General features: G+C 37.6%; 57 protein-coding genes (2 of these 57 only partly in view). 27 read left to right on the forward strand and 30 right to left on the reverse strand.

Going from position 1 to position 57,671, the window contains the following annotated elements; translation table 11 throughout:
- Both DMP02_RS04280 and DMP02_RS04285 read right to left on the reverse strand, forming a co-directional pair.
- Window positions 1–2,448 carry the 5' portion of an amino acid adenylation domain-containing protein gene (locus DMP02_RS04280; RefSeq protein ID WP_126322833.1) on the reverse strand. It extends 573 nt beyond the left edge of the window, so only the first 2,448 of its 3,021 coding nucleotides appear in the window; it begins with the start codon at window positions 2,446–2,448; the stop codon falls past the left edge of the window.
- 207 nt (window positions 2,449–2,655) lie between these two features.
- Window positions 2,656–3,084, reverse strand: a complete 429-nt coding sequence (locus tag DMP02_RS04285; protein WP_126322834.1) for a sensor histidine kinase — start codon at window positions 3,082–3,084, stop codon at window positions 2,656–2,658.
- Between the two features lie 299 nt (window positions 3,085–3,383).
- On the opposite strand from DMP02_RS04285, the gene DMP02_RS04290 reads away from it, so the two are divergent.
- A complete protein-coding gene (locus DMP02_RS04290; RefSeq protein ID WP_126322835.1) occupies window positions 3,384–4,295 on the forward strand; it encodes an RpnC/YadD family protein in 912 nt (303 codons plus the stop codon).
- Between the two features lie 61 nt (window positions 4,296–4,356).
- Here DMP02_RS04290 and DMP02_RS04295 read toward each other — a convergent pair whose 3' ends face one another.
- The gene (locus DMP02_RS04295; RefSeq protein ID WP_126322836.1) at window positions 4,357–4,980 is read right to left on the reverse strand and encodes a PhzF family phenazine biosynthesis isomerase; all 624 of its coding nucleotides are present in this window, start codon (window positions 4,978–4,980) and stop codon (window positions 4,357–4,359) included.
- Between the two features lie 92 nt (window positions 4,981–5,072).
- Here DMP02_RS04295 and DMP02_RS04300 point away from each other — a divergent pair, with 92 nt between their 5' ends.
- Window positions 5,073–5,522, forward strand: coding sequence for a response regulator (locus DMP02_RS04300; RefSeq protein WP_126322837.1), 450 nt, complete (start codon window positions 5,073–5,075; stop codon window positions 5,520–5,522).
- A gap of 59 nt (window positions 5,523–5,581) precedes the next feature.
- On the opposite strand, the gene DMP02_RS04305 is transcribed toward DMP02_RS04300, so the two are convergent.
- The 3 genes from DMP02_RS04305 to DMP02_RS04320 all read right to left on the reverse strand — a co-directional run bounded on the left by DMP02_RS04305 (window position 5,582) and on the right by DMP02_RS04320 (window position 7,624).
- Entirely contained in the window at window positions 5,582–5,878 is a 297-nt protein-coding gene (locus DMP02_RS04305; RefSeq protein ID WP_126322838.1) for a YciI family protein, read from the reverse strand.
- A 125-nt stretch (window positions 5,879–6,003) separates the two neighbouring features.
- On the reverse strand, window positions 6,004–6,558 hold the full coding sequence (locus tag DMP02_RS04310) for an Hsp20/alpha crystallin family protein (protein ID WP_126322839.1): 555 nt from the start codon (window positions 6,556–6,558) through the stop codon (window positions 6,004–6,006).
- Between the two features lie 412 nt (window positions 6,559–6,970).
- On the reverse strand, window positions 6,971–7,624 hold the full coding sequence (locus DMP02_RS04320) for a beta/gamma crystallin domain-containing protein (protein WP_172593978.1): 654 nt from the start codon (window positions 7,622–7,624) through the stop codon (window positions 6,971–6,973).
- Between DMP02_RS04320 and DMP02_RS07225 the strand changes: the two genes are divergently transcribed.
- Window positions 7,623–7,799 (forward strand): iron-sulfur cluster assembly scaffold protein, encoded by a 177-nt coding sequence (locus DMP02_RS07225; protein WP_172593979.1) that lies wholly within the window; start codon window positions 7,623–7,625, stop codon window positions 7,797–7,799. The genes DMP02_RS04320 and DMP02_RS07225 overlap by 2 nt on opposite strands.
- An 86-nt stretch (window positions 7,800–7,885) precedes the next feature.
- Here DMP02_RS07225 and DMP02_RS04325 read toward each other — a convergent pair whose 3' ends face one another.
- From DMP02_RS04325 to DMP02_RS04340, 4 genes are all read right to left on the reverse strand, one after another.
- A complete protein-coding gene (locus DMP02_RS04325) occupies window positions 7,886–8,806 on the reverse strand; it encodes a V-type ATP synthase subunit I domain-containing protein (RefSeq protein WP_145985129.1) in 921 nt (306 codons plus the stop codon).
- A gap of 42 nt (window positions 8,807–8,848) precedes the next feature.
- Entirely contained in the window at window positions 8,849–9,298 is a 450-nt protein-coding gene (locus tag DMP02_RS04330) for a hypothetical protein (protein ID WP_126322842.1), read from the reverse strand.
- Window positions 9,299–9,381: 83 nt separating this feature from the next.
- Window positions 9,382–9,963, reverse strand: coding sequence for a hypothetical protein (locus tag DMP02_RS04335; protein WP_126322843.1), 582 nt, complete (start codon window positions 9,961–9,963; stop codon window positions 9,382–9,384).
- A gap of 357 nt (window positions 9,964–10,320) precedes the next feature.
- Complete coding sequence (locus tag DMP02_RS04340; RefSeq protein ID WP_126322844.1) at window positions 10,321–12,234, reverse strand: hypothetical protein; 1,914 nt, start codon at window positions 12,232–12,234, stop codon at window positions 10,321–10,323.
- A gap of 420 nt (window positions 12,235–12,654) precedes the next feature.
- On the opposite strand from DMP02_RS04340, the gene DMP02_RS04345 reads away from it, so the two are divergent.
- The gene (locus DMP02_RS04345; protein WP_126322845.1) at window positions 12,655–13,314 is read left to right on the forward strand and encodes a beta/gamma crystallin domain-containing protein; all 660 of its coding nucleotides are present in this window, start codon (window positions 12,655–12,657) and stop codon (window positions 13,312–13,314) included.
- Window positions 13,315–13,650: 336 nt separating this feature from the next.
- The gene (locus DMP02_RS04350) at window positions 13,651–14,622 is read left to right on the forward strand and encodes a hypothetical protein (RefSeq protein ID WP_126322846.1); all 972 of its coding nucleotides are present in this window, start codon (window positions 13,651–13,653) and stop codon (window positions 14,620–14,622) included.
- Window positions 14,623–14,837: 215 nt separating this feature from the next.
- Here the strand turns inward: DMP02_RS04350 and DMP02_RS04355 are convergent, their stop codons facing one another.
- The 5 genes from DMP02_RS04355 to DMP02_RS04375 all read right to left on the reverse strand — a co-directional run bounded on the left by DMP02_RS04355 (window position 14,838) and on the right by DMP02_RS04375 (window position 23,837).
- Complete coding sequence (locus DMP02_RS04355) at window positions 14,838–19,478, reverse strand: hypothetical protein (protein ID WP_126322847.1); 4,641 nt, start codon at window positions 19,476–19,478, stop codon at window positions 14,838–14,840.
- Window positions 19,457–21,976 (reverse strand): hypothetical protein, encoded by a 2,520-nt coding sequence (locus DMP02_RS04360; RefSeq protein WP_126322848.1) that lies wholly within the window; start codon window positions 21,974–21,976, stop codon window positions 19,457–19,459. Before DMP02_RS04360 ends, DMP02_RS04355 begins: the two co-directional genes overlap by 22 nt.
- Before the next feature lie 572 nt (window positions 21,977–22,548).
- Window positions 22,549–23,097 (reverse strand): gamma carbonic anhydrase family protein, encoded by a 549-nt coding sequence (locus DMP02_RS04365; RefSeq protein WP_126322849.1) that lies wholly within the window; start codon window positions 23,095–23,097, stop codon window positions 22,549–22,551.
- A gap of 20 nt (window positions 23,098–23,117) precedes the next feature.
- Window positions 23,118–23,405: a hypothetical protein gene (locus DMP02_RS04370; protein WP_126322850.1), complete on the reverse strand. Its 288-nt coding sequence runs from the start codon at window positions 23,403–23,405 to the stop codon at window positions 23,118–23,120.
- 93 nt (window positions 23,406–23,498) lie between these two features.
- Window positions 23,499–23,837 (reverse strand): hypothetical protein, encoded by a 339-nt coding sequence (locus DMP02_RS04375; RefSeq protein WP_126322851.1) that lies wholly within the window; start codon window positions 23,835–23,837, stop codon window positions 23,499–23,501.
- A gap of 299 nt (window positions 23,838–24,136) precedes the next feature.
- On the opposite strand from DMP02_RS04375, the gene DMP02_RS04380 reads away from it, so the two are divergent.
- The 4 genes from DMP02_RS04380 (at window position 24,137) to pdxT (ending at window position 28,205) form a co-directional block, all read left to right on the forward strand.
- A complete protein-coding gene (locus DMP02_RS04380; RefSeq protein ID WP_126322852.1) occupies window positions 24,137–25,492 on the forward strand; it encodes a DEAD/DEAH box helicase in 1,356 nt (451 codons plus the stop codon).
- A gap of 386 nt (window positions 25,493–25,878) precedes the next feature.
- Window positions 25,879–26,697: a YihY family inner membrane protein gene (locus DMP02_RS04385; RefSeq protein WP_126322853.1), complete on the forward strand. Its 819-nt coding sequence runs from the start codon at window positions 25,879–25,881 to the stop codon at window positions 26,695–26,697.
- Between the two features lie 63 nt (window positions 26,698–26,760).
- A complete protein-coding gene (gene pdxS, locus DMP02_RS04390) occupies window positions 26,761–27,627 on the forward strand; it encodes a pyridoxal 5'-phosphate synthase lyase subunit PdxS (protein WP_126322854.1) in 867 nt (288 codons plus the stop codon).
- 2 nt (window positions 27,628–27,629) lie between these two features.
- On the forward strand, window positions 27,630–28,205 hold the full coding sequence (gene pdxT / locus DMP02_RS04395; RefSeq protein WP_126322855.1) for a pyridoxal 5'-phosphate synthase glutaminase subunit PdxT: 576 nt from the start codon (window positions 27,630–27,632) through the stop codon (window positions 28,203–28,205).
- On the opposite strand, the gene DMP02_RS04400 is transcribed toward pdxT, so the two are convergent.
- Entirely contained in the window at window positions 28,179–29,771 is a 1,593-nt protein-coding gene (locus tag DMP02_RS04400) for a hypothetical protein (protein ID WP_126322856.1), read from the reverse strand. The genes pdxT and DMP02_RS04400 overlap by 27 nt on opposite strands.
- A gap of 141 nt (window positions 29,772–29,912) precedes the next feature.
- Between DMP02_RS04400 and DMP02_RS04405 the strand changes: the two genes are divergently transcribed.
- Window positions 29,913–31,151 (forward strand): tyrosine-type recombinase/integrase, encoded by a 1,239-nt coding sequence (locus DMP02_RS04405; protein WP_126322857.1) that lies wholly within the window; start codon window positions 29,913–29,915, stop codon window positions 31,149–31,151.
- Window positions 31,152–31,587: 436 nt separating this feature from the next.
- Here the strand turns inward: DMP02_RS04405 and hemF are convergent, their stop codons facing one another.
- Window positions 31,588–32,502, reverse strand: coding sequence for an oxygen-dependent coproporphyrinogen oxidase (gene hemF / locus DMP02_RS04410; RefSeq protein ID WP_126322858.1), 915 nt, complete (start codon window positions 32,500–32,502; stop codon window positions 31,588–31,590).
- Window positions 32,503–32,554: 52 nt separating this feature from the next.
- Here hemF and hemJ point away from each other — a divergent pair, with 52 nt between their 5' ends.
- Window positions 32,555–32,977, forward strand: a complete 423-nt coding sequence (hemJ, locus tag DMP02_RS04415; protein WP_126322859.1) for a protoporphyrinogen oxidase HemJ — start codon at window positions 32,555–32,557, stop codon at window positions 32,975–32,977.
- A gap of 39 nt (window positions 32,978–33,016) precedes the next feature.
- On the opposite strand, the gene DMP02_RS04420 is transcribed toward hemJ, so the two are convergent.
- The gene (locus DMP02_RS04420) at window positions 33,017–33,202 is read right to left on the reverse strand and encodes a rubredoxin (protein WP_126322860.1); all 186 of its coding nucleotides are present in this window, start codon (window positions 33,200–33,202) and stop codon (window positions 33,017–33,019) included.
- 129 nt (window positions 33,203–33,331) lie between these two features.
- Entirely contained in the window at window positions 33,332–34,321 is a 990-nt protein-coding gene (ftsY, locus tag DMP02_RS04425) for a signal recognition particle-docking protein FtsY (protein WP_126322861.1), read from the reverse strand.
- A 225-nt stretch (window positions 34,322–34,546) separates the two neighbouring features.
- On the opposite strand from ftsY, the gene rsmD reads away from it, so the two are divergent.
- From rsmD to epmA, 5 genes are all read left to right on the forward strand, one after another.
- Window positions 34,547–35,119 (forward strand): 16S rRNA (guanine(966)-N(2))-methyltransferase RsmD, encoded by a 573-nt coding sequence (rsmD, locus tag DMP02_RS04430; RefSeq protein WP_126322862.1) that lies wholly within the window; start codon window positions 34,547–34,549, stop codon window positions 35,117–35,119.
- Window positions 35,120–35,189: 70 nt separating this feature from the next.
- Window positions 35,190–35,678 carry a type IVB secretion system lipoprotein DotD gene (gene dotD, locus DMP02_RS04435; RefSeq protein WP_126322863.1) on the forward strand — a complete coding sequence of 163 codons (489 nt, stop codon included), beginning with the start codon at window positions 35,190–35,192 and terminating at the stop codon, window positions 35,676–35,678.
- Window positions 35,665–36,513: a type IV secretory system conjugative DNA transfer family protein gene (locus DMP02_RS04440; RefSeq protein ID WP_126322864.1), complete on the forward strand. Its 849-nt coding sequence runs from the start codon at window positions 35,665–35,667 to the stop codon at window positions 36,511–36,513. Before dotD ends, DMP02_RS04440 begins: the two co-directional genes overlap by 14 nt.
- Window positions 36,488–37,618 carry a Dot/Icm type IV secretion system ATPase DotB gene (gene dotB / locus DMP02_RS04445; RefSeq protein ID WP_126322865.1) on the forward strand — a complete coding sequence of 377 codons (1,131 nt, stop codon included), beginning with the start codon at window positions 36,488–36,490 and terminating at the stop codon, window positions 37,616–37,618. Before DMP02_RS04440 ends, dotB begins: the two co-directional genes overlap by 26 nt.
- Before the next feature lie 16 nt (window positions 37,619–37,634).
- On the forward strand, window positions 37,635–38,615 hold the full coding sequence (epmA, locus tag DMP02_RS04450) for an elongation factor P--(R)-beta-lysine ligase (RefSeq protein WP_408608712.1): 981 nt from the start codon (window positions 37,635–37,637) through the stop codon (window positions 38,613–38,615).
- A 170-nt stretch (window positions 38,616–38,785) separates the two neighbouring features.
- Here epmA and DMP02_RS07450 read toward each other — a convergent pair whose 3' ends face one another.
- Both DMP02_RS07450 and DMP02_RS07455 read right to left on the reverse strand, forming a co-directional pair.
- On the reverse strand, window positions 38,786–39,127 hold the full coding sequence (locus DMP02_RS07450; RefSeq protein ID WP_269471431.1) for an isochorismatase family protein: 342 nt from the start codon (window positions 39,125–39,127) through the stop codon (window positions 38,786–38,788).
- Window positions 39,128–39,131: 4 nt separating this feature from the next.
- Window positions 39,132–39,401: a cysteine hydrolase family protein gene (locus tag DMP02_RS07455; RefSeq protein ID WP_269471422.1), complete on the reverse strand. Its 270-nt coding sequence runs from the start codon at window positions 39,399–39,401 to the stop codon at window positions 39,132–39,134.
- Between the two features lie 94 nt (window positions 39,402–39,495).
- Between DMP02_RS07455 and DMP02_RS04460 the strand changes: the two genes are divergently transcribed.
- A complete protein-coding gene (locus tag DMP02_RS04460; protein ID WP_126322867.1) occupies window positions 39,496–40,761 on the forward strand; it encodes a hypothetical protein in 1,266 nt (421 codons plus the stop codon).
- 18 nt (window positions 40,762–40,779) lie between these two features.
- On the opposite strand, the gene DMP02_RS04465 is transcribed toward DMP02_RS04460, so the two are convergent.
- The 5 genes from DMP02_RS04465 to prfA all read right to left on the reverse strand — a co-directional run bounded on the left by DMP02_RS04465 (window position 40,780) and on the right by prfA (window position 45,911).
- The gene (locus DMP02_RS04465; protein WP_126322868.1) at window positions 40,780–42,267 is read right to left on the reverse strand and encodes a nicotinate phosphoribosyltransferase; all 1,488 of its coding nucleotides are present in this window, start codon (window positions 42,265–42,267) and stop codon (window positions 40,780–40,782) included.
- Between the two features lie 183 nt (window positions 42,268–42,450).
- Complete coding sequence (dksA, locus tag DMP02_RS07260) at window positions 42,451–42,942, reverse strand: RNA polymerase-binding protein DksA (protein WP_126323503.1); 492 nt, start codon at window positions 42,940–42,942, stop codon at window positions 42,451–42,453.
- A gap of 539 nt (window positions 42,943–43,481) precedes the next feature.
- Window positions 43,482–44,324 carry a peptide chain release factor N(5)-glutamine methyltransferase gene (gene prmC, locus DMP02_RS04475; protein ID WP_126322869.1) on the reverse strand — a complete coding sequence of 281 codons (843 nt, stop codon included), beginning with the start codon at window positions 44,322–44,324 and terminating at the stop codon, window positions 43,482–43,484.
- A 7-nt stretch (window positions 44,325–44,331) separates the two neighbouring features.
- Window positions 44,332–44,661: a hypothetical protein gene (locus DMP02_RS04480; protein ID WP_126322870.1), complete on the reverse strand. Its 330-nt coding sequence runs from the start codon at window positions 44,659–44,661 to the stop codon at window positions 44,332–44,334.
- A gap of 167 nt (window positions 44,662–44,828) precedes the next feature.
- Window positions 44,829–45,911, reverse strand: coding sequence for a peptide chain release factor 1 (gene prfA / locus DMP02_RS04485; RefSeq protein ID WP_126322871.1), 1,083 nt, complete (start codon window positions 45,909–45,911; stop codon window positions 44,829–44,831).
- A 224-nt stretch (window positions 45,912–46,135) separates the two neighbouring features.
- Here prfA and DMP02_RS04490 point away from each other — a divergent pair, with 224 nt between their 5' ends.
- Both DMP02_RS04490 and DMP02_RS04495 read left to right on the forward strand, forming a co-directional pair.
- The gene (locus DMP02_RS04490; protein WP_126322872.1) at window positions 46,136–47,050 is read left to right on the forward strand and encodes a hypothetical protein; all 915 of its coding nucleotides are present in this window, start codon (window positions 46,136–46,138) and stop codon (window positions 47,048–47,050) included.
- 200 nt (window positions 47,051–47,250) lie between these two features.
- Window positions 47,251–47,577: a hypothetical protein gene (locus tag DMP02_RS04495; protein WP_126322873.1), complete on the forward strand. Its 327-nt coding sequence runs from the start codon at window positions 47,251–47,253 to the stop codon at window positions 47,575–47,577.
- 186 nt (window positions 47,578–47,763) lie between these two features.
- Here DMP02_RS04495 and DMP02_RS04500 read toward each other — a convergent pair whose 3' ends face one another.
- Window positions 47,764–48,351 (reverse strand): hypothetical protein, encoded by a 588-nt coding sequence (locus DMP02_RS04500; protein WP_126322874.1) that lies wholly within the window; start codon window positions 48,349–48,351, stop codon window positions 47,764–47,766.
- Window positions 48,352–48,544: 193 nt separating this feature from the next.
- On the opposite strand from DMP02_RS04500, the gene DMP02_RS07380 reads away from it, so the two are divergent.
- The 8 genes from DMP02_RS07380 to DMP02_RS04535 all read left to right on the forward strand — a co-directional run bounded on the left by DMP02_RS07380 (window position 48,545) and on the right by DMP02_RS04535 (window position 54,555).
- Window positions 48,545–48,781 carry an STAS domain-containing protein gene (locus DMP02_RS07380; protein ID WP_232019619.1) on the forward strand — a complete coding sequence of 79 codons (237 nt, stop codon included), beginning with the start codon at window positions 48,545–48,547 and terminating at the stop codon, window positions 48,779–48,781.
- An 87-nt stretch (window positions 48,782–48,868) separates the two neighbouring features.
- On the forward strand, window positions 48,869–49,681 hold the full coding sequence (locus DMP02_RS04505; protein WP_232019620.1) for an MlaE family ABC transporter permease: 813 nt from the start codon (window positions 48,869–48,871) through the stop codon (window positions 49,679–49,681).
- Window positions 49,682–49,778: 97 nt separating this feature from the next.
- Window positions 49,779–50,570 carry an ABC transporter ATP-binding protein gene (locus DMP02_RS04510; protein WP_126322875.1) on the forward strand — a complete coding sequence of 264 codons (792 nt, stop codon included), beginning with the start codon at window positions 49,779–49,781 and terminating at the stop codon, window positions 50,568–50,570.
- Window positions 50,560–51,360, forward strand: a complete 801-nt coding sequence (locus tag DMP02_RS04515; protein WP_126322876.1) for an MlaD family protein — start codon at window positions 50,560–50,562, stop codon at window positions 51,358–51,360. Before DMP02_RS04510 ends, DMP02_RS04515 begins: the two co-directional genes overlap by 11 nt.
- Complete coding sequence (locus DMP02_RS04520; protein ID WP_126322877.1) at window positions 51,361–52,035, forward strand: ABC-type transport auxiliary lipoprotein family protein; 675 nt, start codon at window positions 51,361–51,363, stop codon at window positions 52,033–52,035.
- 50 nt (window positions 52,036–52,085) lie between these two features.
- Window positions 52,086–53,177 (forward strand): hypothetical protein, encoded by a 1,092-nt coding sequence (locus DMP02_RS04525; protein WP_126322878.1) that lies wholly within the window; start codon window positions 52,086–52,088, stop codon window positions 53,175–53,177.
- Window positions 53,146–53,769 carry a hypothetical protein gene (locus DMP02_RS04530; RefSeq protein ID WP_126322879.1) on the forward strand — a complete coding sequence of 208 codons (624 nt, stop codon included), beginning with the start codon at window positions 53,146–53,148 and terminating at the stop codon, window positions 53,767–53,769. The genes DMP02_RS04525 and DMP02_RS04530 overlap by 32 nt, the downstream gene beginning before the upstream one ends.
- Window positions 53,770–54,117: 348 nt before the next feature.
- Complete coding sequence (locus DMP02_RS04535; protein WP_126322880.1) at window positions 54,118–54,555, forward strand: hypothetical protein; 438 nt, start codon at window positions 54,118–54,120, stop codon at window positions 54,553–54,555.
- A gap of 78 nt (window positions 54,556–54,633) precedes the next feature.
- Here DMP02_RS04535 and hemA read toward each other — a convergent pair whose 3' ends face one another.
- The 3 genes from hemA to accC all read right to left on the reverse strand — a co-directional run.
- Window positions 54,634–55,884 carry a glutamyl-tRNA reductase gene (gene hemA, locus DMP02_RS04540; RefSeq protein WP_126322881.1) on the reverse strand — a complete coding sequence of 417 codons (1,251 nt, stop codon included), beginning with the start codon at window positions 55,882–55,884 and terminating at the stop codon, window positions 54,634–54,636.
- 123 nt (window positions 55,885–56,007) lie between these two features.
- Window positions 56,008–56,910 (reverse strand): 50S ribosomal protein L11 methyltransferase, encoded by a 903-nt coding sequence (gene prmA, locus DMP02_RS04545; protein WP_126322882.1) that lies wholly within the window; start codon window positions 56,908–56,910, stop codon window positions 56,008–56,010.
- 4 nt (window positions 56,911–56,914) lie between these two features.
- Window positions 56,915–57,671, reverse strand: the 3' portion of a protein-coding gene (gene accC, locus DMP02_RS04550) for an acetyl-CoA carboxylase biotin carboxylase subunit (protein WP_126322883.1). Its footprint extends 584 nt past the window's final position; 757 of the gene's 1,341 nt are visible here — the last part of the coding sequence; its start codon lies off the right edge, out of view; it ends in the stop codon at window positions 56,915–56,917.

The raw sequence follows: 57,671 nt of genomic DNA on the forward strand, positions 1-57,671 counted from the left end.
AAAATTATAATCCTTCGCCAAATCAAAAAATATCTTGGGATCAAGCGCATAATCTCGAGCAATCACCTGTTGTTCTTTCAAACTAGAAAGCGATTCGCTAATATTACTTGAATCAACTCCATAATTTGCAATTCTTTTCAATCCAACTGTTCTTTTATTTGGAATATTTTTTATTGCTAAATAGTGAGTTTCTTTATGCCGTAAATCGGTATGCAATTGCCCAAAATCGATCGCTTCTATTTCCCAATCTCGCCAAACAACTAATTCATCAACATTATTAATTGGATGTTCAACATATAAAATAACATCGTACCGAAAACCATTCATTTCATTCTGAAACTGTCCTTCTTTGATCAGGATTTCTACATGACTAACACGAGGATTTATCTTTTGGAAAGCGTAAAAGAAGTCCGCATCAATCACTAGTTCATCTTCTTTTTCTATTAAATCATCTAGCAACAGCTTCCACTCTTTTTCATCAGATAAATGCGGCTGCTGTTCAAGCAATACAGTGCTATAAAAAGCACGTAGATGAGTTAAGCTCCTAATATCACCAATAAAAATATGGCCTTTTGCCTTAACCTTACCAATACTTTGATTCAACACTTCAATTAAATAATTGATGCTCGGAAAATACTGAATCACTGAGTTTAAAATAACCAAATCACAATTTTCATTAAATTTTTGAATATCTTTTGCTTCTCCAACCCGTAAATTTACATTTTTTATAGCTAAATCTTTTAGCTGTTCCTGTACACATTCAATTGTATTTTTAGAAAAATCAATTGCTTCATAAGTCTTCACGTACGGCGAAAGCCTAAATAATAATAGCCCCGTTCCGCAACCAATTTCAAAAATGGATTCTGCTTGTAAATTTAAGATACGTTTAGCGGTATTTTCTACCCATTCATGCATATGGGAAGCTGGTATTACTTTATTCTGTGTACTACATACCCAGCCAGCTGTATGAAAAGTAGGGTTCCCGCTATCGCTTACTTCTTTTTTATATAAATCATCATATATTTTTTGCCAGTAATTTATTTGTTCATGTTCTAAGTTAGCATCACTTTCTATTAAATATTTATGGCGATTTAAAGTGAGATAGGCGGCTAATTTTCGATGACGTCCTTCTGAATAAGGCAACACAATAGCTTGTTCAACATCAGGAAAGTCTAATAGATATTTTTCAATCGCACTGATTTCAACTCTATAGCCGGCAATCTTAACTTGAGAGTCAATACGCCCTAGAAACTCGATATTTCCATCAACTAAGTAACGCCCTAGATCACCTGTTTTATAAAGTCGACCTAATGTAGGGTGTTGAATAAATTGGGCAGATGTCCGTTCCATATCTTGCCAATAACCTTTAGCTACCCCCAAACCACCAATGAATAATTCCCCTACTTCACTATTAATAATAGGATTAAGCTGTTTATTTAAAATGTGAAACGATTGGTTTTTCATGGCCTTGCCATAAGGAATACTTTTCCATTCGGGGTTAACCTCTTTGATAGGATAAAGTATTGACCAAATAGAAGCTTCAGTTGCCCCGCCCAGGCTAATAATAGTAACTTCTTCCCCAAATACACGGCGTATTTTTTCGGGTAATTTTAAAGGAATCCAATCACCACTTAATAATACCAACCTTAAAGCATGCTCTGGCATACATGGATAGCGCTGTTCCAAATAGTCTACAAAAATGTCCATTAAAGCAGGTACTGAATTCCACACAGAGACTTTATCTTGAAATAATAAATTTTCCCAGTGTTGCAAGTTCTGGACATAGGCTGTGTCAGGTATTATTAAAGCCCCTCCTACAGCCAAGCAACCAAAAATATCATACACAGAAAGATCAAAAGTAAGCTGAGAGAGCGCAATGAATTTGTCTAGCCTATTAATCGAAAAACGTGCATTAATGTCTAAAATAGTATTTACCGCGCTTTGATGACTAATCATTACGCCCTTTGGTATTCCTGTGGAACCCGACGTAAACAAAACGTAAGCAAGATCGGTATCTTTTTGCCTAGATTCAATAGGAGTATCCCTATCTTTTATGGGAATCGTGGTGATAGGAATGATCTTTTTATCATTAGGCCACTTAGGACACCGTTCATACTTCTTTTGCGTTAAAATAATTTCCGCTTGCGATATTTTTAATAGGTATGCCAGACGTTCGTCTGACTCTAAAGGATCAATAGGCAAATAAGCAGCCCCCGATTTTAACACGCTTAATACAGCAACCACTTGTTCCCAGCCTTTTTCCATCACAATAGCTATCAATTGATTAGGCTTAGCTTGTCGCTTGATCAATTCTTTAGCAAAGTAAGTAGAATAAATATCCAGTTCAAGATAAGTCAGTGTTTTTTGACTAGTTTGTACAGCGATATTGTTTGGGTATTGAATTAAACCCTGATCAAATAATTTATGTAACAGTAAATCGGATGGCATTTTTTTATTATTTTAGTTATTATCTATCCCTGATAGTTATTATTTTAAGGAAAATTTAAAAAGGAGCAAACTGGAGGGGATAATAAAGCCATTTTCTATCTAAGTTAAAGCATTTTATTATTTGCTTCTTTAAGCAAAAATATACTTAATATGAAAGAAACTTTGTAGCGCATAATACCACCTAAAAAGCCACAGATTTACTCTATATTAAAAAATTATTATTTTCCATAACACTTTGCTATTTACAAAAATTTCACCCTTCAGGTCATCTACAAATTGTTTTACGATGCTTAAACCGAGACCGGCTCCCTTATAAATACCCTTAGAAGAAGGAACTAAACGATTAAAACGATGAAATATCTTTTCTTGCTGATCCTTTGGTATGCCAATACCCGTATCACTCACCGCAATTTCTATAATGCTTTCTTTGGAACTTCTTCGTATCAGCTGGACACTTAATGCCACTTTTCCTTTCTTAGTGAATTTCAGGGCATTGGTTATTAACTCTAATACAATACGCTGTACTCTATCGGGATCACCTATAAGATAGGGGTAAATAGTTTTAGCATAATTTAAAGTTAACGTAAGATTTTTTTTGATGGCTGCTGATTGATTCATATCAACAACCAATTCCATTCCCTTTTTTATATCGAATTTCTTTTAATACATTTGTAACATAGTCAACCTTTATCATATAAGTTATAATTATCATATTAAATTTCTGGATGATCGCATATGAATAAGAGAATTTCTCCTATTGAAGAAGATAGGAAAGTTAATGTTAATTTGAGTATTAAATTATCTTTAAGAAAAGCTCTTAAAATTTAAACTTAAATAAAATAGAGCAATCTTTTATCTGAAATTTAAGTCAAACATTACCTTTTTTGACATTTCGTCATAAGCTTAGCTTACTAAAATAAGAAAAAGGAATAATCATGTCTCCTAAAAAGCAAAATAAAAAGCTGCTAAGATCAGAACAGGATTCAGCATGGAAAGACATTTTAGATGCCTATTTCAAAGAGTTTATAGAGTTTTTCTATCCTGTTATTGCTAAAAAAATTGATTGGTTAGCAGGCTATGAAGCTTTAGATAGTGAACTACAGTCTATTACGACTGATGCAATGATAGGAAAAACATTTGTTGATAAATTAGTCAAAGTTAAATCTTTAGATGGGAAAGAGGAAGTTGTACTAATCCATATTGAAGTACAAAGCCAAAAAGAAGAGGAGTTTCCTAAACGTTTATTTCAATATTACTGTAAATTGTTTTCAAAGTATGACCAATCCATTTTAACCTTGGCTATTCTGACCGATAGTAATAAAACTTGGCACCCTAAAAATTATGAAAGGATAGTTTTTGATTTTCCTGTCATAAGCTTTAATTTTTGGGCACATAAGCTTCTCGATTATGATCATAAAAAACAAGAGTTAGAAGTTTCTACTAACCCCTTTGCAATGGTGGTTTTGGTTCAGTTGGTCTTCTTAAATACTAAAAAAGACCCGAACGCCCGATCCCTCATGAAATTCAAACTGACCCGCCGGTTATATGATAAAGGTTATAAGCGGGATTATGTAATAAATTTGCTCAAAGTGATAGACTGGGCATTAGTCATATCTGAGAATCTTGAGTTAGAATATAAACAGAAACTCCATAAATTAGAGGAGGAAAGAAACATGGCTTATATAACAAGTTTTGAGCGTGACGGTCTTGAGAAAGGTCTACAACAGGGGGAAAGACGCAAAGCTTTAGCTATTGCTAGAAACTTATTAAATCAGAATGTCCCATTGTCTGTAATCAAATCAGCAACTGGATTATCTGAGCAAGAGATAGAATTAGAAGATGCTTAAAGAGACTCCAAAATAACAAGGACGTTACCAGGTATACTATTGACCTTTTAAAAAAACATCTTCAACTCGAAAAATAAGCTTGCCCTTTTATCTCTATATTGTCCTTTGAGATAGAAATATAGATTTTGCTTGGGCTTCCTAAATTAGCACCCTGCTCTATGGTAAAAGTACCTCCTGATTGACCGCGGCTTTTGCATAACATTTGGCCTAATGCGGCGGCTGCCGTACCGGTAGCAATATCTTCCTGATGACTGAACAGAGAATTAAAATTACGTCCTCCATAATCAGCATTGACATTCTCTGTATCATCAGAATAGGCATAAAGGCCATTAACAGCGTTATCTTTGCACCATTGAGACACTAAGTCTAAGTCAGGCTTCATATCGAATAAAGCTGCTCTATTAATAAGCGGGACGAATAACTTAGGACTTCCTATAGAGGCGACGGTACAAGGTAAATCTTTCGCTAGAAACTCTTTTTCAATATTTAACATCGTGCTAATGATAGAAAGATCTATAGGGGTATTTAATACCTTCCCCTTATTGGCAATAGACATAGAGACCAAATCGTTCTCATATTTAACATCGATTTTAATATTATCTTTATAGGTCTTTATATTGGGGCGTTGGTTAACATTGGATTTAAACAGATAAAAGACCGCACCAAGCGTGCCGTGGCAACGCACTTTCTATTTGAGCTACATTCAGGCAATTTAGCTATATAATAGATAGACTGTATCTGCTATAACCTAAAATTTTTATATAAAATAACAATGCCATGAGAAAAATCGCTCGATTATTTTGCCCTCCATTTTCTTTCAAACAAGAAAAACACATACAAAGAAAGGAAGTTTTTCCAAAATACTCAATCCTGTTAGCTGAAGATAATCTACTCGTTGCACACGCTATAAAAAATTTACTTGAACCACAAGGTTATCGTGTTGCAGCCGTTGAAGACGGAGTTAAAGCACTCACTTATTTGAAAAGCTATATGTATGATTGGGCGTTATTAGATATTGTTTTGCCTGAAGTAGATGGCATCGATCTCGTACACAATTATCGTGACTGGGAAAAAGAAACCAACAAATCCTACCTTCCTATCTTTGGTTTAACGGGCTACCCCTTTAAGTCGATGGAACGCATTTGTAAAGAAGCCGGAATGGACTTTCTTTTTGAAAAACCTTTTAAAATTGATGACCTTAAAATCATTGAAGACTTCCTAAAATAAAAATCAATCAAGACTCATATGCGGCTTTTTCGAATTAGAAAACCAATTAATATTTGGGTTTATTCATGCTTATCTATAAAACTAGAAAAGTCCAGGTGACATTTAACTGGAACAAACTCAATCACTTCATAGCTAGCGATACCATGAATGAAAAATGGGTCATCTTTTAAAAAATTTTCCAGCTGGTTACGATTATTAAGTTGAGACAGGATAACTCCTCCTGTCCTTGGATTTCTTGGGCCTGATACTACAAAATAGTTATTCTTGTAACCAATATCAAGAAACTTACGATGCTCCAAAAGATATCGGTCTATTTCTTCAATTGGTTTTTTATAGGTAATTAATACAAGAAACATTTTTATACAGCCCTATTTTTAAAAGTATATCTAATGTCTTAGAATTATAACAGGTTGAGATTAGAATACCCTAAAAACCCTTGCGTGCCTTTTGCGTGAAACTAAAAAAACAAGCAAGATATAGGTTATTCTTCTTGTATAACAACGCTTTTAGATGGCACTTTTTCCGTTTTTGGAATAATAATTTCTAGGACACCGTATTTTGCTTTGGCTATTATTTTTTCGCTATCTGCCGTATCAGGTAGTAGGAAGCGATAATAGAAGTAAGATTGAGATTTTTTGGTTGCTGTAATGCAAAGTGTTCGATTTTGTATCGATATATTGATATCTTGCGGATTTATTCCAGGTATATTGATAGAAAATAGAAATTGCTTAGGCTCTTCCTTTTCTTTTAGCGTCGAAAATAACGTAGCATGATTAATTTGGGAGAATAAGTTGTCAAAGACCAACGCATTATGCTGAAAAATACTGTCGAATTCTTTATTGAATTGTATAAATTCATTGAGTGAATAGATAGGAGAAAAATTGGATAGCGGTTGATTATTGTCTATTTTTTGAATAGAAGCAGGTTTTACAGCAACTGTTTGAGGTCTTTTGTAAAACAAAGCAACGCCACATAGAACGGCCAGACTAATGATGGTTATTACCACCAGCGTTATTTTTTTATTGGCTTTTGACATAAGACATACCTATTCAAGATTTGCCCGGTTAGTACTCATTTTAACTACCCTGAAATTTTAAAAGAAAATAGAGAAAATAAGCAACCCTATAGTGTTAAAACCCGTGCTAAACTTTTGCGGGAATTAGCCAACGATATCACGACATCCTGTGTTAACAGCAAATAACGCCATTCTTTTTAAATGATCAAGAAGCTCATAGAACAACCTCATTTGCTCTCCCTGTGATAAAGGATAAGGTTTTCTTGCGTTTTTCTGCCTTTTTTAAACACGTTTACATTTTCTGCGCTGCCCTTTTTTATCTTTTTCTTTTTTTCGGTTCTATCCTTTCACGATCTTCTATCTATTTTTTTAAAACTATCCCTATGAATAGCTTCCAGATTATCGCTGTAGAGGGGGGGCTATCATTGGATTATTAATGCCTATGAATAACAACAAAAGAAGATAACCCATCACCCAGTGCCATATCAGGTGTATCCTCTGTAAAAATTTTAAACAACCCTTTTCTTTCAATAGTAGGAGAACCACAAGTGTATTCACCGAACTCCCACGCATGAAGAGAACAATTCCTGCCTACCTTCACTGATTTGAACTTGTCATTCAAAGGATTGCCGCTATAAGGGCCAGGATAAAAATCATAAGAATCACCAATCTTATACCGATAGGCGTCGCCCGTATAATTTACGCCTGTATAGAAAATTACTTTATTTGAATCATCTTCGTCATAAGTTGCTAAAATAAAGGCATCTCTGTAATCACTGGGTGAAACTATTTTAAACTTTTCTGACTGCTTCGTGGTAAAACGAATAATAAGAAATATCGTTTTCGTTTGTAACGTTTCAAAGTTGATTCCTACACCTACCTTAACTGGAATAGTGATATTCTGATGACAGGGAGACAAAAGTTCAATGTTATCTATATAAATTTCGCTTTTTTGTCCCTCCTGCACAAGCTGCGGACGAGTAACAATGCTGTCGCACGATACCATTTGATGGCTTACTCTAACCCTAACAATAGGCGTGAGTACCTCTGCTTGTGAATCCTTAATAAATAGTTTTAAACTGGACATGCTGTTAACTAATGAAAAAGAAAACAGTACCATGCCTATTAAAAATTTTGATAAGTTAACTGTTTTTTCGGGTGTCAAAGCCTATCCAGCCGGTGTAAAGTGTGCCATGTTGGCATGGCACATTTTGCAGGCGACATTGCTCCAAAACAAAAAAACGGCTTCCACGGAAAACTAAAAGTTCTGTACTAGATCAAATTTAATCTGACAGACAATATCTAGTTGCTGTTGATATTATCAGGTAAATAATGTCTTTCTAGCATTTTACTTCTTTAAAAGCTTAATTGCTGCTTTTATTTGCCCTAGTAGTTTACTCAAACCCTCAGGCGGTTGCTTCCCTTCTTCATCTAAAGATGCTTTCATCTCCTCAATTGGATCTAAAACCGCAACAACGCTGTCAGTAAAGGTGTGGACAGTATCCCGATAACCTTTATATTCAGCTTCTAAATTATCAAAAGCATCTTGGAGCTTACTTTGCTCCTTTTTACAAGCTTCTTTAAGCGCATTTTCTAAACTTTCTTTTTCCTGTTTACACTTGTTATCAAGTTCTTTTTGTAGCTCATCCTTTTCTTTTTTACAAGCTTCTTTAAGCGCATTTTCTAAACTTTCTTTTTCCTGTTTACACTTGTTATCAAGCTCTTTTTGTAGCTCATCCTTTTCTTTTTTACAAGCTTCTTTAAGTGCATTTTCTAAACTTTCTTTTTCCTGTTTACACTTGTTATCAAGTTCTTTTTGTAGCTCATCCTTTTCTTTTTTACAAGCTTCTTTAAGTGCATTTTCTAAACTTTCTTTTTCCTGTTTACACTTGTTATCAAGTTCTTTTTGTAGCTCATCCTTTTCTTTTTTACAATATTTTTTAAGTTCATTTTCTAACTCCTCTTTTTCTTTTTTACATTTATCCCTCAGTGCATTTTCTAAACTTTCCTTATCCTTTCTACATTGTTTTTTTAGCGCTTCCTCTAAATCTTCTTTTTCTCTTTTACATTTTTTTTCTAAATCATCCTCTAGTTCCAATTTTTCTTCTTTGCATTGCTTTCTTAATTCGTCTCTGAGTAATTCTTTTTCTTTTTTACATTTATCCCATTTTTCTTTATAATCTTCAATATATTTTTCAAGCCTTGAACGCGCATCGTTACAATCTTCTATTGCATTTTCAATTTTTTCAACGTTATCCATAGTTACCATATTTAATATTCCTTATTTTTAATTGATTTTTTTTAAAAAAACTTAAGGAATAACCTCAGTTTTTGCACCATTTAATGCTTCAATCGTAAGCACTAAGGACTCTCTTTCTTCAGTTAATAAACTGATACGATCATAATTAATCAGCATATTTAAATATTGAACACCTATTACTAAGGCTTTAAACTTTGCAACTATTCGGAATAAATATTTTTTATCCAAAATACGCGGCATTAAGTTGAATTCCTCTAATGTAAAGGATCGAGTTTCTATTATAGATTTGCTACTTTCACGTTCTTCAATAATATTACTGATTAAAAGATTGCTTGGATCAATAGTGATTCTTCTCATACCAAAAGAACAAGTATTGTTTTTAATGCAAATAATAACATCCACTTCTGAATGTAAGTGCATTTTTTCTGGCAGTCCACTTATTATTTCAGCAGTTAAAAAATCTTCTCTATGCTTAGCTAGAGTGGTATTTCTATTATTCATAATTATACTAAAATTAGCCTCTATAAAATTTTTTATAAAAAGTAGTTAATAAAATTAATATTTTAATTGTAAAAAAATTTATCTTATTTACTTAAAAGCTTAATCGTTGCTTTTATATTACCTAACAGCTTGTTTAAATCTTTAGGTGCTTTCTCTCCTAAGGCTGTTTTCATCTCTTCCACAGGCCCTAAAAGAGTAGAAACGCCTTTAGTGAAATCATTAACGGTTTTTTGATACCCCTCATATTCAGAATCTAAACTGTCATATTTTTCCTGGCATTCTCTCTTATCTTTCTCACATTTTTTTAATTTAATTTCACAATCATCTAATTTAGCATTACAGTCTTTTTTATCTTTCTCACACTGATCTAGTTTTTCTTTACATTCTTTATTTTTTTTCTCACATTCCTCTAATTTTTCTTTACAATCTTTTTTATCCTTCTCGCATTGATCTAACTTTTCTTTACAGTCTTTTTTATCTTTCTCACACTGATCTAACTTTTCTTTACAGTCTTTTTTATCTTTTTCACACTGATCTAGTTTTTCCTTGCATTCTTTCTTATCTTTCTCACATTGCTTCTTTTCTTCCTCACATTCTTTTAAAATATCTTCACACTCTTTTTCTTCGCCCCAAATATGGGACCAATCGTCTCTACCGCGTGCCATATTATTATTCCTTAATTAAAAATTAATAATTTTTTATATCTATACCTTCGTATTAGGCTAAAATTTAATGATTGAGCAAATAATTTTCTGTCTCAGCATAGTAAATAAATTGAGCTTTGGTCATTATAAGCAATCGCCACATCATCAATAGCTTCTGTAATAAAAGAACTTTCGCCTTCTTTTACTAGATGTTCTTTAACGGTTTCGATCTTCGATTGAATATTATCCTCTCTATTCCGTGCAAACCCTTCATTATGGGGGCAGCATCAAAAAATTGACTGCTCGGTTCTAAATTAATTATTTTATTTTCTAAGTCCATTATTTCATTCCTTTTTTTATTAATTGTATTTAAAAATTTTATATATATTTCCTTAAATCCGCATAAATAAAGGTGCTCTTCAAGTAGTCTTCATCTGAGTCTGTTAAAACAAAGTAAATGAGTCCGTCAAAATAAATGACTTGAAGACTGTTATAATCTGCCATATTTCCAGCTTCGACGCTTTTAATTATCTCAGTAGGAACAAATGATTTTTTCACGACTTGCTTAGACGTGTCATAAATATAATAACGACCTTTTTTGTTACTTTTTTCTCCTGCAAATATATTCATAGGAAAAATAAAAATATTTTGCCCTACTTGGCAACTGCGATAGTCTTTAGAATTAACCGATGTAAGTAGTTCATGGTTTTCAGGTAAGAGCGGTTTTGAAGTATTAGCCATATTAGTAGTAAAATAGTAAGTGTTATCACTGCTTCTTTTCACTTCACTCAGTTCAATTGCCGCAAGCTCTGAATCTTCGCTAAGTCCTCCTATCACATAGGTTTTATTATCTGGTAACACTTCTATAATAGGATTATTTCTCTGACCTATTACTTTTTTTACCTGGGTCGTTACCGTTACAGTTTTAGGTACCTTTATAGTTTTAGTTATAGGGGTAGTGATAGTCGTAGGCGGAGGTGTATCCTCTCTTTGATTTATCCAACCATGGCCACATGTAGTATGGCTCCACGCATGCCTGCCTGCTCTCAAAACCTGTCCTGCAGGAACATGAAAAGTTTTATATGCCGCAGGTCTCGTACCCCAGGCCGGAAAATGCGCTTTTATTGTTGTTCCTCCATTTTGATCAGTACTATCTATCGAAAAATTATAGTACCAACTTCCATTTTGATAAGAACCTGTTTGCTTATCAGAAGATAGTAAACAATTTCCCGATTCATCCCTAATAAGACAACGCACGGCGGGTTTAGTCTCTATTTTATTCTCTACTATAGTCTTTACTTCATTCTCTACTTTAGTTTCTGTTTTATTCTCCATTTTATAAATGGAGCCACCCCCTATTAAAACATCAGCATTCCCCATAAGAGCAAGCGTTGTCGCTTCAGACACTTGTGTTTCATTCGCATAGAGCTTTTTTAAAGTATTTGGAAAAGAAGATACGCTATGATCAAATAATACAGAAAGCACATGCTTGGAATTTGCAATATAGAAAGTCACTTTATTTTCGCCTAACATCGAAAAAATAGTATTAGAAGAAGTTTTATACTTATCGTTGTTGTTTAATATTGGTATATTTTTTGGCTTGTTAAATTTTAGTTCACCAAACTGAAAATTATAGACACCAAAATAAAATTTTTTGCCGGATTCATTTTTATATAACAAAAGTAAACTGTTACTATTCTCACCACCATCAATTAACGCAATATTTTCAACCATATCTGAAATGTAAGAAGAAGTACTGCTTTCAACGGGATATTCCTTAGTTAATTCACTTTCCCATTTGATAACAGTTTCTTTATCTACGGCAAAATCGGCAGGAGCCGCCTGTGGGGCTGTCAGTGCGGCGAGATCTAAATCTGCTCTTTCGTCATCGTTGCTGGGCGGCAAAATTAACTGTAATTCTAATTGCTCTCCTTCATCTTCAGAACAGGCTTGTACGTGATCCCAATAGCCAATTAACACTCTATTATCTTCTGGCCGAGCACGATAATATAAACCAATTTCTTTTATCTTTCCGGCATATGAATCTGGCACTGTTATTTTAAATTGATAAACCTTATCCCCTTTTCCCGGTATAAATTGCATCTCATCTAAACCCACAAAAAATAATTCAGCCGCAAGTTCAGCGGGATTTGAGGTATCTTTAGCTACGCCATCACCTAAACCTATCTGCAAATTCTTTAGCTTTACGCCACCTTTTATTAGGCACTGTCGCTGTGCTGAAGAAATTTGACTGCTTGGTTCTAAATTAATTATTTTATTTTCTGTTTCCATATTTTAATTCCCTATTTTTAATGTTGAAAATTAAATAAATTTTTATTGCTTATTTTAAACTCACGTTTCGTCGGTTTTGAAATCATATTGACAATTTTCTCTATTTAATGACCTAATCGTTTATAAATCCACTATAACGAAAAATTTTATACATTCCATAAAAATCTATATCTGGACAAAAGATTAATTTATTATTCAACGTTTTATATAAACAATAAAGCTAATTAGGTGGCCACCTAAAAACTTACTATACTTTATGGGTTTTTATTGCTTAAGTTTGTCATGCAGGTAAAAACATAAAAAAATGGATTAAATCTAAATTTAGTTTTTAACAACAAAACTTTGATTTTGCTTCTAGCACATAATATTTTTGTTAAACTCGTTATGTACGGTTGTTATTAAACATAAACGGAGTAAAGAATGAATCATAAAAAAAGTCATTGTTCACAAGGAATTTCTTTCACAGAAATACATTTGCTAATGGAAAATATGCTAAACAAATTAGAAAAAAATGCATTAAATGAAAAAAATACTATTCTAAGCGAAAAAGTAAAAACGCTTAAATTAAAGAAATTAGAAGAAAGGATACTGCTCAATAATAAAAAAAATGCAGAATTATTAGAAAATAATATTACGAAAAAATTAGATTTATTTATAAATAATCACAGATTAGAGCACATTCTTAATAAACCTAATTACACTAATTTGTATCTCTTAATGAAAGAGCCAGAACCAAAAAAACAAATAGAGCCTGCACTTTCTTTACCTAAGAATGACTTAGCAAGCAACGAAATTATATTTTATTCTGAAAAAGAATTTTCCGGTTTAAGCTTTAAATATCGAATAGGCGACAAAGTTAATTTTACAAATGGCCCTCACCCTCTTAATGATCTATTTAAATCAGCAAAATTAGGTTCGTATTGTAAAGTTACCTTATACGAAGATGGTGATTATGTGGGAAAAAACTATGATATTATTACGGATACCGCAAATATACAGTTAGATCATGGAGGAATTTCATCTTTTATTGTTGATTATAAAGAAGATAAACCTACACAGGATAAAGCTCAGGTAGATTAAATACAAAACTCAGCATCCAGAAACATGTGAGTGAAATATGAAAGCAATGCTCTTGGAAAGATAAAAAAATCTTTCCAAGAGACTGCAGATCATCAGATATCTGGTCTCCAAAACTTAAAAATTAAATTTCGCACTGTGGATAAAGCGCTTGTAAGCTGCTATAAATTTTTTAAAAACCCAGCCGTATTAACTTTTTAATCTAAGTAGCAATTTAAAAATCGCACCTTAGTGTAGTATTGCTAATTTAATCTTTATATAGTAAACAGCTATAATATTATTTGCTAACTGTTTATTATATTTAATTCATATTTAAAATAAAAAAGGAAATTTTACTTTATGAATCATATCACTAATAACAGTACGGTTAAATTTTTAAGTCGCATTGCGACTAGCGATTTTTACTTTGAAAACGAAACGGATGTAACACAGATAGGTTTATATTATGATGGGAATACCAACCTTTATTTTTTATTTATATCCCCTAGCTCTTTAAATTTATTTATGATTCGCTTTAACATCAATGAAGCTAAATGGTATCTGAATAAACTTGAAAAGTTTACACAAAAATCTGATCGTTACCAGGCGGTGGCGGCATTCTCAAATCAAGATAAAATAATCTGGTATATTTTAACCGATGAATTAAAAATTAAGTTAGAGATTTTTCACAAGGATTTTAAAGTAGAAATTAATCGATATACAGGTAATCATCTTTATCGCCGTTCAACTTTGTTCTTGATTGATGGGCTTCCTTGTTCTATCGGTGGAGGAGATGATAAACAGAAAAGTTTTACGTACCAAGATTCTTATTATGCTGATAATTTTATTCAATATGCGCGTGAAAATCCTTTCGTATGTAAATTGCTTGATCATCTTTACCTGTTGGGAGGAAATCTAGATAATGCTAATTTAGTTGAGCATATTAAACTTCCCAATTACCATTCAGTTGATAAAAACACTTCTTCATCCTATAACAGAGACTGGGAAAAGGTACAGTATTATTCAGAAAGAAGTACTTTTGATAGTTCATTCGACTTAAAACTAAACGTATTAACAGACACCGCTTGTGTGGTAAAAACTAAAATTAACCTATTTAGGCCCGATAGTTTTGTGAACAACTACTTTTATAGTTATGATGTTTTAACAAATACTTGGGCAAATAGAAGGATAGTTAGTAATATAGCTAATTTGCCACTGAAAGAAGAGAAAGTAAGTTTTAAAGCGATTAATATAGGCGATCACATTTATATTGCTAGTTTTGACAAACTAAATGATGAAGGGCTAAAAATTTCATTGTTTAACCTTCTCTAATTTAATCATTCGTATGAATTGCCAAAGATATAGCCATTACACTTTAAAATGCAGTTTAGCATTTTAAAGTGTTTCATTCTTTACCTGGGCCAGTCCTGTGATCGGTTACACCGCCGATGCTGCCTCACGTTTAATATGTTCTAGTCTAATAAATGATGATCTTGCAACGTTTTATCTAATCGTTACCCAGCTGACCTTGTGCTTGGTAATTTATCCTATTTTGCGCTAATCTCTGCCCTGCTTGGAGAGTTCATACAGCTTGAATTAGCGCTACTAGCTTCTCGCGTGGGTAACAAAAAAAATAGGCTATTTGTTTTTGGAATAGGGGCTTGCTTAAAGGGAAAAGTAGTATCATTTTCGACATTGCTTGAAAACTTAGCTTTTAATTGCTTAATAGTTTGCCTATGTGGTTCTTGCAATTTCTTTGCAAAAACTGGCTTAATAGAAAAAACTAATGCATTGAGTTGCGCCAATGCTTGATTTACTTTAGAAAATAAATCATCTTTTAAATACAGGTTGAAATGTGATTCAAACACTAGCAAAAATTTAATAACGCGTTGCCAATCAGTAAATTGTGATGATTTCTTTATATAAACTTTAGAATCAGATAGCTTAAGCAAAAAACTTACTTTGTGTAGAGACATTAATAAATGATCTATTATTTTTTTATCTTGTTTATTCCATGAGTGTTGTTTTATTAAATCAGTTAACGCATTTGCTAAATTAAATATTACTTTATTAGTTTTTAATGCTGCTTTTTTATCTGTATTTGCACACCTTATCTTTTTATACATGCCTATACACCATTGTAAAAGCAACAGTTGTGAGGGAAGTTGTTCAAAACAATCTCGTACTAGAATATCCGTGTTAAGCGGTTTTTTAGCATGATTAGGTTTATTTTCTTCTTTATCTTTATGGGTTTGATAATAACCTTTTTCATTTTTTATCCTATCCCACCCATCATACTTTAAAATGCAATTATGCATTTTAAACGGCGTCATCTCGCGATGGAGTTTTTCAAGAGGCGTACCGCGATTTGCAGCTTCAGGTATGAGCGGTATAGCTTCAGCTTTTTGTGCCAGTAGGTGGGTTAGTACTGCTAATTCAATCGCAGCTGTTTGTCTAGCTTGGCGCAGGCGGAAAAAATATCTTAACGATAGACCTATCATTAAAGGTATGCCCGTTACGAGAATACCGGGAATTATCCACGTTTGCCAGCTTGATTGGGCTGGCAAGTCGGGGTCGCTTAAGGTATGCGAATGTGCTTGGAGTGAAGACAAACGCTCGTTAGAAAACGGCAGTAACCCTTTATATTGAACACCGAATTTTGTTAATAATTTTACTTCTTGTGATACATTGGCTAATTTCCGGTGATTTACCCGTATAAAACCCGACTCCATTTGGGTTATGGTTGTGTCATTTTTTAAATTAATAGGAATGCCAGGTAATAAGTTACTGAAATTCTCAACAGACCCATCATTTGTAGCCTGGGTTTTAATGGCACCTAAGGTTGCCACCAATCCATATTCTTTATTAAACAGATAATGTATGTCGCGGTATAAAAACTGTTGGGATGTTTGATTAAATTTGATATCTTCGACGGTAGCAGCTGTTGTTTTATGAAATAAAAAATAATTAAATCCTTTATCTACGATAATTTTAAAAGTATTGAGATGATTTAGAAGTAAGTGTTTCGCATCGAGTTCAAAAAAAACACAAATTTGTAGATTCTTTTTAAAGATTAATTGACTTAGATAGTTTTTATTATCAATTTCATAGGGTCCCTGAAAAACTAAATTTAGATTAGTGCTGGGTAAATGAAAAGAAAATTTAATGTATTTACCTACTCCCCCAGGCCAGCCTTGTTGGCTAAAAAAAATGTTTCTAAGATTTTTCATGCCTGCTGGTAAAGGCGCACCTATGCCATTGCTGAGATGGTTAACCAGTAAAAATTTATCTTCAGCTAAACGTGGATAGTGCGTATCTATTGTAAAAGTATTTAGTTTATAGCTAGTTTCTATGATAAATGAATAGACAGCGTTTCGATTGACGCTTAGATTGGCATCCAGGCTATCATTATCCAAACGAAGTTCAATGCCATTTTGACCTATAAAATCCACTGTACCTTGAATATTATTCAATTCTATCATCTGATGAGGGTGCAGATAAAATTGAGTGGGTTTCTTATAGTCAGCAATAACGTAGTTTAGATAAACTACGTGGGCAGTAAAATTAAATAGGCCAACTAAAAAATAAGCTGGATTAAAATCAATTTTTATTTCTTGTTTAAAATCAAAGCCATGAATTTCCATGTTGAGTTTTTGCAAGCACAACGCATGATTGTCAATCAGAGTGACGTTTATTTGATAAGGTTTAGAACTAGCTAAAGGTAAACATACTATGGTTAAGGTAGAAAAGGGATCGTAGATAACACTAGGGTAACTATTATGACCTATCCAATAATAAAGTGTATGAAGATAACCAAAATTTTCTAATTGTAAAACGGCTACTGTTTTTTCTTCTTCGCTTATGAATATTTCCTCTAGGAATGAATCCTGGATTAAAACAACGACTTGTTTGTTCTCTAAAAAAGGTCCATCATCTATCGATACATGGCCATAACGCGGATTGAATAAAAAAAGTATATCAAATATTTTTTTAGTTGAATCAGGCGCTTTAACATTAGAAAAACATGCCCCTAAAGCGCCTTTAATGCTTAGGGGGCTTATAGCTTGTAAACGTCCGTGCGAATCATGGCTACTCAGTGATGTGGAAGTCAGTACCCGCCAATCTTCAACTAAAATGGGCTTAACACTACAAGCTTTTTGAGTGGCACAAAAGTTTTCAGACATAAGAAGCCGGATCGAAAAGTCTTCAGGCATAAGAAGTCCGATCGATAGTAAGTTCTTACACATTGTATGAGGTATATCAAATAAATATTTACATTTTTTCTCTGATTGGGAAAATATATTATCTTCCTGGATAGTTTGATTTTGCGATGAAAAACTAAGTTTAAAAAGATTTTTTTTATCTTGAATTTTATATTGTCTTTTCCAATAAGCCACCGTTTGTGATTTTATTTTTCTTGCAAAAAACCGTGTTCTGAGGGTAACAACTGCATTTGCAGTAGGTGTCAATTTACTAACCGTATACTTATATTTTATATTAGAAATAGCTTGTTGCGGATTTAAACGAATTTGTTCCAAAAGAAAACTAGGAAATTCGCTGGCTGGAATACTAATAGGCTCGGCTTCAATAAATTTTGGTAGTTTTAGGATAGCGTGATTAAAATGTACATTTAGCATTTCACTGAATTGATTGATATAGGTTAAGAAGAAACGCAGTAATTCTCTTTCCATTAATATTTCTTGGACAAAACTATTGAAACCCAGGCTGAATTTAACCCCATCCCACACTGAAGTACGCAGGTGGTAGTGCTCCCTTAAATAATTGGCTGAAATTATTAATTGATGGATCGTAATCCCTAAGTCTAATAAGAGGCCACCAGGGCCTAATTCTAATCCTAGACATTCAGCGAACATGCTAGCAAAGATTATACTGTTATCTAATAATAGTGCTTTTGCCTCTTGATGTTCGGGCGAATTAAGGGGCGAATTAGCTAATTGTTCTGAAAGTTCAAAAAAACTTGAGATGACTAAAATTTTTGCAACTGGCGATGCCGCCGCATGTATGAATTTAGTTAATATAGCCGCGCTTTTAGGGAAACGTTTAACAAATACAGGATGTTGAATAAAGTGTGTGTAAGCTTGGTTGACACCCATATCAGCCGTTATTAAAGTGGTCATATAACTTAAACTATCGGCATGACCATTAAGCGCTTGAATGAGGGCGGGTGCTAATATAACACCCTGTCGGGTCATAGCAATTGATTTTTCTAACCCTATTTTAGCTTGCGTGTGCGATTGAATCACTTTGTCTAATAGCGCGTTACTCTCTGCTAGGTTTAGACCGGTAGCTACCAGATCAGTAGAAAGTTTACTGCGTGCCATCTCGGTTAATTCTGCTTCAGGAATAACTTGCTCACGTTTAGCATAATAGATTAATTTTTCCAATAAATTTTTTCTGAAATCAGCTAGGGAATTTTTAATTTCACTGTTTTGGTGATTAAGATAATCATTATTAATTTTTATATCATATTTATCTATTAGTTTGCCTAAAGCGATTTGTTGATTATCGGATAAAGAGATAGCATCGACTATTTTTTCTGCATCAATAGATAGTTTTTTAATCGGATCACTTAGTATCGTCTTGCTTAAACGTTCTGGCGCTAGTGTTTTCTGATCATTTATAAGGAAAAATTCAAGAAACGTTTCGATAGCTAAGCCTTCAATATAAAAATTTTCATTTTCATAAATAGAATCAGCGCCAGAAAAATAGTTGCCTAAAAAATCATCTATAAAATATAGAATCTCTACGGTCTTTTCTGGCTTATAGATATAAGCGCGCGTCGTTACTTCATAGGATAAATCCTCGGGAAATAAAAGCGCACAGAAAATGTCAACCATTTCATCTAGCTCGGTATCTCTATCTAATGTAAAAAAACTATCTTGGTTTATTTCGGAACAATATAAATTTAAAACATTTCCTGTTGCCACTTTTTCTCGCTGAACAGTCAGATAAACTTTTTTTCCGCTATCGTTGGACAGCTCAATTAAGTGCGCATTATCAATTTCAGCAATAGGTGATATAAAATTTTTTGCCTTCTCCCAGAGTATTTCTGGTGTCATAGATTGAAAAAAATCTGACTGCGAATCTATTTCACCGTCTCTTGTTTGTCGGGTTGCTTTGTCCTGCATAAACTCTTGTAAAGCAGTTATTTTTTCAAGTAATTGCACGTGTTTATTTTTTTTATTTTACCTATTAAAAAAGACAATAGGTATTGCATTCTGCGATCATAACTTTTAAAGGGACTATAGCTATTTTTTCCATTAGCTTCCTCACTACAAGTTGCAGAACGTGATTTTCGACCAGAAAAACCGCTGGTTTCTCCACAAACACGGGCAGTAGCTAGCTGTTCCAATTTTCTTAAGGCATAGGACGATTTAAGATTAGCCAATAGTGCATCATCAATCTCTAAATAAGCATGACTTTCTAGTAAGGCTGCAAACTGTGAATTTGTTTCTCCCGTTCTAGAGTCGGTATAAATACTAGAAAATTCATCGAGCAGTTTTTCTTTTACCTTGGCTTCTATATTTTGCCAAATAACCGCAACACCTTCTTCTTTTAAGGTATCATAATTTGATAAAAAATTATCAAATCCGTCGTTTAATAAATAATATTCAATTTCCTCATTAACAATAATCGGAAATTTAATAAGCGCTAATTCGTAATTAATAATGACTAAATTTACAAATGAATGCACACCTAACAATTTTTCAAGTAATTTATTAAAAGCGCCTAAACAGCAAATAGGCTCGTCGGCTAAACCATTATCATGACCATAGGCATCAATATTTCCTCCACGCTGAATTTCATATAAACCTTCTATTAATTGGTTTTTTGCGTCGACTAAATTTCCTATGCGTTCTGACTCATCATGAATGCCTTGCCACAAGGAAAAAAATAATGTTTTTAAGCTAAGCCCTGATTGTGGCTCAACAAAATCTGCTTGGCTTATAATACCTTTTAAAGCATTAATAGCAGATTGAATGTACTGTCTATTGGTAAGACAGGTAGAAAGTTCCCTTTCCAATTCAAGAACAATCGTATTAAATTGACGATCTAACTCATCGTTACTAATAGTTTCTGCATATTTAATAAAAAATTTTTTTGCTGATTCGGAAAGGCTGCGATGAATAGAGGTTAAATGTGTACTTTGCGCGCGATTAATGGGTAGGCTGGGGATTTTTAAATAGCTTTTGCTGGCCATTAACTCATCAATTTTAATTAATTTATTTTCTGTACTTAAATCGCCTCTATCTAGTAATAAAAATAAATCTTTAAAAAAATTCATATGAATATTTTTTAATCGACTGATGGTTTTATACCTTGAAATATCAACTAAAAATTCATCTAAACGAATTAACTGAAGAAAATTTTCTTCAGTTAAAAAGTTATTTTGTCGTAACTTACGTAGCAATCTAAGCAAAAGATGAATCGATTTAGAATTTTTTATTTTATCTACATTACTGTAAGATAAAATTGCTGCGCCTGCTAATTCTCGGATACTAAAAGCAAGCAATAAGGGTTGCTCATAGCTATGTATGGCTAACTTTAAATATAAATCATTTAACTCATGGTTTTTAAGCACAATTAAGGCGTTAGCAAACTCATAAACAACATCCGGTGTGAATGAATTAGAAAAAAGCAAATCAAAATTATCTCGAGTAAAAAAATTTTCAGTTTTTAGCAGTGAAATAGCATTGGCTATTTTTTTTAGCCGCGTGCCTTTAAAGTAGCTTAAAGCAATGATATTTGTTTGCGATATAAAGTTTTCGCTATTAAGCATAATGTATGAAAACATATTTAAGTTTTCTTCAGTAAAATATTTTATTATCTCTATATAATTTTCTCGCAATAAACGGCGTTCTATTAAGAAATTAACATAAAGAACGAGTCTATTCGCGTTCTTAGTGACTAAAAACGTGAAGTTATTTTTTAAAATTTCTGGTTTGGTTTCAAGCATTTCTGTAAGAAAGTTGAAGGCAAACAATCTTTTATTTTTTTTACACAGCTTAAAATTTATTTCACTGAGTAAGTTATACTTTTTTAACCTTGCTAATATTTCTGCTTTATCTAAAGGAGAATCAGCTCTAGTAGGAACTTCTTGAATGATAAAATTAAGGTATTCATTGGCTAATAGATCGTTTTCTTTTAAAATTTTAAAAGCATCCGCTAATAAGGAAGGAGCACTCGCTTGTTTAATAGCACTTATATAGTTTTCCTGATCCATGCCAATGGTAATTAATGTAAGTACAGCATCAAAAAAATCGAAGCTTATTTCGTTATTAAGTATTCCAGTGTCCTGAAATTCAGAGAGACGATCGATCGTTGTTGCCGGATCAAAAACTTCGGAAATTTCTATGATAGTATCAGTTATCTCTCGGTCATAGGTAGTTATTTTCCCTAAAAATTTGAATAATTTGAAGCAAGATTCTATTTTAGGCGTTTCTAGCAAAAAATCGAATATCGTCTGTCTGAGGCTATTTTTACTTATAAGAAAATCAATAGATTTTTTGAGATAAAAAAATTCTTGAGGCGTTTTTGCGGACAGAGCGGCTGTAATATCCTGTAGGGTGTTGCTGCTGATAGAGGGATCGTTTTGAAAAAGATCAATAATAGCGTGGAGATTGTTTGCCTTATACGCATTGAAATTAATTTCTTCTGGGTTCATGAAAGCCATCCTAGCTGATTTATTAGAGTAAGTTATTCGCGCAGCAATATAGATAAAAATATCTAATTAATAATGGTTACCTTTTATCGGAATGAGACAATCGCCACAACTAAGGTTTCATTTTTTAGTTTTATGTTACGGTTATCATGCTGATATATCTTATAATTTAATCTCTTTACCTAAAATAAAATTATTTGTAATTTGATTAAGCGCTTCATAACTACAAGCAAATTCTGGACTGTCTCACATCCTATTTAATTTTAGCAAAATATCTCCAAATGTGCTATCAATTTCATGTCAGTGATGCATATATTAGGTAATTCATTTTTGGTTAATGAATAATGTTGACCACCTAAGGTTTTATCAAACATTTTAGGATACACTCTATTCACATTTCCTTTTTAATAGCATACCTTATTTGAAGCACAAATTAAGTTGCTATACTCTCCCTAGCTTTAAACGTTTTGCCTGGGAAATAACATGTATTAAGCTAGCAGATGACCCAATGACTGTTAATCATTGGGTCGCCGTAGCCGGCGAATCATTTGAAGTTGAAACTTGTGTAGAACCCCTTAGTTATTGTGGTCAGATTCTTTTGTTGGATCAAAAACTTTAAGCCCTTGTTTAAACCTATGAATTTTTTCAAGATAATGTTGTGAGTATTGCTGCATCGCTTTTATCTGCTGTTCAGATAAAGTTGCTTTTATTTTGCCTGTGCCAATCACCAGCGATGCATCGGGAATGATCTGATTCTCAAGCACCAGTGCATTGGCGCCGATCATGCAATTTTTTCCAATCACCGCATTGCTTAACACCACCGCACCAATCGCAATAACCGAATTTTCACCAATGCTACGGCCATGAAACATCGCGTTATGTCCCATCGTGACATTTTTTCCTATTGTCACAGGATGTCCTGGATCCGTATGAATAACAGCACCGTCTTGAATATTGGTATTTTCACCAATCTCAATCGTATCGTTATCGGCACGAATAACTGCGTTAGAAAGAATAATGACATTATTATGAATAATCACCGAACCGATAATATCGGCACTTTCCGCAATAAAATAATGATTGCCGACTAAGCTTGGTGTTCTCTCTTCAAAAGAATAAAGCATATTAAAAATTTACGGTTAGTTTAGAAAAAATGAGCACGCGTGCAGCACTCACCCAAGGCTACTGCTGAATTGTTTTCTTTTACAGAAAAGAAACCTGATTTAGAACAACCCGCCACTTGCTGGGTTTCTTTAGACTTTATTTCTAATAGTAGATTTATCTCATCCATTAAATTATTTAAGCGTTTTTCAGTTTTTACAGTATGTCTATGGGTATGTATATTATTGATAACGGTCGCTATGCTCCATCCGATGGCTGAACCTAAAAGCGTCAATACAGCGACAGGGATACAAAAACTCAGCACCGCCATTACCGCTATTCCAATGGTCAAGGGTAATGTAAAAATCGAATAGACGGCCTTCTCCTTGCAAAAATTAAACACGTGAGTAACAAAAGAACTATATCAACATACTAAAAACGCGCCATACAGCCAAATAGCCATACCCATATAAAGTCCAATCTTAGCCCCCAGATCCTTCGCTGCCTGAACATCGAGTGGCTTTTCAGTGCTTGTTAGATAGGCTCTCAATGTTTCTATTAAATCCTTTTGTTTTTCATCCTCAGACGGCATACTTTCTAATGTTTCAAGCACCGTTTTAATTAACTCAAATTGGCAATAGACTGGCAACACACGCCTATCAACGATAATTTCTTGCCTGCCTTCTCTCAGTTCCTTTTTAATGCCTGGCAATCCATACAGCAACGACGCTTGTTCTGGCGAAAAATCAGTACTGTTCTTCATAAATACTCTCCATCCGTAAAATGCATTCTGACATCGGTATTGAAGATACGAAAGACGCCAATCGGTTGGTAATATGACCATTTTCGTCATGGCCTAAGGCTTTTATTGCCCAAAACAGTCTATGCTGTATAAAAAGACAACCAGGTCATCTAAAAACCCCAAAAAAATCCTTAAGAAGGGCTAGATCTCACCCTCCAGTTAAGCTCTATTTGTGTATCATTTGCTCAATAAGCCTGATAGAATGACCCCCTTTTAGAGCTAAAGACTTACTTGGCTCATTTATCAGCCAGGATACTTTAGTGAATTTTAGCAAATTTAAGTTAGACCCGCGTATTTTATTAGGTGTAGAAACCTTAGGTTATAAGGACCCAACGCCTATTCAAGCGAAAGCCATACCCCTTGTTCTACAGGGCCATGATGTCATCGGCTTGGCACAAACTGGAACCGGAAAAACCGCTGCTTTTACCCTTCCGCTATTACATAAGCTAATGGATGGACCTAGAGGACGGCTACGCGCACTGATCATCGTTCCTACCCGTGAGCTTGCCGAGCAAATTCATGATGCCATTAGACTGCTAGGCAAAGAAACCGGCTTACGCAGCGTCACCTTATATGGTGGTGTCAATATCATGAAGCAATTCCAAAGCCTCCGTCGGGGTGTTGATATTGCCATTGCTTGCCCTGGACGCCTGCTGGATCATATCAATCGAAGAAACATTGATTTAAGCCAGATACAAACACTGGTACTCGATGAAGCCGATCAAATGTTTGATTTTGGGTTTTTCCCCACGATTCGTAAAATTCTTACGTATTTGCCTAAGCAGCGCCAAAGCTTACTTTTCTCAGCCACCATGCCAAAAGCAATACGCAGTCTGGCCGAAGAAATCTTAAGCAACCCTGTTCCTGTACAAATTGGCGAGCTAGCGCCAGCTACCACCGTGACACAAAAGCTTTATCCGATGAATGAAGCGCTTAAGACAGAACTATTGGTAAAAATTATACAAACCAATGACACCGAATCCGTGTTAATTTTTACACGCACCAAACATCGTGCCAAACGCCTAGCTGAACATCTTGAATCATTGGGCTATAGCGCAACCTCTTTTCAAGGCAATCTATCGCAAAGCAGACGCCAACTGGCGCTAGATAAATTCCGTACCGGGAAATTAAAGTTTTTAGTCGCGACCGATATTGCGGCACGCGGTATTGATGTTCAAAATGTGTCTCACGTTATCAATTTTGATATGCCTGCTACCACCGAAGCGTATACACATCGTATTGGCCGTACCGGTCGTGCGAGTAAATTAGGTGCTGCTTTTACGCTGATTACTAACAGTGACCGACATCAAATACGTGCGATTGAACGCAAGCTCAATCAATCATTAGAAAGATGCATCCTGCCTGACTTTGATTATAAGGCCAGTGCCAATAGCAACACCACACCCATCACCATGGATGACGATGAGCGATCAAGACGAAATAGGCATGCACCACGCGGCGTACATCATGATGCTAGAAAAAAATTCAGTGGTGCATCTAAATCGAATAGAGGCTCCGAAAGCGGTTCACACAACACTGGTTTCAAAAAAAGCAAAAAGCCTTTCTATTCTAAATTTAAGAGCAGTGCTGGACGAAAAAGAAGTGGTGATAGATAGCACTCATACCTAAAATTTGATTATCAAGTTTTATTTCGTCATTGCGATTGCCACGCTTCGCTCGCAATGACAGCTACGCGCGCGGCAATCCATTGTAAATGGCTAGTTTTTCCTGGATAGCCACGGCCGGAACAAAGTTCCAGCCTCGCTATGACGGATTATCTACAACTTTCTGTCCCTTATAGAACTTTAGCAATCTTGATATACTCACAGCAATAGGATTTTTGGCAAGGCGCCGTGAAAACGAAGCCACCGCAGTGTATACAACATACATGAGGATGGCGAGTTGAGCGGGAACGCAGCCAAAAATTCAAGTGCGAAGAGTAAAGCATTCCTATAATATAGAAGACACAGACTCTCTATTATTGCTCATCAAGAACTCCTCTATGAAACAAAAATTCGTAGTCGCTTCAAAATTCATTCATCATAGCCTACAGCAGTTTAATGATACCGGTTGCAGTTACCGTGCCGCTGCGTTGAGTTTCACCACATTGCTGTCATTAATTCCCTTAATGACACTGGGTTTCAGTATTTTAGCCAAATTTCACCGCTTCAAAAACATCAGCCACCAAGTCCAAGATTTTATTTTTACTAACTTTTTAGCCAGCTCCGGCACAGGAAAAAGTATTCAAGTTTATCTACTTAACTTTGTTGCGCAAGCCAGTCAATTATCCGTGATCAGTTTAATCTTTTTGATTATTATCGCGACAATGATGATGTTTACACTCGAACAAACCTTAAATAACATCTGGAAAACCGACCAGCGGCGACACTGGACGTTAACCGCGCTACTTTATTGGACCGCGTTACTCTTCATTCCTATTCTGATTGGACTTGCACTCTTCTTATCTTCGCATCTTGCACCGCTGCCATTCTTGCAGTCAAGTTTAATTAGTAAATCCTTTTTATTATGGTTACCCTTTTTTCTCAGCATTTTTGCATTTACTTTTTTATATACTCTAGTACCACATTGTAAAGTCCCTTTTCGTTATGGATTGATCGGCGCGCTGATTGCTACCTGTTTGTTTGAGAGCGCTAAATACACCTTTAGTCTTTATCTGCATTACTTCCCTACTTATAAAATCATTTATGGCACGCTATCAGCCTTTCCACTTTTTTTAGTATGGATTTATATCTGCTGGGTTATTACTTTACTCGGTGCGGTCATCAGTTACTCTTTAACGGTACAAACGCTTCGCACTTAAATGGATAGAAATTGTTGTACAATATACCACTAATGAAAATTTTCCCTAAGGGAGAAACAACGCATGAATTTTTTTGATAATCCTCAATACCGCTTAAAAATAGGTCTTGCTGAAATGCTTAAAGGTGGTGTGATCATGGATGTTACCACGGCAGAACAAGCACGCATTGCCGAACAAGCCGGCGCTTGTGCCGTCATGGCTTTAGAACGTGTTCCTGCCGATATTCGTAAAATGGGTGGCATTGCACGCATGGCCTCACCACAAATTATCAGCGACATTATGGCGGCTGTTTCTATCCCGGTGATGGCTAAAGTACGTATTGGTCATTTTGTTGAAGCACAGATACTCCAGGCACTTGAGGTTGATTTTATTGATGAAAGTGAAGTATTAACCATAGCCGATGATGAATGTCATATAGACAAACAGAATTTTAAGGTTCCTTTTGTTTGTGGCTGCCGCAACCTCGGTGAAGCATTACGACGTATTGCTGAAGGTGCTGCCATGATACGCACCAAAGGCGAAGCCGGTTCAGGTAATATCCTTGAGGCCGTCCGACATATGCGTGCTATTAGCGGTGAAATTAAACAACTTTCGGTTTTAAAAAAAGAAGAACTGTTTTCTAAAGCAAAAAATTTAGGTGCACCGTTAGAATTAGTACAATGGGTGGCAGAAAACGCTAAATTACCCGTGCCACATTTTTCGGCTGGTGGTGTTGCTACACCGGCTGATGCCGCATTATTGCGTCAATTAGGCGCAGAAAGTGTGTTTGTAGGCTCAGGCATTTTTAAATCGGCCGATCCTGAAAAACGTGCCAAAGCGATTGTGATGGCAACCACCCATTTTGATAACCCCGATATTTTACGCAATGTTTCGATGGATTTATTAGAAGCCATGTCGGGTTTTCAAGTGTTAGAAACCTGCCCCGCTTAAGTATGAATATCGGTATTTTAGCCTTACAAGGTGGTTACCAAGCACACGCCGAGTGTTTAAAAAAACTTAACGTTGGCTATTCTTACGTACGCCACCCGAATGAGCTTAACGATAGCGGTGCGCTCATTATACCGGGTGGCGAAAGCGCCGTTTTTATCAAACTATTATCAGAAAATAACTTATGGGACACATTACTAAGCTATAAAAAACCTATCTTAGGTACCTGCGCGGGCGCTATTTTACTGGCCAAAAAGGTAGGCTCGCCTTCTCAAGCCACACTTAATCGTATTTCTATGACCATAGAAAGAAATGCGTATGGACGACAATTAGCGAGTCACATTGCAACAGGCACTTACTTAGCAACACAAAGCGAGATCGAAATGCTGTTTATACGCGCGCCAAAAATTACGGCTATCGATAACACCGTTAGCATATTAGTTTCTCATAACCACCAGCCCATGGCTGTTCAAGAAAATAACTGTATTGCCGCTACATTTCATCCTGAATTAAGCCGCGATAACACCTTACATCGCTATTTTATACAGCAAGTCTTAGCGCATGAGGCAGTTATTTTCTAATCTTAGTTCTTTCTTCTCTACCTGCTGTGTATTTTGACAGTACTCAAACGTTCGCCAAAATAGCGTCGCTCTACCCGTACTACGGAAAAAAGACTGATGAAAAAACGGTGGCGGCTGCTGCTTATTCAAACTTTCTGAATCCGTATAAGCAAAAAACAACGCTAATAATACATTATTAGCGTTGAAAATTGATACATCGCAATCCTGTTTATATTTGATCAACTCATCTAATTCTTTTTTAAAGTTATTAATATTATTAATATTTTGCAAGGTATTTAAATTTAATGGCTTGTCAGCTAATTTATCGGTATCCTGATCAAATTCTTTTTTCACTTTTATTAATAATTCCATTAAATAATCGCTATCATTTTCTCCATTTTTTAAGGTTTTAGCTAATCCATAGACTATATACTTTATTTTTATTTCTATTTTTGATTTTTCTAGCAAAAATCCCAATCCCTTTTCCTTTTCTAACTGATACAGTTTATTTTTTAATTCATGCACGTAAACTAATGCTTCTTTTGTCAGCACAATATGATTAGCTTCTACCGCTGTATTTTTCTTTAAAGAAAATAAAGGGTTTTTACTGGCATAATAACATCGTAAAGGATGACTCTCTAAAGAATTGCTTGTTATGACATCAGCAGGCAATTTAGGATGATCGGATTTTGTTTTAAAATAATAATAAGAAGAATTAACGGCGTCATATAAATAAAATAAAACCAGAAAAGCGGAGATAAGTCCTAATGCTGGCACGGTTGGAAGCGCACAACTAACCCCAACAAGCAGGCAACAGGCTAACCAAGGCACAAAAACTTTCGCAAATTTTTTAATACCCTCATGATAAGCCGCTTTTGCATCATCCGTTTTACTCGTCTGGCGGCTATAAATAAGGCCCGAAACATAAGCTAGCGATACGGCAGTGACAACACTAGCAATGGCTAACGCGAGTAAAATAACCGGACTTGTCCAAACGATGCCCGCTACGCTGCCGGCTAAAAGAATGCTTGTCATTAGCGTCATTGCAATACCTGGCGCTAATATACTCATGTGTTTCTTGATATTATCCCAGTACTGAGCACGCCGCCATCGGTTTTCTGGCAAATTTTCATCGATCTTAAAGTGCGCGACGACACTAAAAACAAAGACGCCTGCGCTATCAAGCAATTTTAAAGCACTATAGAGAAGAAATGATGTCAGAAGAACAGCTGGCACCGGCATAAAAAAACATAACACAAAAACAGTAATTGCCATGGTCATTTTAAACGCAGAAAATAAAAGCTTACGTGTTTCACCTAAATTTTTATTTTTTGTCTTACGAAAATAATTGACTACCCTTAAACTCGCGCGTAGAAAATGTAATGCGTAAAGCAATGGTGTAAATAGAAAAGGAAGCTTGGAGAAAGTTTTAGCAATGCTAATAATGCGCTTTCCTACCAAGGCAAAAAGACGCCAAAATTCGGAAGAAGTGATATGCTCTATTGTCTTTTCTAGCGCCGCACGACGGCGCTCCAAATATTTGAGCGATAAGTGCCAAAAATACGCAACGCGGCTTCTGACCATCATTCGTTTTGCCCGTCATAGAATGACGCTGCATTATATCGAATATTTGTTTTAAATCATTAATAAAAGCTTAAGAAAGAAAATAATGTTTTCAGCAAAAACTTGCTACACTAATAAGGCTTTTATTTTGCAGGTCAAGATAGTATGACTTTACACGCCCCCATCCCACTTTTTGATAATTTAGCCTTTTCTGATCCCAAACAAGCTCAGCAATATCTTAGCCAGCAAGCACAGAAACTTCCTTTTGCAAAAAGTGATTATCAGCAAGCACTGCAGTTCCTCTATAGCTATCGCGGCAGTGATGCAACGTTTAACGCTTATCGACGTGAAATTGAACGATTACTGCAATGGAGTTGGTTTGTCGCAAACAAATCCATTAAAGACATTCGCCGCGATGACTTTGAGAGCTTTGTTAGCTTTTGCCAAAAGCCACCCAACCATTGGATAGGCACCAAAACCGTCGCGCGCTATATTGAACAGGAAGGTGCTAGAAAACCACATCCTGAGTGGAAACCCTTTGTAGCCACGGTCAACAAATTAGCGAGCCGTGAAGGCAGCGTGCCTGAAATAAAGAAATTTATTTTATCGCAAAAGAGTTTGCAGGCCATTTTTGCCATCTGTGGCAGCTTTTATAATTATCTCATTCAAGAAGATTATATGGGCTTCAATCCCGTGGCACAAATTCGACAAAAAAGTAAATTTATTCGCCAACAAAAAACCAACATGATTATTCGCCGTCTCAGCGAATTACAGTGGTCTTATGTCATTGAAACCGTAGAAATATTGGCGCAACAAACACCGGCGCAACACGAACGCAGTTTATTTATTATGAAAGCACTTTATGGCATGTACTTACGCGTTTCTGAATTAGCCGCCTCCACGCGTTGGGAACCACAAATGGGCCATTTCCAAAAAGATAACGATGGCAATTGGTGGTTTATGACCGTCGGTAAAGGTAATAAAGAGCGCTTAATCAGTGTGAGCGATGATATGCTCAAAGCGCTGAAACGCTATCGCCAATACTTAGGTTTACCGGCACTACCCAGTCGCGGCGAAAAAACGCCTTTAATTAGTAAATCGGGTAGCAATGCGCCCCTCAGCAGTACGCGCCAAATTCGTAGCATTGTACAAAGCTGCTTTGATGCAGCCTATGAGCGTATGGTCAAAGATGGCTTAAAAGAAGAAGCCATGGAATTAAAAACGGCTACCGTGCATTGGTTACGACATACCGGTATTTCAGAAGATGTAAAACACCGACCTCGTGAACATGTTCGTGACGATGCAGGCCATAGCTCCAGTGCTATTACAGATAAATACATCGATGTAGAAATGCGCGCGCGACATGCTTCTGCAAAAAAGAAAAAATTAGATCCACTTGCTTAGCTACGTTATTATTTTAAAAATAGCCGTCGTCCTGTAGCCGCTACTTAAGTGAATTAACCGTTTGCCCAAGGACGTCTTTCCATGGTTTGATGACCGCTCTCCAAGGACGTCGTCCCGCGGCCGCCGTCCTTGAGCAAAGCGGTCAAGCCGCGGGACGACAACCTCTGTGGGCACAGCCAAGCATGGCATGACGAACTCCGAATAATCTTTAAGCCACAACAAAAAATTAATTTACAATTATGAATATATATTTACCCAATCCACCTATCGAGGACACTAATGAAGCTATTTTCAAGGAAGTATGCGCTCAGTTTGGATTAGATAAAATAACCTATCCCTTTCAAACAGAAGAAATTAAAAATTATATAACTCAGCAGATGAAATCCTGGGAGCTCCAAGCACAAATTCGAGATGGGAGAATAAAATAAAAAACTAATCAAACCCAATCTCTAGGCACTAAAAACTGTTCTGTTAGTGTTGATTCGGCCGAACCTGCTTCGGGTTGCCAATTATATTTCCAATTAGCTACCGGTGGCATGGATATCAAAATAGACTCGACACGCCCACCGCTTTGTAACCCAAATAAGGTGCCGCGATCATAAATCAGATTAAACTCTACGTATCGACTGCGTCGATACGCTTGAAACTGTCTCTCTCGTTCACCATACGGCTTGTCTTTGTGGCGCTGCATAATCGGTAAATATGCCTTTAAAAAATGATCGCCTATGCTTTGTACAAACTGAAAACAAGTCTGAAAATCCCAGTGATTCAAATCATCAAAAAAAAGACCGCCGATACCACGCGACTCTTTTCGATGTTTTAAATAAAAATACTCATCACAATTTTTTTTATATTGCAGATAAAGCGCCTCGCCAAACGGATCACATGCCGCTTTAGCTACCGTATGCCAATATTGGCAATCTTCTAGAAAAGGATAATACGGTGTTAAATCAAAGCCACCACCAAACCACCAAACCGGTGTTTCTTTAGGGCTTCGCTGCAATGTAATAAAACGTAAATTCATATGCACAGCTGGCACATAGGGATTTTGTGGATGAATAACTAAAGAAAGACCCAAGGCTTGAAAAGGCGTGGCATTAAATTGGGGATGTCGTGCCGTAGCGCTGGGCGGCAATTTAGCGCCGGAAATATGCGAGAAATTAACCGCACCACGCTCAATCACCGCGCCTTCTGCCAAAACACAGGTCTTTCCACCGCCGCCTTCTTCACGCAGCCAATGATCGGCTATAAATGTCTGTTGGCTATCTTCTGTTTCTAAGCTGAAACAAATGTTTGTTTGTAACTGTAGTAAATAATCTTTAATTTCTGGAATTATTAGCTCATAATTCATTTTTTTATACTGTTATAATGTTTAAATTGCCGCAGCGGAGAAATAATAACTCATGGCCTGGATTAAAGCTTTCCATATTATTGCCATGGTCGCCTGGTTTGCCGGCCTATTCTATCTACCACGCTTATTTGTCTATCATGCGCAAGCGAATGACGCTATTAGCACCGAGCGCTTTAAAATAATGGAGCATAGGCTCTATTATTTTATCATGCTCCCAGCGGCTTTAATAACCCTATTACTGGGGGTTTGGTTAATCGCTTATTCACCTGCGTATTATTTACACGCCCGCTGGATGCAAGCAAAATTATTTTGCGTGCTGCTATTGATTATGTTTCATCTTTATTGTGGAAAAGTGTGCAGGGATTTTAAACGCGATAAAAATAAACACTCCAGTCTATTTTATCGTTTTTTCAATGAGTTTCCGACCTTAATGCTGATTATCATTATCCTGCTTGCCGAGATAAGACCTTTTTAGACCTCCTGCCTCTAAAAAGGCAGGACCTGAGTTTTTGAGTTAAAGCTCGACCATTTCAAAATCTTCTTTCATCGCCCCACATTCAGGACAACGCCATGTCACTGGAATATCTTCCCAACGAGTCCCTGGTGCCAACCCTTCATCGGCATCTCCTTTTTCCTCATCGTAAACCCATCCGCATAGTAAACACATGTACTTTCTAAATACCTGAGCATTTTCTTGCATTTTTCAACTCTTTTTAAATAGCGCTACGTTAAAGCCATGACCACAGGATACCCTATTTAGTACCCACCGGCTTAGAATATAAAGAAATTCATTCGTTTTAGCAAAATTTTTATTCAATAGAAATCATGTTTATGAAGTTACTTTATTAATATCAAACAAAGCATCAATAAACACTTTAGATGAGAAAGGCTGTAAATCTTCGATACCTTCACCTAAACCGGTAAAGCGAATCGGTAGGCTAAGTTTCTTGGCAATTGAAAAAATCATCCCGCCTTTTGCAGAACCATCCAGTTTAGTCAGTACTACACCGGTCAATTGAATGGCTTTATGAAAAACCTCGGCTTGTACTAAGGAGTTTTGGCCAATGCTGGCATCCAGCACCAACAAGGTTTCATGTGGTGCGGTTGCATCCAACTTCGCTAATACTTTTTTTACCTTGTGTAACTCTTGCATTAAATTATCTTTAGTATGTAAACGACCCGCCGTATCCGCAATCAACACATCGATATTTCTTGCGTTAGCCGCCTGTAACGCATCATAAATTACAGAGGCACTATCCGCGCCTTGATGTTGCGCTATCAATGGCAGCTGATTTCGCTCTGCCCATACCGCCAATTGTTCTGTCGCCGCCGCACGAAAGGTATCGCCGGCCGCCAACATCACTTGTTCACCTTGTTTTTTAAAATAATGCGCTAATTTTCCTATAGTGGTCGTTTTCCCAACGCCATTAACACCCACTACTAAAATCACAGTGGGTTTATGTTCAGAATTTATTTGTAAGGGTTGCTCACACGCCTGTAATAAACTCATTAAATGTTGTTGTAATACCGCCCAAACCGCCTTGCCATCCGCTAACTGATTACGCTTTAACTGATGGTTTAACGCATCAATAATTTCTTCAGTAACAGAAGCGCCTACATCGGCACTCAACAGTAAATTTTCAATCTCTTCGATTAAATCCGCATCAACGGTTTTTCGACCTAATACTAGATTTGCCAGACCTTCAACCAACTGGTGGCGAGTTTTCTGCAAACTTTCTTTTAAACGGCCAAAAAAAGCAGGTTTTTTTGGTTGTACCTGCTCATCAGACGTCTCTTTTCTTTTTAAAAATTTAAACATTACGCTCACACCACCTTCTTCTTGCGCCGACTCAACTTACTTCCGATAAGATAATAAATGACACGGCCTAATTAAAGCAATAAAATAACGATCTCTATGTACAACATAATACTTAATCTAAAAAGCGCGAAGGGTGGCGTCTGGTTACGCTTTCTTTTGTGGCGTAAGCCATCAAAAAAACGTAACAGACGACAGGACCCTGAGCCTTCAGTTTAAATTGCTCACATGAAAAAAGGTCAAATTAGAATTATCGGTGGCGCTTGGCGCGGAAGAAAACTAAATTTCCCAGCCACACCCGATTTGCGCCCCACCCCCAATCGTATACGAGAAACCCTATTTAATTGGCTAGACCCGATTCTAGCCCACGCCCATTGCTTAGATTTGTTTGCAGGAAGTGGCGCATTAGGTTTTGAAGCTCTTTCTCGCGGTGCTAAATCGGTTACCTTTATAGAGCAGTCTCTGCCCCTGTTCCGTTATTTAAAAGCACAGATCAAACAATTAGCGGCTGAAGACAACGCCTCTGTTTATCAGATTGGCTTTCCGTTTAACGCCGCCCGCTTATTTAAATCAACCACTCCGCTTTTCAATCTCATCTTTCTTGACCCGCCCTTTCACAAGCATCTCATTGAGTCAGCCTGTAGCTGGTTAGTCAAAGAAAAGTTACTCATTGAAAAAAGTACTATTTATATAGAGTCAGAAGCATCGCTAGAAAAGTTTGCTTTACCTGAACATTGGCAGATAAGTCATTGCAAAACGGCCGGTCAAGTCCAGTATAGCTTGATTAGAACTGATGCTTGACTTTGTATATCCTTCTTGTTTCAATGCGCGCTAGGTGTATAGGGTTTTTATCTAAGTAAAATAAGATATCATGAAAAAAATAACAGCGTTGTTTATGATGAGTTTATTGCTAGGTTGTTCTAGCACACAAACCTTATCAAGCTCCATTACGCCTTCCTCTATTGCTCCGCAATCCAATGACACAGCGGCCATTCAGCTTGCTGAAGCGGCTCGCTCGGTTAGTCAATCATTAAACGAACTTAAAACCATTGAAAAGGCTTCTAACCCGCCAGTTAAACCATTGCCTTACCCTACGTCATCCGGCTTAGAAAAAATTACCGCTTCCGTCGATTGGTCGGGTCCTATTGAGCCATTATTAGAACGTATTGCAAAACTCGCTAATTATAAGCTCGAAGTCATTGGTCATCATCCGGCTATTCCAGTGTTAGTGACCATTTCTTCACAAAACACACCCCTATCCTATATCGTACGCAATGCTGATCTACAAGCCGGTGTCAAAGCCAACATAGCCGTCTACCCCGGCATCCAAACGATAGAATTACGCTATGCTAAAAACTAAGTTCAAATATCTTACTTATTTTTTTAGCTTTTTAGTGTCAACCTCATTAGCCGGTTGCAGTACGGTAGCACCTAATTATAAGACCGTTGGTAACCTCAATAGTTTATCGCAATTACAAGATTTACATGCCAAAGTCATGCCGGCCAAAAAAGCGGATATGAATAAACTGCATGTACAAGCATTACAAGACGTTGCGATGAGTGTCGGTGCGCAAGCAGGACTGGCATGGCGGTCTAAAAACATTAATGCTTTATTAACAAAGAGCGCTAGCGATCTTGATCATATTTTTAACTTCAATTTAATGCTACTTGAGCATAATGTCGTGCCGCCGGTACTCGTTCAAGGCAATAGCTCATTAAATTTAGCGGATCCACAAACTTTACGCATTGACGATCGCGTTTATCAAATTGTGAGTCAAGCGCATTTTACGACGACTCCTCCACAATGGCATAACTACCTATGGATGGACTATCAAGCACCTGACATGCCATTACCCGCTTTTCTACCCAAAACAGCTGAAGAACGTGCGATTTGGCGAAACTATGCCACCTTAGGTTGGCAAGATGGTATTAACCAAGCAAACTCTATTTTTAGTGATAACTTAGCACGTCTTACCAGAGACTATACCGGTATGGCGCTCTATCGTTCTCTTTTATTGAAGGGTATGGTCAGCAAGCCTTTTGTAGCGCAAACGGATCTAGGTGTAACTGGCGATGATTCTAATTTACATATCAATGATCAGATCTTTAGAATCACTTCATTGCCTAAATTACAGCCCAAAGCCAGCCAATGGAATCCAGTCATTACTCATGATAACAGCCCAACTCAGCAATGAACCGGTACGTTTTACGCCGGCTTGCTTGGCTGATCTACTGATTCATTGTCAAAAACTTTCCGCTTCTGACATCACCTTACAAACCGGCGAACCTGTTTTTGCAGAAGTCTATGGTCGTTTGCTAAGAATAACGCGACGCAAACTATCCAATACCGAAGTGTCTGAGATACTCAACCTGATTTATGGGCCCAATGGCAGCGCACAAATTTTAAGTGGTGTTGATATCGATACCCATTATGAATTTCGTCCTAATCGACATGAGCGCTATCGTTTCCGAGTTAATGCAACCGGCTGCTTAGTCGAAGGTCATGATGCGATTCAAATTACCTTCCGAACCATCCCCAGTACACCGCCCAAGCTAGCCGAACTCAATTTAGAACCGGCACTCATTCAATCCTTATCACCCTCGCAAGGCATTGTTTACGTTACCGGTTCAACCGGCTCAGGAAAAAGTACCTTATTAGCCGCGATTATCCGTGATCTGGCTGAAAAAGAAGACAGTCACCGTAAAATCCTTACTTATGAAGCACCGATTGAATTTGTGTATGACGCGATTGATAAACCGAGCGCCATTGTCAGTCAATCTGAGGTTCCAAGACATTTACCTTCATTTGCAGCCGGTGTACGCAATGCCCTCCGCCGTAAACCCCGACTTATCTTAGTCGGAGAGGCACGTGATCCAGAAACCATTGGTGCTGCCATAGAAGCTGCGCTGACAGGCCACCCTGTTTACACCACGCTGCATAGTAACGGTGTAGCTGAAACACTACGCCGATTAGTAAATTCTTTTCCTGCTGACGAAGCGCATGGCCGCATGATCGATATTATCGAAACCATCCGCGTCGTCGTTTGGCAGCAACTGGTTCCAACCAAGGATGGTAAGCGCGTCGCACTGCGTGAGTTTTTAATCTTCGATGAAAAATTACGTGATCAATTAATTGATTCGAAGCTTGAAAATATTAGTGCCACCACACGGCGTTTATTAAAAGAGCATGGGCAACCGATGTCCGTCGATGCAAAACGCAAATTCGATGCCGGCCTTATTGCAGAACGAGAATACAAACGTTTAATCATGACGGAAGAACGAGCCAGTCAAGATGCTTGAATCTAATCTAGACGCGGTGCAATTAGATGCTTGGCAACCCACTGCTTCACTAAACACGCTGCATTTACGTGCTCGCCTCTTATGCCGTATTCGACAGTTTTTCGCAGAGCGGCAGGTCTTAGAAGTAGAAACGCCCTTGCTATCACAAGCGACCGTTACCGATAAATACTTACAAAGTTTCCAAACCGACTATCATTTTGCGAACTCTGAGCAAAAACAAACGCTTTATTTACAAACTTCGCCTGAATTTGCCATGAAACGCTTACTGGCTGCTGGCAGTGGCGCTATTTATCAACTGTGTAAAGCCTTTCGTAATCAAGGCGAATCAGGCCATAACCATAATCCTGAATTCACAATGTTAGAGTGGTACAGGCCTGGCTTTAATCATCATGATCTCATGGATGAAATGGAAAGTTTACTTAAAATTATTCTGGATTGTCCGAGCGCACAACGTTTCAGCTATGCTGAATTATTTCAGCATTATCTACAAATTGATCCCCATCAAGCATCGCTTGAACTATTAAAGCAAACAGCGCATCGTTTTAAACTTGCTACAGAAAATTTAATTCCCTTAGAATTAGAAAAGGATGATTGGTTAAACCTCTTAATGACGCATTGCATCGAACCGCAACTACCAAAACACCCGGTTTTTATTTATGATTTTCCGGCCTCACAAGCGGCATTAGCCCGCATACGGCCTGGAAAACCAGCACTGGCTGAACGCTTTGAGGTTTATGTTCAAGGATTAGAGCTAGCGAATGGATTTCATGAACTCAGTTCAGCATCAGAACAACGTCAACGCTTTAAGAATGATTTAATACAACGCGAGAAAGCGGGTTACCCGCTGGTACCTATCGATGAACGCCTCTTAGCGGCCTTAGAACAGGGCCTGCCCGATTGTGCGGGTGTAGCACTAGGGGTAGACCGATTGATCATGCTAGCGGCTAAGAAAAACGCTATTAATGAGGTGCTCAGCTTTCCTATAGAACGCGCTTAAATCACGTCATTGCGCATCTCGCAGACACGTGGCATTCCAAAAAGTCCAATAAACTGGATGGCCACGCTCATTTCATTCGCTCGCCATGACGGTGGTTCTTTTAATCACGTCATTGCGAGCGTAGCGCGGCAGTCCAGTAGGGCAATATGTAACTCTAGATTGCTTCGTGCCTACGGCACTTGCAATGACGATATAACCGTAGCGCCCGCAGCTTGCATCTCTTTAATCGCCATAGTCCCGTCTTCTGGACTTAAATTAACCGCACGACATCCGTCTTCAATCAAATAGGTTTTAAATCCAAGCTGACACGCATCAAGTACGGTATATTTAACACAATAATCCAAGGCTAAGCCCATAATATATACACCACGGATCGACTGCACTTTTAAATAATCGCCTAATCCGGTTGATTTACGATGGCCATTATCAAAAAAGCCACTATAGCTATCAATGCGTGGATCAGAACCTTTCTGAAATACCCTGCTTAAGCAATCCTGCTTAAGATCAGCCACCAACTCAGCACCCTCTGCCTTGCACACAATGCACTGGCCATAAAACCTGCGGCAATCCAGCTAATTCAATACAATCACCGATTGATTTACCCGCATGATTGACGGCAAAGCTGCCATGATTTTTTGGATGCCAATCTTGCGTGGCGACAATACATTCAAAATGCGCTTGTAAGGCATTCGCAATGGGGATCACTTCATTACCCTGAGGCACTGCTAAGCTTCCCCCCGGCATAAAATCATTTTGCAGATCGACTAGGATTAGTGCTTTTTTCATAGAAGAAGTACTTTTGTTAAGTTTTACTTAAGCTATTGTATATTATAATAGCTTAATATATTTATCATTGATCCACCTTAAAGAAGCTAAAGCCATGCCGATTAAAGCAGAAATCGCTCAAAAAGAATTGCATGTACTCGCCGCTCTAGGCGATGGTAATTGTGCGCTTCGATCCATTATTCAATCTTTACTTGCTCAAGGTATGCTGCATGATAAAAAAGAATGGGTAGCTCATTTTATTCAGGAACTTGTCAATCGAAATGAGGGTAAGGTTAAAGAAGTCTATCACTTAAACAAGCCCGCTACGCTTCATTCCTTTATTGAACAATATAAAATGCTGACGATAGATCAGTTGGATACGTTTTCACAGGATTTCTTTATAAATAAAGAGGCTAATACGCCAACTGCGCCGATTTTAAGTCAAGAAGAACATAATCGTCTCTACTTACTACTTGAAAAAAACAACGCCACACTATCTTCATCTGAAGCAAGTGAATTAGAAAAACTCTATTTAAAACTTTCCTCCTCTCAAACAACGAATAAACCCAAGGATGATAGTGTTCTTTATTTTTTAAATGCTTGCTTACGACAAGATATCATTTCATTTAATAATGAAAATCTGAATCTAGAAACAATCAGCGCTAGTGATGATGCTGAAATACAGCAACTAATAAAATCAGAGCAAGAAGATCATTTAAAATCCTTACAAACATTAGGTGCCTTTGTAGATATCCGGCATATAACGCCTTACCTTAAACATCATAACATCGGTGTACAGATTTATACCAACAAAGGTGAATTACAAGCACATGCGTCTACCCGCATAGCAGCTGAAAACCGCAATGAAGTGGATATCCATCTGATATTACATAGTCAGCATTACAATGTATTACTGCCGGCTAAAGAATTACAAATCAAACAAGATGAAACCATTGCAAAAAAACTTCAGATTGAAGAAGATAAAACACTTGGTAAAAAACCTCAAACGGATGTTAGCGAAAAAGAATTGCAAATTAAACAAGGTGAAGTAGCCGCAAAACAACTGCAAATGGAAGAAATAAAAGACTTTGCAGAACGATTTAAATCGTCTGGCAATAAAGATAACCTGTCTTTTATACGCGATGTTATCAACGGTTTAGGATTAGAAAGGGAATTAAACCTTGAGCAATTAAGTCATTTACGTACTTTAGACCTAGACAAGCTAGTCGGAGAATTACAACTTGTTATTAAGGATCTAGGATACTCTTCTGAGTTTAAGGAAAAAATACAGCATTATTCTTTTTTCTCACCACCTTGCAGACAAGAAATAGTCGATACCGATCAAACGCTAACGTCTACACCCGCTATTAAATGTAATTAAATGCGCTGAAACTACACGTTATCTCAAAAAACCTTTTGCTTTTAAAACAAGTTGTAGCTTCAGATTGTAGAGCTTTTCTTCTAAACCCACCGGGTATTGATGTGGATTTAAAAGTCGACGGATGGTTTCATCGAATTGTTTAAGTTCGCCTTTGGTTTTTTCTTGCGTCACTTGCAGAGAAGGCCTTTTATAAACTAACTGGCCTTTTCTGAAAATCGGCTGCATCAACTCACGATAAGGCGTATCGCGTGGAATGAGACAACGTCGCGTCGGATCTAAAGGATCAATAATAGTACAAGGCTCTGAAATCCCTTGCTGCTCATCATAAATGACATCTGCCATCGCCTGTTTAGCCTCACTGTCCCAATAGAAACGACGTACGGATAAAATACCCGGTGTTGAAATCTTGATGGCCTGCTCAGATAATTTAACTTTATATTCCCATTTCGCTTTTTTAGACGATTTAATCGCACTTAATTTATAAACGCCTTCTAACGCGGGCTGTTCATAGGCGGTTATTAAATGCGTGCCTACACCCCAGGTGTTAATTTTGGCGCCCTGCCCTTTTAAACTGCTAATCACCGAGGGATTTAAGTCGTTACTCCCGATAATAAGACTGTCTTTGTAACCTGCTTTATCTAAAAGATGACGTGCTTCTTTACTCAAATAAGCTAAATCACCCGAATCCAAACGCACGCCCGCTAAATGGAACCCTTGTGGTTTTAATTCATCCGCCACCTTGATAGCATTTTTTACACCCTCAAGTGTGTTATAGGTATCCACTAAAAAAATACAGCGGTCCGGAAAGCTTTTTGCATACGCACGAAAGGCATCTAATTCCGATGCAAAACATAAAACCCAACTATGCGCATGAGTACCTCGTACCGGAATATCAAATAGTTTGCCTGCCAACACATTAGAGGTTGCTATACAACCGCCAATATAAGCGGCACGACTTGCCATAATGGCCCCATCAAATCCTTGTGCACGGCGTAATCCAAATTCAAATACTGGTTCATCATTTGCCGCTTGCACAATGCGTGCCGCACTGGTGGCAATTAACGTTTGGAAATTGATGATATTTAATAAAATACTTTCAAGTAATTGACACTGTAATAAGGGACCTTTAATACGTAACAAAGGTTCATGAGGAAATACCACCGAACCTTCTTCTATGGCATCAATATCACAACTGAATTTAAGCTGACTCAGATAATCCAAAAAAGGCTTACTAAACAACGCATGCTCATTAGAATCTTTCAGCCCGGCTAAATAATCAATATCTTCGTTGGAAAAATGAAACAAAGCGAGATAATCAATCAGCGTACCTAAACCCGCCGCAATCGCATAACCACCCGCAAAAGGTGCTTTACGAAAACTATGGTAAAAAACGGCTTCATGTTCATGAAGATCGGCCTGCCAGTAGCCATAAGCCATGGTAAGCTGATAAAAGTCAGTTAATAAAACGAGAGATGATTTATAAAGCTGGTGTAATGAATTCGACATATACTCACATGGACTCACAGCAATTAGATTTTTGGCAAGGCGCCGCGAAAATCGAGCAACCGGAGTGTATACAAAATACATGAGGATTGCGAGTTGAGCGGGAACGCAGACAAAAATTCAAGTGCGAAGAGTATAGAAATAATCCCAGCAAGGGCGGGAAAATATCCGCCCCTTGGGTAAAAACTAACCACCCATTTGTTTTTCTCGTATTTCATCCAAAGTTTTGCAGTCTATACATAAAGTGGCGGTAGGCCGCGCTTCTAAGCGACGAATACCAATTTCAACACCACAGCTGTCACAAAATCCATAGTGCCCTTCATCTAGCTGATGTAAGGCATCTTCAATTTTCTTGATTAACTTACGCTCACGATCTCTAGCGCGTAGTTCTAAATTAAATTCCTCTTCTTGCGTCGCACGATCACTGATATCAGGCAAAGAGGCACCCTCATCCTGTAAATGATGTACGGTACGTCCCATATCTTCCAACAACATGCGTTTGCGTTGGAGCAATAATCGTCTAAAGTGCGACTGTTGGTCTACACTCATGTAGTCTTCCCCAGGCCGTTCCTTATAAGGCGCTATATTTAAATCAGTTTCTTTTACTGATTCTGACCTTATTTCTGCTAATGGAGCTTGTTTTTGTATCCGTTTCTTAAGTTTTTTAGGTTCTGCCATTTTAGTTTTTTCTTGTGATGGTTGTTGTTCTACTACAGGTAGCGCCTGGGAATCAGACTTTGCTTGCCTTTGTTTTTTTTTAGCGGTTGCCCGAATAGCTTTCGTCGACTCTGGAACCGTACTTGCTTTCTTTTTTACATTTCTAGGTTTTCTATTGATTTTAGTACCTGAGCTTTTTTTTGACGTCTTTTTCGGGGCTTTGCTTTTACTAGGCTTTTTTTTTACCGCTGTTTTTCGTCTACGACGACGTACTGGCTTAGCAGCTGTTGCTCTTTTCTTTCTTCTCGTAGATTTTTTACGTGTTGTAGTCGTGGATTTTTTTGCAGCTGTTGTGCGGCGTTTACGTCGCTTTGGAGCTGCAGCTTTTCTCACTGCCATAAAAGTTCTCCTTGAGAATTTACAATCTGCCGGAATTGGCATACTTAAAAAAACCAAACACATCTATACCAAAAATAATTCTGCATGGCAATCACTTCTCATTCTTACGAACCCTACCATGCATTTTCTTTTTATTAATGATTTATAGATCATATTTTCAATTAATGCCATTTTCCACTACTAACTCGTTGGTGACCGGCTAAATCTTTATGTTGTTGTGGACTATGGTAGCCGTATTTCAAAAAGAGTTGACGAACAAACTCGGCTTGATCGTAACCATGTTCTAAAAATAATTGTCCGCCTGGCAATAGATAATGACAGGATTGCTGAATAATGGTTTCTAAGTGTTTTAAGGCATTTTTATCGGCAATTAATGCCATTTTTGGTTCGAAAGTTAAAGCCAACTCAGAACGAAGATGGGGATCACGCTTAGAAAGATAAGGGGGATTACTGACAATCACATCAAACTGTTCGCCTACCTGAAAAGCAGCACACCAATCACCTTGACGCCATCCGACATTTTTTATGTTATAACGCCGTCTATTCCGTTCAGCAAGCTGTAAAGCATCACGATAATAGTCTGTGGCAAGAAGTTGCCAAGCAGGTCTTTCCGTTGCTAATGCCAATGCAATAGCCCCAGAACCGGTGCCCAAATCGGCAACTTTTCTTGGTGCATGCGTATAGTTTTCTAGTAATAACTGAACCAATAACTCAGTTTCAGGACGTGGAATAAGTACCGCTGGAGTGACTTCCAGAGAGAGAGACCAAAACTCCTGCTCGCCAATTAAATAGGCTATCGGCTCTCCTCGTTTCCTGCGTCTAAGTAACTCTTTAAAAACGGTTTGTTGCGAAAACGATAGCTCTGTAGATGAAGGCTGGCTATAGAGTTGCGCACGCGTCAAGCCCAAACAAATGGCCAATAAAAGTTCCACGTCTAAATAAGGGGTTGTACTGCTTGGGATTAATTCTTTGACCGCCCAACGCCATAATGATTGTAATAACATCTAAACACTACTCAGAACGAGGACTTTGCTTGCGTCTTATATACGAAACAAAAAACAAAATAAGAAATAAGGGCAGCAAAACGGGCATTAAGACAGGGAATAAAAAAATGGCGAATACGGTCCAGACGGCCGCAATAAACCCTAAAACCAAAACACCGGTCCAGGTCAAAATAAAAAACAACAAAATACTCACACAAAAGAAAAAAACCGAAGCCACTAAAAGGCCCCATATAGTTAAGCTAATCGTCACCGCACCACCGAGCAAAGCAAGTGCAATATGCCCACCCAGAATAAGCAATAACATGATGATCAATGCCCATGCTAATGATCGAAACATACTATCTCCTTTATTACATTCATTACACTGCCACCTCATCGTCATCCTCGGCTTTCGCCGAAGATTCAAAGAAAAGTATGGATCCCGCGGTCAAGCCGCGGGACGACGTCCTTGGAGAGCGGTCAATCCCCTGGGACGGCGGCTGCGGAACGACACAAATGCCTAGTTTATTCACCCATCGCAGCCAACCTATCGGCCTGATATTCTCTAATCAGCGATTGAATCACCGGCGATAAATGCCCCTCCATGATATCAGATAATTGATACAGCGTTAGGTTTATCCGGTGATCGGTTAAGCGACCTTGTGGAAAATTATAGGTGCGTATCCGCTCCGAACGATCGCCACTCCCCACTAAGTTTCGCCGTGTTTGCGCTTCCTCTCGCTGCTGCTTTTCCTGTTGTGCCGATAACAGCTTCGCTTGTAATAACGACATGGCACGCGCACGATTTTTATGCTGCGAACGCTCGTCTTGGCATTCAACCACTATTCCTGATGGAATATGGGTAATTCGAATCGCTGAATCTGTTTTTTGTACGTGCTGCCCACCAGCCCCGGAGGCTCTGAAGGTATCAATTTTCAAATCGGCGGGATTAATCGTCACTTCATCCATCGCTTCTATTTCTGGCAATATCGCGACGGTACACGTAGAGGTATGTACACGACCTTGTGCCTCTGTCTCTGGCACACGCTGTACTCGATGCGCCCCCGATTCAAATTTTAAGTGTGAGTAAACATCACTGCCGGCAATACGCGCAACAATTTCTTTATAGCCCCCTTGTTCACTAGGACTACTATGAATAATTTCAACCGACCATCCTTGCATCTCCGCATAACGTGAATACATACGAAATAAATCGCCTGCAAAAATGGCCGCTTCATCACCACCCGCTGCCGCACGAATTTCTAAAAATACATTGCGTTGATCATTGGGGTCTTGAGGTATCAACAAGTGCTCTAACTCAACTTCTAAGTGAGACTTTTTAAGCTGAGCTGTTTTAAGTTCTTCCTGTGCTAACTGTTGTAACTCGGGATCAGCATCTTGCAAACAATGTTCTGCTTGCGTAATGACATTCAAGTTTGTTTGATATTGCTGAAAACATTGTACGACGGGACCTAAGCGAACATATTCCTTAGAAAGTTCACGAAAACGATTTTGGTCATTAATAACACCAATATCGCCTAACAGCGCAGTTAATTCTTCATAACGCTCAACAAGCGCCGTGAGTCTTTTTAATAAAGTGGTCTTCATAAGACCCTCTTTATACCTAAAGAAAAGCATCAAGTCGAGATGGAATGATTAATACTTTTTTATCAGCCTTTAACTTAAGCTTTTGTTAATAACCGAATGTTATCTTAGAACGTGTTAGCTATTTCAATTAATTAGATAAGAGGAGAACAAACTGGCTTACTCCTGCAGGAGATAAAAATTACATAACTTTATAATTACTCATAATAAAAAACGAGGAAAATAATATGTCTAAAGATAAAACTCAAAAAGCACTTGCTGAACGATACAGAAAGCCAGAAGAGTTTATTAGTGCGGTAGATAAAATTATTGAGTCAAATAAGCAATTTGCAGAGCAAGTGCGTAATGGAACATTCTCCTCAGAAACAGCTGTCAAAGGAACCCCTCGCCTTTATATGACACAAATGCAAGAGCTAGCAAAATTTCAACAATTTAGTAAAGATAAAAAATCCCCTAAGATTCAGTATGCGCTAACCATTAGTGCCTTAGCTAATCAACGTGGCCTATTGCAACCACCCTCTACACCCGACATTCACTTAAAGGATTTGCCCATAAGCGCTATAGCGACACGTAACCATCAAAGTCCGATTGACTTCTGGAATAGATACAACCCGCTCAGCGCAGAAAATAAAGCTAAGGTTGACGAGCGCTTACTCGCTGTCCTAGACCTGCAAGCAACCGCATTTAAAGCCCTAAGGTTTTATTTAGATATCGATCATGCCCCCCTGCAAAAGCAGGCTTTAATGCAAGGAAAAGACGCGATGGAATGGCGCATGAAACATATAAACTCTAATCAAATATCGTTAGAGAAAGCCTGCGATGGCCTCAAAGAGCTGACAGCTGAGAAAAAAACACACGTTGAACATCTAAGTAAGATGAGTGCCGAAGCCAAAGTTCTGTACCCTTCGAAAACGGAACTATTTACCTCCTCTCTTTCGCAGGTACGTCATAAAATGAGCAGTGCTGTAAAAGAAGTGAGCAGTACTGTAAAAGCAATGACATACTCTGCCCACTCCTTTTTCGCTAAGAAAAGCCCGGCAAGCACGAAACCAACGTTTGTTTCTTATATAAGCCGCTTGGAGGAAGAAACATCTAAACCAGAAAAGGAATCCAGCCCTACTTTACTGGCTCTCAGTCGGTAAAAGGCATGGTATAGAAAATACGGCAATTTTTGAACACCTATTTGAGGGGCAGAAACTAGCGCATCACTTCATGCCCCTCAAAAATAGGCATCTAGCCCCCCTAAAATTGAATCTTCCGCATTCATCAGCTATTCTAAAAAAGAGTAAGCCTCTATAGCGGGCGCTATAAGGTTTTACTGATATTACCTAAGGGGAATAGTATGAAAAAATTATTAGTAATGGCTTCAGCTATTTGCATGGGTTTATTAAGTAGCATCAATGTGGCTAATGCAGCCCACTCAGGCCAAAGTGCTTGTGCATTTGATGCAGGCTTAATAAAAAAAGCGGGGTTTGTTTCTGGATCGTACTATGACTCGGCAAGTATACGTCAATTACTATCCAGAGTCGGTGCTACACCACGCGCTTGTACAAATATTGCTTCATGCCAGTATCGCTATGTATGCAGCGAATATCATTATTTAGCAACTAACAAATTAATACCTAACCGCGGTGCTACTATCTATTGGCACACATCACAACCTTTTTAATAAAAAAGGCAATATTCGCATATCCCTTCCAAAGGAAGGGATATTTTTAAGCGTCCCGCTTAAATAATCTCTCATTTTTAGTTTCAAGTGAATAACCCCCTGTAGTTGATTTATCCACTTAAAATACAGCGACGTTATGCGAATAAACTTCGGGAAGGCAACCAGCAAAATTTTTCTTGGGCAAAGCTACTCGTTTATTGGTGCGTAAGCTAACTGTGTGAGATGATTGAATATTGCCCGTTTTGCGAGGGGTGAAAGTGCAGCTGTTTCGCGCGCGTTGCGGTTAAAAAAAGTATTTTTGTTCGGATGATTTGCGGCTTTTAATTTGGCTTTAAAATCATTTTTTTTGGCATTTAAAATAAGAAAAAACTCTCTGCGATCGAAAGCCTCTTCCTCTCTTATCGCCGTATTAGCTTTTTCTATTAATACCTTCTTGTGCTCCATAAAGTATTCTTTTTTTTCAATATTAACGTTTCTTAACAAGGCTTTATAAATATCTTTTGGCGCTACAGTGAAAGACTCTACACTATCTGCCATAAAACCGAATAAGTCTGAATGCAAAAACCACTCTATATGCTTAGGTGTTACCTCTTTGCAAGCAAAGATACATTTTAACTCGTCTAAATCTGCAAAAAAAACTTCAAAAATATCGTCGTCTGGATCTTCATTTTTATCAAGCCCTGCTTCCTTATTTAAATCCTCTTCTAGAGCCGAAAGTAGGGTTTCAATAGCTCTATCATCTGTTTGCTTAGTATTATCCACGTTATTATTCATAACCAATTGTCCTCCTTTTCATACGCAATCTAAGTGCCATGATAATTATTGATCCTTAAAATTTTCTCAAGCCGTCATTGATCATAAAATAAACAAGTTCAAGCTTATTAATTTTAGTGATAGACTAAACTCTAAAAACCTCTGCAATAAAAAGCATGCTAACTTCCAAGCTACCTTTTTAACATCACAAACTATGTCAAATCCCACACCACGCGCCTCACTTTCATTTATAGCCGGCCAAAAAAGCCAATTACAATGCTTGGGCGCATGGACATTAGCGGGCATAAATCAAAAAACCTTAGACTTATCGTTTAAAAAAATAAATAAACAAAAAATATCCCCACTTATTCTGGATGCGAGTGCAATTAGCGCCATGGACTCAAGTGGCGCTTGGCAACTCAACCAGTGGATCAATCAACTTGTCAAGTAAGGCAGCGATGTACAACTACAAGGTCTACGTGAAGAATATCAAGCGCTTTATACGGGTATACAAAAAATAGCTACCCCCTTAAAAAACATGCCTCAACGGGAAGAATTAAAAGGTTTAGCACAACTTGGTAAAAAGACCATCGATCAATTACTGGAAATACAATCATTTCTGCAATTTATCGGTCAATCTTTTATCAATGGCCTGGTTATTCTTTTTCATCCTAAACAATTGCGCTTCAAAGCATTACTCAGTGTGATTGAAGATACTGGGGTACGCGCATTAGGTATCATTGCCTTATTATCTTTTATGATTGGCATTGTATTAACCTATCAAATGGGTTTTCAATTAAAAAACTATGGTGCAACCCTATTCATTATCGATTTATTAGGTTTGGCCATATTGCGTGAATTTGCACCGTTACTCACCGCCATTATGATTGCTGGACGAAGTGGTTCCGCCTTCACCGCACAACTTGGCATGATGAAAATTAAAGAAGAAATTGATGCCTTAAACACCATGGGCATTCTACCCAATCAACTATTAATTTTACCAAGAATTTGGGGACTAACCCTAGCACTACCACTACTCACCATATGGGCGGATATTTTTGGCATACTCGGTGGCATGGCAATGACCCACTCCATGTCACATATTGGTTATATTGATTTCCTGCGCCGTTTTCCCAAAGTCGTTGAACTGTCATCGCTTTTAATCGGCATAGGAAAAGCACCAGTTTTTGCACTTATTATTTCCAGTGTAGCCTGTTTTCAGGGATTACGTGTGCGTGGAAGTGCCGATAGCGTGGGCCGACAAACCACACGCAGCGTTGTACAATCCATTTTTTTTATCATTGTGGCGGATGCACTTTTTTCCATTTTATTCAATACGCTGAATATTTAAGACATATTTATCGTCCTTGTGATTGCCACGCGCTGCGCGCTCGCAATGACGGGGAAAAAGCGCAGCAATCCAGGCAAAGACAACTATACTTTATATTATGAATGCACCTGATAATCCAGTCATTAAACTTGACGGCGTTAAACTATCCCTTGGAGGCCAATGGATACATAAAGGCGTTAATCTTGAGATTAAACGCCGCCAGATCGTTGCGATCGTCGGTAATAGTGGTTCCGGTAAATCAACCATTCTGCGTGAAATTTTATTATTATTAACGCCGACTTCTGGGAACATTGAAGTGTTTGGAAAAAACCTTAAAAAGCTTTCCAGCGCTGAAACCATTGCTCTAAAATGTCGTTGGGGTGTTTTATTCCAGCAATCGGCTCTTTTTACTTCTTTAACCGTTTTAGAAAATATCGCTTTTCCACTGCATGAACATAGTCAACTCGACAAAAAAACGATTAATGAACTCGCTTTATTAAAACTATCTGCTGTCGGTCTACCACTCAGCGCAGCCATTAAATATCCTTCCGAACTCAGCGGCGGTATGCTTAAACGCACCGCTTTAGCACGTGCTTTGGTGATGGATCCTGAATTACTGCTGTTAGATGAACCTACCGCCGGACTTGATCCACAAGGTGCAGAAGGATTTGATAAACTACTGTTAAATTTACGCGATATTTTGGGCTTAACTATTTTAATGGTCACCCATGACCTTGACACCTTATGGCAAATCACCGATAAAGTAGCTTTTTTAAGCGAAGGCACTGTTTTAGCCTTTGCCCCTATGGAAGAATTAACGCAATCAACCAATCCGGTTATACGCACCTATTTTCAAGGACCGAGAGGGCGCATTACTCAACAGATTTATGGGGAACCGCATGGAATCTAAAATCAGCTACACACTGGTAGGCGCTTTCGTGCTTATTTTAACCGGGGCGCTTATTCTTTTTATTACCTGGCTTTCAACAGGCTTTACGACCAAGGAATATAATACTTATCTGGTTATTATGAATGAATCCGTTGCAGGTATAACAAGCAATTCTTCCGTAAAATATAATGGCGTTGATGTTGGGAGTGTCAACAATATTGTTTTATCGAATAAAAATCCACAACAAGTACGATTATATTTACAAATAGAAAAACATACCCCTATCACCGCCGGTACCAGGGCAACATTAAATAGCCAAGGTTTAACTGGTATTACCTATATTTCCTTACAAGGCAGTAACACCGACATGACTTCACTCACTGTTTTACCTGGCGAAAAATATCCTATTATTAAAACCAACCCCTCACTTTTTGTACGTTTAGATACGGCCTTAAGTCAGTTAACCATTAATATGAATCAAATTACTCGAGATATTAATGGTGTACTCGGCGGAAAAAACACTGAATTATTTAGGGAAATTCTCACTAATTTAAATACTACTACTGATCATTTAGCGGCACAAAGCCACCAACTGGATACTATCTTAATCAATACCGCTAAATCAACGCGATTATTTCCTTCGTTGATCAATACCTTAACACAACGAACACTGCCTTCTACCAACGAAGTATTAGATAATCTAACCGTCATGAGTGATAATTTACTTGAACTTTCGGATAGCTTAAAACAAAATCCAGCCGTATTATTACGCGGTCAGACAGCCCTGCCGCCAGGGCCAGGAGAAAAATAAATGTTCTACTCTTCGCACTTGACATCGGCTGTGTTGCTATTCTCAACTCGCAATCCTCATGTATATTTGCTGAAAAAAAGCCGCTTATTTATTTTGCTCGCGTGCATGCTAAGCTTGTCTGCTTGCACGCTGTTTAAACCCATTCCAAACCAACCCTTACACTATTATACGCTGACGGCACTGCCACCCGCTTGCCCAACGATACAAAAAACCCGCAGCACGATATTAGTCACGCAACCGCGTGCCAATGCGCTGTATAGCAACCCACGTATGATCTATAGCCCTGACTGTTATCAAATCCAATATTTTACTCAAAACCGTTGGGCTGATACGCCACCGCATATGTTGCATCTGTTATTAATAAAATCATTACAAAACACTGGTTACTTTCAAGCTATTATTAACACACCGGCCACCACCTACTATGACTGGATCGTAAATACACAGCTATTAAGTTTTCAGCAAGAATTTATAAGCAACCCCAGTCAATTCCGCATTGCCATACGCGTTCAATTAATTAATGCACATACCAACCGCATTATGGCAACAAAAGATTTTATGGTGGTACAACCTGCGCCCATGGATAATCCACACGGTGCAGCAATTGCTGCCAATATGGCTACCCAAAAAATACTAAGAAAAATAGCGGTTTTTTGTTTGGACAGGATAGAATAGTATTTTAACCAATGTAATCACTGCTACGATTAGTTTTGCTAAGTAAAAAAATGGATAATGTTATCAATAAGGAAATATTACTGACCCAAGAATTCGCAGGACAGATACGAAACAAAGTAAATCAAGAAAAAATACCGCTTCAAGCAGGGTATGAATATCATATTGCTAAAGGTTTTTTGGATCTATTAATAAAACTAAAAAAAGAATTAAAAAACAGCTCGTGTTTTCCTTTTGAAAATAATAAAACTAATTGGACACCCGAAATTGAGGAAAAAATTTTTATCTTATATCAGCAATTAAAGAAGCTATTTTCTCCCATAGAAGGGGGATGCCGTCCCGATAATCAATCGGCTTATTGGTCTTCAGATGGACGTAAGGCGGCAGAAAAAATAGGTATAGATTTTGCACATACCGTCATTGGCTCCGTGGTTAACCAGATGATGCCAAAAATTCAAATGGTTATTACTCATAATAAGAAAACAAATGAAAAAATCGAAAGTACCTTTAATTTCATCATCTGGAGCGCACTTTCAAAATTATATATTGAAGAAACCACCAATGATGCTTATGTTTTCCTCGCTGATGGCGAAATCCATTGCCAATCGATATTTTGGAATATAGAACTTCATGCCCTTAGAGAAAAACAACATTCAGGAAACATTCAACACTTGTTTTTATATACGCTACAACCGCACGCGATGCAACACTATCAACATTTATTAAAAATAAGAAACACTAGTCAATCATCGCTATCCGAAAACCTGGGGATTCAAACTGAAATAGACACTATCGTCACTAATAATAATAATTGGCACTGTGAATTACTTGATAACTCTTCTCTTTTTAAAATAAGAACAAAAAAAAATAAAGCCATTACCTTCCAATCTTTAAAAAGCTACGCTTCTGCTTTTTATAAAAATAATCCATCTATACATGCCTCTACCGTTATTAATAACTTAAAAAAGAAGAAATATTCCGATAAAATACTCTCGGCTGCTATAAAAATAATAAATCTAAACGATTTTAATAAAAAGACAAACAATTATATAGTAATAATCGCTAATTATCGCAATATTGAACAACTTAAACTTGTTTTTAATGAAAAAGCACGTGAATATAAAAAAAATACCGGCGCTTGCTAGAAAAGTGCGTCCTTTTGAAATAGGATCTGAATTAGTTACCTATATCTCTGATCCAAGTGCCTCATCTGGCTATAAAGTAGAAACAACCTGCCAGTTATCAGAGGATATGGTTATCGTAAGAAATATGATTGCGCTGTGTAATTCAAGGGGCGATGCCTGTCGTGATAAAGACGGAAATATTATTTACAATGAGTATGCGATGGGAAAAAGTGTTTTTTTTAACAGCTATACGAATCCTGATCAATTATTAGAATGCTTTAGCCAAAAGTTCTATAAAAAAACGACGATCAGAGCAATAGAAATTGATGAGCAAGTTATTTCTATCCTGCATGAGTATGATCAATCGAACCATTCACGCCCTAATGATATTTTTATAGCCACTAACTGGGGGACGGGCGATACAGCGGAATTATTACAGCCCGGTGGCATGCTAACCGATAGCGGTTATGCTATTGCACCAAAAGAATTTGCAGCGACCTACGTGCCTACAAAGAAAAGGCCGACCTTCTTTAATACAACCTCTTCTCGCACTTGCCGCGATAACGAGCTAGAAACTGTAACCGATAAAAAAATAGCTATAAAAACTCAATAAGAGTTTTTTTCGGCTATTTCTCTGCCAATAATGTAATAAAAATATTTTATTACTTATATGCACTTGCATATAATATATTTATTTTCGTATAATGCCTCCGACCGAAATACAATAATAATAAGGGCATTTTATGATAATAACCGATTATTTTAGTATTGAAAAAATCAAGCTTTTCTTTCAAAAAAAGCGCGTAAATATAAAAAGAAAACACCCGTACTCGCCAGACATGTTCGTGCTGATGAAATAGGAACAACATTAACAACCTATATCTCTGACGCAAATAGTTTGCTCGGTTATCAAGTAGAAACCGAATGCCTTTTATCAAAGGATATGGTTATCGTAAGAAATATGACGCAGCTACGTGATTCAAAAGGTAATCCTTTATATGATCAAGAAAATAAGCCTATTTATAACGAATATGCCATGCCAATCACGACGTTTAAAAAAAACTATGGTCATGCCGATCGGTTATTAAAAAGCTTTGATAAAAAGTTTTATAAAAAAATCACTATAAAAGCCATAGAAATAGAAATTGATGATGAAGTGATTTCTATTCTAAGAGAACACGAAAAACCGAATGACCCAACATCTACCGAGATTCGCATCCGAACTTCTTGGGGCGATGAACTGATAGAACCCGGCGGATTATTGACGACTGAACATTACGCTATCTCAAAAAGAGAATCTCAAGATAGCTATATACCTGCTAATAATACCGATAGCGATCAAGAAGATTTAGACGCTAAAAATGATGTAGCAGAACGAACGTCATTGCGAGCGCCGTAGGCGCGCGGCAATCTAGGCTAATATTTACTACATCCCTGGATTGCTTCGTACCTACGGTACTCGCAATGACACTAGTGGCTAAGATTGATTTAAATCAAATAATTTTATAATAGAAGCTAATATGTCTTGCTGATTTAATGTAGCAGCCTGACGTAACGCAACGCTCGGCACATGCAGTAATTGATTGGTTAATCTATAGGCTAAACCTTGCATCACTTCTTCAGCAGAAAGCCCTTTTTCTAATAAAGAAAAGGCCTTTTTTAATTCTTGATCACGCCACTGTTCCGCTTGCTCCCGGTAGGCACGAATGATCGGCGCCACTTCTTTTAAACGTAATAATTCAAGATATTCTTGAAGTTTATTTTCAATCAACGCTTCGGCTTTTATCGCTTCTACTTTACGATGCGATTGATTTTTTTGAATCATTTTTTGTAAATCATTTAAGGTATACAAATAAACATCTTCAAGTTGATTCACTTCCGCTTCAATATCACGCGGCATACCTAAATCGGCCATAAATAAAGGACGCCGCCGCCGTTTTTTTAAAGCGCTTTCCAACATGCCTTTACCTACGATAGGTAATGGACTGGTGGTTGCCGTCACCACTAAATCAACCTCAGGTAAATAGTATGAAATTTCAATTAAAGCGATGGTTTTACCACCTACCATTAATGCTAAGCGCTTTGCATGCTGAGCGGTACGATTTGCAATCAAAAAATGTTGAATACCCTGCGCAAGCAGATGTTTAGCCACTAAAGCCGTCGTTTCGCCAGCACCGATGAGTAACACACGCGCATCCGCTAAGTTTGCAAAGATACATTTTGCAGATGACACTAAAGAAAAAGCCAGTGAAACAGGATGCGCGCTAATAGCCGTTTGATGGCGCACTTGTTTGCTCACGCTAAAAATATACTGAAATAAACGTTTAAATTGATTACCCGCTATACCCAATGAATGAGCGAAAGAAAAAGCCGTTTTAAGTTGCCCGGTAATTTGTGGTTCACCTAAAATAATCGAATCTAAACCGCTAGCAACGCGAAGTATATGACGTACTGCATTTTCTTCGTGATAAACATACCAGTGATTCTGTAAATTCGCTTTAGATACTTGTTTCGTACGATATAACCAATCCAGCGTATGCTGTGCTTGGCCATTAATACAATAAAATTCTGTACGATTACAGGTTGAAAGAATCATCACTTCCTCAGCCTGCGTCTCTTTTAAAAGTTCCTGTAAAGAACCAGCAAGATAATCCGAGGAAAAGCTAAGCTGCTCGCGCAGCGATAAAGGCGCCGTTTCGTGATTAATGCCACAAGCAACAAGATTCATAAAAGTTTAAAATTTATATACTCACAGCAATGGGATTTTTGGCAAGGCGCCGTGAAAACGAGCAACCGCAGTGTATACAACATACATGAGGATTGCGAGGCTAGCGGCAACACAGCCAAAAATTCAAGTGCGAAGAGTATTTGGAAGAGAAAAGACTATCCTTGCCCATTCATGCTTATGTTGAACATCAACACAGCTAAAACCTTGCTCAACGTAACATTGCTGAATACTTTCTACTTGCTCACTTAAGATACCAGCCAAAACACAGAGTCCGTCTTTTTTCAGGTGCTGTTTAAACAGCTTCGCTAAATCCATTAAGGGTTTTGCAAGAATATTCGCCATCAGTACATCCACTTTAATATCCTGCACCAATTGCTGTGGAAATAAACAGCTTATTTGCTCCGGTAAAATAGCATTCTGCCGCGCATTAGCCTGAGTTGCTTCAATGGCTTGTTGATCATGATCAACGGCAAAAACCTTTTTTGCACCGCATTTTAATGCCGCAATCGCTAAAATGCCGGAACCACATCCATAATCAATCAGCGTTTGCCCGCTTTGCACATGAGCATCTAACCATTCTAAACACAATGCGGTACTAGGATGTGTGCCGGTACCAAAGGCTAAACCCGGATCTAAGCGAACAATAACGCCCGCGGGATCAGGCGGTTCCATCGTGGTTGGGCAAACCCATAAACGTTTTCCAAAACGCATGGCTTTAAAATCATCTAGCCAAACACGTTCCCAACATTTATCAGGGACAACTTTAAAACTGGATTTCAAAATGGTTTTGTCATCAAACTCACGCCGCAATGCAGCCATTAAATCAGACATAGACGTATCTTCTGAAAATAAGGCATTTACCTCTACACGTTGCCATAAAGGCGTCGTATTTAAATCAGGCTCAAACAACGCTTGTTCATCCGCTGCTTTCCAGGTAATCGAAACCGCATTGGCTTGCTCTAAAAAATCACTGACTGATTCGGTATCGCTTTCTTTTGTTTGAATAGTAAGTTCTAACCAAGACATAACATTACAGCGTTAAACGCTTTTCAAGGTAATGAATATTGGTTCCACCTTGAATGAAGTGGGGATCGCGCACTAACTCTTGGTGCATAGGAATATTGGTTTTAATGCCCTCAATGACAATTTCATCTAAGGCATTACGTAAGCGCGCTAAGGCTATTTCTCGTGTTTCGCCATACGCAATCAGTTTTCCAATCAGCGAATCGTAATTTGGCGGTACACAATACCCTGTATAGATCGCGGTATCGACACGAATGCCTGGTCCACCGGGCGGATGATACAGTGTAATGGTTCCTGGTGAAGGTAAAAATGTTCGAGGATCCTCTGCATTGATACGGCATTCGATCGCATGGCCGCGGAACGTGATCTCTTTTTGTTTATAATCCAAGGCTTCACCGGAGGCGATACGTAGTTGCTCGCGTACTAAATCAATGCCCGTGATCTCCTCGGTAATAGGATGTTCAACTTGAATGCGTGTATTCATTTCAATGAAATAAAAATTTCCATTTTCATACAGAAATTCAAAGGTACCTGCGCCACGATATTTCATCTCTCGGCAGGCTTTCACACATAATTCACCGATTTGATTACGCTGTTTTTCAGTAACGCCCGGTGCGGGTGCTTCTTCAATCACTTTTTGATGTCGTCGCTGCATCGAACAATCACGTTCACCTAAATGAATAGCGTTACCTTGACCATCCCCTAATACCTGAATTTCAATGTGCCGTGGGGTTACCAAGTATTTTTCCATGTAAACACTGGGG

It is taken from the genome of Candidatus Rickettsiella viridis (genome assembly GCF_003966755.1).
In the GTDB taxonomy this organism is placed as follows: Bacteria; Pseudomonadota; Gammaproteobacteria; order Diplorickettsiales; family Diplorickettsiaceae; genus Rickettsiella_B; species Rickettsiella_B viridis.

Coding starts and splice junctions, on each gene's coding strand:
- DMP02_RS04285 (WP_126322834.1), bottom strand. CDS start 3,084: ATGGAATTGGTTGTTGATATGAATCAATCAGCAGCCATCAAAAAAAAT.
- DMP02_RS04290 (WP_126322835.1), top strand. CDS start 3,384: ATGTCTCCTAAAAAGCAAAATAAAAAGCTGCTAAGATCAGAACAGGAT.
- DMP02_RS04300 (WP_126322837.1), top strand. CDS start 5,073: ATGAGAAAAATCGCTCGATTATTTTGCCCTCCATTTTCTTTCAAACAA.
- DMP02_RS04305 (WP_126322838.1), bottom strand. CDS start 5,878: ATGTTTCTTGTATTAATTACCTATAAAAAACCAATTGAAGAAATAGAC.
- DMP02_RS04310 (WP_126322839.1), bottom strand. CDS start 6,558: ATGTCAAAAGCCAATAAAAAAATAACGCTGGTGGTAATAACCATCATT.
- DMP02_RS07225 (WP_172593979.1), top strand. CDS start 7,623: ATGCTGTTAACTAATGAAAAAGAAAACAGTACCATGCCTATTAAAAAT.
- DMP02_RS04320 (WP_172593978.1), bottom strand. CDS start 7,624: ATGTCCAGTTTAAAACTATTTATTAAGGATTCACAAGCAGAGGTACTC.
- DMP02_RS04325 (WP_145985129.1), bottom strand. CDS start 8,806: ATGGTAACTATGGATAACGTTGAAAAAATTGAAAATGCAATAGAAGAT.
- DMP02_RS04330 (WP_126322842.1), bottom strand. CDS start 9,298: ATGAATAATAGAAATACCACTCTAGCTAAGCATAGAGAAGATTTTTTA.
- DMP02_RS04335 (WP_126322843.1), bottom strand. CDS start 9,963: ATGGCACGCGGTAGAGACGATTGGTCCCATATTTGGGGCGAAGAAAAA.
- DMP02_RS04340 (WP_126322844.1), bottom strand. CDS start 12,234: ATGGAAACAGAAAATAAAATAATTAATTTAGAACCAAGCAGTCAAATT.
- DMP02_RS04345 (WP_126322845.1), top strand. CDS start 12,655: ATGAATCATAAAAAAAGTCATTGTTCACAAGGAATTTCTTTCACAGAA.
- DMP02_RS04350 (WP_126322846.1), top strand. CDS start 13,651: ATGAATCATATCACTAATAACAGTACGGTTAAATTTTTAAGTCGCATT.
- DMP02_RS04360 (WP_126322848.1), bottom strand. CDS start 21,976: ATGAACCCAGAAGAAATTAATTTCAATGCGTATAAGGCAAACAATCTC.
- DMP02_RS04365 (WP_126322849.1), bottom strand. CDS start 23,097: ATGCTTTATTCTTTTGAAGAGAGAACACCAAGCTTAGTCGGCAATCAT.
- DMP02_RS04370 (WP_126322850.1), bottom strand. CDS start 23,405: ATGGCGGTGCTGAGTTTTTGTATCCCTGTCGCTGTATTGACGCTTTTA.
- DMP02_RS04375 (WP_126322851.1), bottom strand. CDS start 23,837: ATGAAGAACAGTACTGATTTTTCGCCAGAACAAGCGTCGTTGCTGTAT.
- DMP02_RS04385 (WP_126322853.1), top strand. CDS start 25,879: ATGAAACAAAAATTCGTAGTCGCTTCAAAATTCATTCATCATAGCCTA.
- pdxS (WP_126322854.1), top strand. CDS start 26,761: ATGAATTTTTTTGATAATCCTCAATACCGCTTAAAAATAGGTCTTGCT.
- pdxT (WP_126322855.1), top strand. CDS start 27,630: ATGAATATCGGTATTTTAGCCTTACAAGGTGGTTACCAAGCACACGCC.
- DMP02_RS04400 (WP_126322856.1), bottom strand. CDS start 29,771: ATGATGGTCAGAAGCCGCGTTGCGTATTTTTGGCACTTATCGCTCAAA.
- DMP02_RS04405 (WP_126322857.1), top strand. CDS start 29,913: ATGACTTTACACGCCCCCATCCCACTTTTTGATAATTTAGCCTTTTCT.
- hemF (WP_126322858.1), bottom strand. CDS start 32,502: ATGAATTATGAGCTAATAATTCCAGAAATTAAAGATTATTTACTACAG.
- hemJ (WP_126322859.1), top strand. CDS start 32,555: ATGGCCTGGATTAAAGCTTTCCATATTATTGCCATGGTCGCCTGGTTT.
- DMP02_RS04420 (WP_126322860.1), bottom strand. CDS start 33,202: ATGCAAGAAAATGCTCAGGTATTTAGAAAGTACATGTGTTTACTATGC.
- ftsY (WP_126322861.1), bottom strand. CDS start 34,321: ATGTTTAAATTTTTAAAAAGAAAAGAGACGTCTGATGAGCAGGTACAA.
- rsmD (WP_126322862.1), top strand. CDS start 34,547: ATGAAAAAAGGTCAAATTAGAATTATCGGTGGCGCTTGGCGCGGAAGA.
- dotD (WP_126322863.1), top strand. CDS start 35,190: ATGAAAAAAATAACAGCGTTGTTTATGATGAGTTTATTGCTAGGTTGT.
- DMP02_RS04440 (WP_126322864.1), top strand. CDS start 35,665: ATGCTAAAAACTAAGTTCAAATATCTTACTTATTTTTTTAGCTTTTTA.
- dotB (WP_126322865.1), top strand. CDS start 36,488: ATGATAACAGCCCAACTCAGCAATGAACCGGTACGTTTTACGCCGGCT.
- DMP02_RS07455 (WP_269471422.1), bottom strand. CDS start 39,401: ATGAAAAAAGCACTAATCCTAGTCGATCTGCAAAATGATTTTATGCCG.
- DMP02_RS04460 (WP_126322867.1), top strand. CDS start 39,496: ATGCCGATTAAAGCAGAAATCGCTCAAAAAGAATTGCATGTACTCGCC.
- DMP02_RS04465 (WP_126322868.1), bottom strand. CDS start 42,267: ATGTCGAATTCATTACACCAGCTTTATAAATCATCTCTCGTTTTATTA.
- dksA (WP_126323503.1), bottom strand. CDS start 42,942: ATGGCAGAACCTAAAAAACTTAAGAAACGGATACAAAAACAAGCTCCA.
- prmC (WP_126322869.1), bottom strand. CDS start 44,324: ATGTTATTACAATCATTATGGCGTTGGGCGGTCAAAGAATTAATCCCA.
- DMP02_RS04480 (WP_126322870.1), bottom strand. CDS start 44,661: ATGTTTCGATCATTAGCATGGGCATTGATCATCATGTTATTGCTTATT.
- prfA (WP_126322871.1), bottom strand. CDS start 45,911: ATGAAGACCACTTTATTAAAAAGACTCACGGCGCTTGTTGAGCGTTAT.
- DMP02_RS04490 (WP_126322872.1), top strand. CDS start 46,136: ATGTCTAAAGATAAAACTCAAAAAGCACTTGCTGAACGATACAGAAAG.
- DMP02_RS04495 (WP_126322873.1), top strand. CDS start 47,251: ATGAAAAAATTATTAGTAATGGCTTCAGCTATTTGCATGGGTTTATTA.
- DMP02_RS04500 (WP_126322874.1), bottom strand. CDS start 48,351: ATGAATAATAACGTGGATAATACTAAGCAAACAGATGATAGAGCTATT.
- DMP02_RS07380 (WP_232019619.1), top strand. CDS start 48,545: ATGTCAAATCCCACACCACGCGCCTCACTTTCATTTATAGCCGGCCAA.
- DMP02_RS04505 (WP_232019620.1), top strand. CDS start 48,869: ATGCCTCAACGGGAAGAATTAAAAGGTTTAGCACAACTTGGTAAAAAG.
- DMP02_RS04510 (WP_126322875.1), top strand. CDS start 49,779: ATGAATGCACCTGATAATCCAGTCATTAAACTTGACGGCGTTAAACTA.
- DMP02_RS04515 (WP_126322876.1), top strand. CDS start 50,560: ATGGAATCTAAAATCAGCTACACACTGGTAGGCGCTTTCGTGCTTATT.
- DMP02_RS04520 (WP_126322877.1), top strand. CDS start 51,361: ATGTTCTACTCTTCGCACTTGACATCGGCTGTGTTGCTATTCTCAACT.
- DMP02_RS04525 (WP_126322878.1), top strand. CDS start 52,086: ATGGATAATGTTATCAATAAGGAAATATTACTGACCCAAGAATTCGCA.
- DMP02_RS04535 (WP_126322880.1), top strand. CDS start 54,118: ATGACGCAGCTACGTGATTCAAAAGGTAATCCTTTATATGATCAAGAA.
- hemA (WP_126322881.1), bottom strand. CDS start 55,884: ATGAATCTTGTTGCTTGTGGCATTAATCACGAAACGGCGCCTTTATCG.
- prmA (WP_126322882.1), bottom strand. CDS start 56,910: ATGTCTTGGTTAGAACTTACTATTCAAACAAAAGAAAGCGATACCGAA.